Raw genomic sequence first — 48,595 nt, forward strand, 5'->3', positions numbered from 1 at the left:
ACGCGTTGGGCAAATGAATGTGTGGCCACAGCAGGCCCAACAGCGCCAGGAACATTCCGTTGAGCGTTGCCTCCAGATGGCTCGACAGCGCCATGCGAGGGTTCTTGCACGCGGGAATGGCGAGCCCGGTGAGCAGGCCGAGCAGAAACAGGAGCAATCCGAGCTTGAACAGGACTGTCTGCATGTCAGGAGCGTAGGAGTGCTCCGCGGCGCGCGTTGCGGATTGGCCGGGCAGTGGAACCCTTCTCGATCGTCGGCACCGTCTCTGCGTCGATGACTTCGTTGTGGTCAGACGGCGAAGTGGAACAGCCCGTACCAAACGACGAAGGCGAACAGCGCCAGACCACCCAGTAGGGCCAGGGTGAACTGGCCCCTGGTGAGGACCCTCTCCTTGATGGTGACGGTGCCGATTACGAGGCAGATCGGGTAGTAGAGCAGCATGGCGGTGACGACGCCGGGCGAATACCGATCGAGAGTCGGCGTCATCGCCAGATGAAAGAGTGCGTCCCAGAACAGGTTTGCGCTGGCGAAGGCAACCAACGCAGCGCTGCGAGGCAGGGTCTGCCTTCGGTAGTTCGCGTAGACCAGCGTCACCAGGATCGCCATGAAGGCGACGTTGTTGGCGGCGAAGGCGGCGTTGTCGAAGCGGCCGTGGACGTCATGGGTGACCCACGCGGGAAACCCGCCGAGGTATTCCTCGACGATGTGCAGGAGGTAGGCGGCCGGCATCAGCCAGATGACGTTCCGCAAGCGCGGCAGCGTCAGGTCAGTCCGGGGTTCCGCCGCCGCACGCCGCGCTCGTGCGTCGTTGCCGTCCATGCCGACGATCTTCGCTCACTGCGGGGCCTTCGGTCGGCGATTCGAGAGGGGCCGCGACGAAGGTTTCGGCCCCGCCATCCTTGACGCGCCGGCGCCCGCGGCGCAGTGTGATACACGTCATGAGACCACTGGTCACACCCGGTAAAGGCGGCAGCGCATGACCACAAGGGACAAGTACACCGACGTTCCCACGCCGTACTCGTGGGAGGTCCCCAGCGCCGGCGACGCGCGCTTCACGTGGGAGTACGACGACGGGCGATCCCGGCTGCTGTCGCTGTATCAGAAGGGCAAGGACAAGCAGTGGGATGCCCAGTCACGCATTGACTGGTCCCAAGACGTCGATCCGATGAACCCGGTGGGTCTGCCCGACGAGTTCCATCCACTGTTCGGCAGCCCGATGTGGGAGGCCGCGGACGACGCGCGCCGAGCCGAGATGCGCCAGCACTCCCAGGCCTGGCAGTTCTCCCAGTTCCTGCACGGCGAGCAGGGCGCGATGGTGTGTGCGGCCAAGATCGTCGAGGTCGTCCCGGATCTGGACGCGAAGTTCTACGCGGCCACCCAGACCATGGACGAGGCCCGGCACGTCGAGACCTTCTCGCGGTTCCTGCAAGAGAAGATCGGCCTCGTCTACCCGATCAACAAGAACCTGACCGCGCTGCTGGATGACACCCTGCGTGACTCGCGCTGGGACATGCCCTATCTGGGCATGCAGGTCCTCATCGAGGGGCTGGCGCTGGCGGCGTTCGGGGTGCAGCGTGACCTGGCGGCACCGGACTCACTGGCCAAGAAGGTGCTGGCCTACGTCATGCAGGACGAGGCCCGCCATGTCGCCTTCGGTCGAATCTCGTTGAAGGACTACTATTCCGAGCTCACTGACGCTGAACGGGACGACCGCGAAGAGTTTGTCGTGGATGCCTGCTACCTGATGCGCGACCGATTCCGCGGCGAGGAGGTCTTCGAGACCCTCGGCATGAACGTCAAAGAGTGCGCGGAATGGGTCGACTCGTCACCGCTGATGATCCAGTTCCGGTCGCACCTGTTCAGTCGCATCGTGCCGATCGTCAAGGACATCGGGTTGTGGGGCCCCAAGGTGCAGAAGGCGTTTCGGGACATGGGTGTGCTCGACATGGCCGGTTTCGACATCGAGGCCCTGATGAAGGCCGACGAGGATCAAGCCGAATCCCTGGACCGGGCGCACGCCGAGATGGCCGCGCGCGCCGTCGAGGTCAACGAGGTGATCACGGCGGGCGCGAGCTAACCCTACGAGCTGGGCGCCAGCAGCCCGGCCGAGGCGAACTTCAGCCCGGCCCGCAGTTCGTCGAGCGAGATGGGGTCGTCGGACTCGATGTAGCGCATGGTGGTTGCCACGGCCATGTTGAAGAACAACCAAGCCAGAGCGCTCGGGCTCAGTTCGTCGCGGTATTGGCTGCGGTAGTGACTCATGTGCAGTGTGGTCATCGCCAACAAGGTGGCGTTGAGTCCGGAGACGTTCTCGAACGCGCGCAGATGATCGGGCCGTTGTGCCAGATAGCGGATCAGTCGCCGGTTGGCGATCGTGTAGTCGATGAGAATGTCGATCGATGCCTCCATAGCTGAGGCCGGCCGGTCCAGCGTGATCGCCCGCAGCATGTCCTCGATCGCGGGTGCCTGTTCGGCGGCAAGGCGCTCCACCGCGGCGTCGATGATCTGCTCCTTGTTCGCGAAGTACTGATAGATCGATCCCTTGCTGATATCGGCTGTCTCGGCGATCAGGTTGGTGGTGATCTGCTCGGGCGGGTGCCGGTGCAACAGCCACGCCGTCGACGTCACTATTTTTGCGACCATCTCACGGGAACGCGCCTGCTGTGGCGACTTTCGGTGCCGTGAACTGGGACTACGCACGTTCACCTGACCTCCTAACGCGACTTGTATGCGACCGTACGTGCACATTAGCGTCGGCGCCAGGATCAGATAGCACGGGAAGACAGGGGAATCCGATGACCTCAACACCCGACCTCGAGGCTCACCAGCCCGCCCAGGAGGTCGAGGACATCGAGGACCTCGAACAGATCGAACTCATTCCACCGGAATCGCTGACCGCCGAGCACACCGGCCGATGGACCTTCCTGATCCTCGAGGGCGCGGCGTTCATGATGCAGGCCATGCATCCGGTCATCGCCGAGGTCACCGGCCGCTACTCGGCGGCCTTCCACGGCGACCCGGGCGGCCGGGCGATCCGCTCGGTCGACTCGGTGCTGCGCTGGACCTACGGCGGAACCGAGGCCAAAGCCGAGGGCGATCGCGTTCGCGCCCTGCACAAACCCATCACGATGAAAAGCGCCGAAACCGGCAAACAGATCAGCGCCTTGCATCCGGAGTCCTACCAGTGGGTGATTGCCACCGGCTACATCATCAACGCCCAGGCCGGGCGACTGATGATCGGTCGCGAGTTCACCGACGCCGAAAAGGAAGAGCTGCTGCGCGACAACCGCCGGTTGGCCCGGCTGCTGCACGTGCCGATGCGGGGTTATCCCGAGTCGCAGCAGGAGATGGCCGACTACTACGAGCGGATGATCGACACCCTGCGCGGCACGCCGCAGGCGCGGCAGTTGATCGCCGACCTGCAGTCCGGGAAGGCCGAGCTGCCGCCGACGGTGCCGAAACTGTTGGCGCCGCTGGTGCAGGCCGCATTAAGACCCGCCATGCGGTTCAACTACCTGTCGGTGGTCGGGCTGCTGGACCCGCGCCTTCGCGAGAAGCTCGGCGTCACCTGGAGTGCCGACGAGCAGCGTCAGCTCACCCGCATCTACACCGCTATTCGGGTCGCCTACCGCGTGCTGCCCGACCGGCTCACCTACTTCCCGCTGGCCTACCACGCCCGTAAGCACCACCAGTGCCTGGAGAAGATGAAGCAGCGCCAGGAGAAGTCGTTCGCCTACCAGCTGCCGAAGGGCTCGGGATAACTCGGAGCGGGCGAATCTATTGCATCGGTTATCAATTCATTTTCCGGTCCAATGGTGAACAGCAGCGATGGGTGATTAGCCGCCGCGAAGAACGGGTATGAATCCTCCGCGGCGCTGACCGGGCGGCGCTAAAGGTGTCGAAAAGGAGATCACCATGAACGCAGTGGCGGCCACCGAATTCCTGGCCCGTTCCACAACGTTGACCAGTGTGGGGTGGATCGGCTACATCGTGATCGGCGCTATTGCCGGCTGGATCGCGGGTATGGCCATGAAGACCAAATATGGTCTGCTCGCCGACGTAGTCGTGGGTGTCGTCGGAGCGTTGATCGGTGGGTTCCTGCTCAGCTTCGTCGTCGACACGGCGAGCGGCGGCTGGTGGTTCACCCTGTTCACCGCAATTTTGGGCGCGATCATCCTGCTCTGGTTGCTGCGCCTGTTCGGGCGCGAGGCATAGGGGAGTGGCGATGATGAGAAACATTGCGTTTGCTGCCTTTGCGCTGGGCGTGCTGATTTCCAGCGGCTGTTCGGCCTCGCAGGTGATCAACACCGGCGGCGACACGAAGTGCAAGGACTTCGTCGACCAGGACGAGAAGAAGCAGGACGACGAAATCACCAAGATGCTCAAGGACAAAAGCGGTGCCGACCCATCGAATCTGGAGATCTCGGCGACCCGTCTGTCGGTGTCGACCTACTGCAAGACGTTGGGAAAGCCGGAGAGCAAGATATCCGAGGCGCCGCACGGCTGAGGGCACGGTGCAGTTCGAGCCGGATAAAACCGGCTGAGCTCAGTACGAGTTGGTGAACAGCAGCACCAGCGAGTCCCACACGCTCTGGAGCGGATCGCTGGTGGCGACCCCGTTGAACAACAGCGCGTTGAGCCAGGCGTCGAAGCCGTTGATGTCGTCGTCGTTGATGTTGACGTAGGTCAGCAGGCCATCGGTGATGGTGGTGGCGTCGGCGATCTGCTCCGGGGTCAGACCCAAGTACTCCACGTGTGGGCCGAAGATGTTCAGCAGTGCGCCCCACAGTCCGTTTTCGGCGTAGGAGTCCACAAAGTTGGCCACGGGGTCGGTGGGCAGGCTGTAAATGGTGGTGGGGTACAGGTCATTCGGTGTAGAGCTGCCGATACTGTCATCCATACCGGTGAAGCTGAGGAAGGCGTCGGTGAACTTGGCGCCCAGCGTTGCGTCCATGGCGGCTTCCAGGTGCTGCCAGACGCCGTCTGGGTTGGAGGGGTTGCCGATGAATACGAAATGCAGTGCATCGCTGGGGATTCCGTACGCCGCGAGTTGGGCCATGGCCATGGACCCGGCGGTGGCGCTCTGCGAGTAGCCGAAGATGGTCAGCGGGTGGTCGGCGTCGAATGCGCCTGGGTTTGCGTCGAATTCCTTCTCCACGGCCAGGACGAGCGCTGTTGCGTCGGCAAGGCTGCTCTGCTGGAACAGCTCGGGGGTCGTCAGCACCTGCAGGGGGGCGCTGCACGGGTCGGTACCGTCCATGTGGCAGACCATCGAGCCGGTCGAGCCGCCGTTGAAGCCCAGCGCGTTGAGGTAGAGCTCTTCTGCGGAGCGGGCGTATTCCGGCGACGGCGTCGGCTGGCCGGTTCCGCCGAGGATCAGTGCGGTCTGGCTGCCCGCCAGCGGACCGGTGGTGGCCAGCAGGGCCGCCTCGGCGAGCAGGGCCCCGGCGGGTGGGATGAGCGCTGCGCCGGACGCAGCGAGAACCATGCTGACAGTGGCCAGGCGGCCGACAGTGTCAGCACCACTGCCCCTGCGCAGTGTCACCTGAGCCATGAGAACCCCCCGCCGTGTATGGCATATGAATATCACATTCTCATTTTTGAAGTCTAGGGTTCTCGTGCCGCCGAAGCGCCCCCAAGCGGTGCTGCCAATGTGTTGGAGAAAAGCCGCCGGCGTCACCGGGGGGGGGGGGGGGGCTCAGAAGAAGTCGTTGAAGAACAGCTGCAGAGAATCCCACAGGCTGTCGAAGATGCCGCTGTTGGCGGCCCCGCCGTTGAAAACCGCGTTGATCCAGGCGTCGAGGCCGTTGATGTCGGTGTCGGAAATATCGACGTAGGTCAGGCTGCCGTCGACTGTGATGGTGGCGTCGGCGACCTGCTCCGGCGTCAGTCCGAGATACCACACGTGCGGGCCCAAGACATCCAGCAGCGCACCCCACAGGCCTTCGGCGGCGTAGACGGCGGCGAAGTTGGAGACCGGGTCGCCGGGCAGGCCGTAAATGGTGGCCGAATACAGATCATTGGGTGTCTCGACGCCCAGGACATCGGTCATGCCGAAAAGGTTGAGCAGATAGGCCGTCAGGTCAGGGCCGAGCAGCGCTTCCACGGCCGCTTCCAGGTGTTGCCAGATGCCGGTCGGGGTGGAGGGGTCGCCGATGAACACGAAGTGCAGAGCGTCGCTGGGAATGCCGGCCTCGGCCAGTCGAGTCATGGCGATCGACTCGGCGGTGGCGCTTTGTGAGTAGCCGAAGATCGTCAGAGGGTGCTCGGCGTCGAAAGCGCCTGGGTTGGCGTTGAATTGGTTCTCGACGGCGAGAACGATCGCCGAGGCTGCCGTGAGACTGCTGGGGCCCTGCTGGATCAGTTCGGGCGTCGTCAGCACCTGTAGCGGGGCACTGCACGGGTCGGTGCCGTCCATGTAGCAGACCGTCGATCCGGTTGAACCACCGTTGAAGCCCAGCGGGTTCAGAAACAGGTTCTCGGCGGACCGCGCGAATTCGGGCGAGGGCGTCGGTTGAGTGGTTCCGCCGAGGATGAGCGCCGTCTGGCTGCCCGCCAGTGGACCGATGGCAGACAGCAGAGTGGCCGCGGCGTGGACGACCGGTTGGCTGGTTGCGACACCGGCCGCCACCAGGCCGACGGCGACGACGTGAGCAACTGCGCTTTTGCCCGCTCTGCCTTGCGATGTCATCGCATGCACGACTTCGCGGGTCTCAGAGCGTATCGGGGCACAGGTGATGCTGCGCGGCGTTGATCAGCATGCGCCCCTTGTCGACGTCGTTCGGGCTCACCTGGGCCAGCGTCTGTTCGGGCTTCTCACCCAGATGCAGCCTGTTGCACGCCATCCAGCCGTTCGCCACGACCACACCGTCGGGCAGTTGGGCGTCCCCGATGCTCAGCCCCGGGAACCCATTGGCCCGCAGTTCATTGAGGAAACCTTGCTCATCGGCGCTCGCCGTGGGCGCGCCGATGAAACCGATGGCGAACCCGGCCGCGATGGTTCCGAACAGAAGCTGCTTCTTCACGTTGCTCCCCCTTGTACTCCGCGTAACGGTTGTGTTGGGAAGCGTATGGCGTCGGCGCCAGGCGAGTCGGGTAATGACCGAAACCGCGGCGGTAGGTTTGCAAGGTGAAGTCCGAGTGGATCGCGGCGAACCGCGCCAACTGGAACGACCGGGCCACGATCCACGCCGGCGCGTGACGGAACGGGATATCAGGTACAGCAATTCATCGATGACCGGTCGCTGCTGTCCGACGCTGGCCCGCCTCGGTGCCACGGTCACCGGACTCGATTTCTCGGAAGAATCCGTCCGCGAGGCGCGGACGTTGGCCGCCGAGACAGGCGACGCCGTGACCTACGTGCAGGCGGACGTCCACGACGCACCAAAAGTTCTGCCGCGTAACAGCTTCGACCTCGTCTACACCGGGATCGGAGCGTTGTGCTGGCTGCCGCGCATTGCCGCTTGGGCTGACGCGGTCTCGGCACTGCTTGCACCGGGCGGGTCTCTCGTCATGCGCGAAGCGCATCCCATCCTGCTATCGACGGACGAATCCCTGGGTGACGATGTGCACTTGAGATATCCGTACTTCGAACACGACGAGCCGGTGCAGTGGGATGACGACCAAAGCTACGTTCCGACGAGTGGGCCGTCGCGGCGACGAGAACCTACGAGTGGAACCACTCCCTGGGTGAGATCGTGACCGCGTTGATCGCCAGCGGATTGCGCATCGACCTTCTCGTCGAGCACGACACCGCGCCGTGGGAAGCGCTTCCCGGTCAGATGATGCGCCGCGAAGGTAGCGAATGGGCCCTGGCCGAGCGATCTGGCGTGATGCCACTGAGCTTCACGATCAGGGCCACCAGACCTGCCGACCAGGCGTAACGGTCCGCGGGTTCGACACCGGGTAGGGCGAACAGCCCCCGGGAAACCGGGGGCTGCTCAGGTACCCACTGGGCCGCGGATGTGACGCCGCCGGCCCGGTCGGGAAGTAATTAGCCGCTGGGGCGCAGGTTGCAGCGCAGGGCGGCGTGCCGCTCGGCTTCGGACATACCGCCCCAGATGCCATAGGGCTCACCTACCGCGAGCGCATGCGTCCGGCACTGTTCCAGCACCGGGCAACTGCGGCACCACTGCTTGGCGTTCTGTTCACGCTGTGCGCGGGCGCGACCGCGCTCGCCGTCGGGCGGGAAGAACACCGATGAGTCGACACCTCGACATGCTCCCCGGAGCTGCCAATCCCATACGTCCGCGTTGCGCCCGGGCAATTGCTCAACCTGTGGCATGGGAACCCCTCTCAAAACGCTGTTCGGGCCGAATCTTTGGGATGCGGCTTGTCGAGCGGTGTCTCAGGTGGTGCGCGTAAAACAGCGCCGGCTGTCTTCCGGCGCCGAGGGGACGGTAACTAAATGATCTGAAGTAAAACCAACGCGATGGTTAAGAAAGGCTGGCCTAAAAGGGTGGAGTTTCCGTGAGAGTGGATGTTATTCCGCATTCTGTGGAGTGGTTATGCGTAGGCCGTACCGCGTAACGTCGCGCAGCGATGATCGAGGACCCAAATGCAGTCTTGGCGGCCGCCGCGTTCGGCGATGAGCCCGGCCGCTGGCCCCTGCCGAAGGCGACCAATCCCCGGCAGCGGTGGCTGCGCGCCGTCGCGGCCGGGGGGCAGGGGCGCTACGCCAGCGCCGCCGCCGATCTGGCGGCGTTGCTGCGCGAGGCGCCGGCCGGCCCGCTGGTGTCCCTGGCCTACAGCACCCGGGGCTCGTTTCTGCGCCAGCTCGGCGGGCACGTTCTGGCCCGCGGTGTGGACGGCCGGGCGCTGGCGCTGGCCGGTGACGACTATGTGGCCCGCGCCGACGCGTTGGTCGGGTTGGCCGCCGACGCCCTAGGAGTCGGGCGTTTCGCGGCGTCGGCGGCACTGCTGGGCCGAGTCGAGCCGGAGCCGTCCACCGCGCAGGCGCGCCTGGCGGTCCGCCGGCATTGGGTGACCGCAGAACTGGCGATGGTCACCGGCGACGGAGCCACCGCGGTGCGCCATGCCGAGCAGGCGTGCGAGCTCGCGAGCGACGTCATGGTGCGGCACCGGGTGAAAAGTCAGGTGGTGCTGGCCGGCGCGCTGTGCTGCGCGGGAAATCTCGACCGGGCGCGCGCGGTGGCCGAGGCAGCGCTGCTGGACACCGACCGGCTGGGGTTGATTCCGTTGCGATGGGCGCTGGCATGCATGTTGGCCGATATCGGCAGTAATACTCGGACGGCTGAAGAGTTACGCGGCCTGCGCGAGGACGCCGCGGAGCTGGTGCGCCACCGCGGTGGTTACTGGTATTGAGCCCTGATCAGCGGTAACCGTCGGCTTCCGAGGTCGCCCCGTTGAGCGACGCATCGGCATAGCCGCGGCAGTAATCCCACGTCACGTAGCTGTCCGGCTCTGGGTCGTAGGCCGGCTCGTGCGGGCGGACGGTGCCGTCGATGAGCAGCTGCAGCAGGTTGGCGCGCAGCATGTCCCAGTCGTGGTAGTGGTCCTGCTGGCAGTCGTCACAGCACACCACCAGGCCGCGAATTCCCCTGTGCGCCAGTAACGCTTCGTAGACCGCCAGATCCGCGAGGTCGGCCTCGACCGCGGTCCGTTCCTGCGGGTCCAGTGGCTGGCCCGGTTCGACGGCGTCCAGTGCGGCGGACGGGTCATGCGGATCGTCGGCGAACGGGTCGGGTGGCAAACCGGGTGGCAGGTGGTCACGCACGCCCATCAGGGTACGCAGTCGCCATGACAGAACGCCAGCGGTGGGCCGTGGGACGCCGTCGGGGGTCAAGGGTGGTGGCGGGCGAAAGCGCTCGCGGGACGCTATTAGGATGGACTTCTCACCCCGGCTTTGTAGTGGAGGCTCCCAGATGGCCGTTGGTTGTCCAAAACAGAGGTCAGCGCTCCGATGACCGGTGCCATGGGCCCGCAAGATGATGTGGTGTACGCCGATGGTGCGGTCGGTGGACAGTCCCCCAAGATCGCCATGCTGGGGCTGACCTTCGACGATGTCCTGCTGCTTCCGGCTGCGTCCGACGTGGTGCCGGCTACCGCCGACACCGCCAGTCGGCTCACGCGCAACATCACGCTCAAGGTGCCGCTGGTCAGTTCCGCGATGGACACCGTCACCGAGGCACGGATGGCGATCGCGATGGCCCGCGCCGGTGGCATGGGCGTCCTGCACCGCAACCTGCCCGTCACCGAGCAGGCCGGCCAGGTCGAGACCGTCAAGCGGTCCGAGGCGGGCATGGTCACCGACCCGGTCACCTGTACACCGGAGAACACCCTGGCCGAGGTGGATGCGATGTGCGCCCGCTTCCGGATCTCCGGGCTGCCGGTCGTCGACAAGAACGGCTCCCTTGTCGGCATCATCACCAACCGCGACATGCGGTTCGAGGTCGACGAGAACAAGCCGGTCGCCGAGGTGATGACCAAGACGCCGCTGATCACCGCGCAAGAAGGTGTCTCCGCCGACGCCGCGCTGGGCCTGCTGCGCCGGCACAAGATCGAGAAACTGCCGATCGTCGACGGCCACGGCAAGCTGACCGGGCTGATCACCGTCAAGGACTTCGTCAAGACCGAGCAGCACCCGCTGGCCACCAAGGACAGCGACGGCCGGCTGCTGGTCGGGGCCGCGGTGGGCGTCGGCGACGACGCCTGGGTACGGGCGATGACGCTGGTGGACGCCGGGGTGGACGTGCTGATCGTGGATACCGCGCACGCCCACAACCGCGGGGTGCTGGACATGGTCGGCAAGCTCAAAGCCGAAGTGGGGGAGCGCGTCGAGGTGGTCGGTGGCAACGTCGCCACCCGAAGCGGAGCTGCCGCGCTGGTCGAGGCCGGCGCTGACGCGGTGAAGGTCGGGGTGGGCCCCGGCTCGATCTGCACCACCCGGGTGGTCGCCGGGGTGGGCGCGCCGCAGATCACCGCCATCATGGAGGCCGTTGCCGTCTGCGCACCGGCCGGTGTACCGGTGATCGCCGACGGTGGCTTGCAGTACTCCGGAGACATCGCCAAGGCGCTGGCCGCCGGCGCGTCCACAACGATGCTCGGCTCGCTGTTGGCCGGCACCGCCGAGTCGCCCGGCGAGCTGATCTTCGTCAACGGCAAGCAGTTCAAGAGCTACCGCGGGATGGGTTCGCTGGGCGCCATGCAGGGCCGCGGCGGAGCCAAGTCCTACTCCAAGGACCGCTACTTCCAGGACGACGCACTCTCCGAGGACAAGCTGGTGCCCGAGGGCATCGAGGGCCGGGTGCCGTTCCGGGGCCCGTTGAGCACGGTCATCCACCAGCTCACCGGCGGGCTGCGGGCGGCGATGGGCTACACCGGTTCGGCCACCATCGAGGCGCTGCAGCAGGCACAATTCGTACGGATCACCGCCGCGGGCTTGAAGGAAAGCCACCCGCACGACATCACCATGACTGTCGAAGCGCCTAACTACTACGTGCGTTAAGCAGGCGTTCGTCCGGCGTATTCTCGCGCAGCGAAACAGAAACGAGGCTGACCCGTCATGCGTGACATGGTTGAGATCGGCATGGGCCGCACCGCCCGTCGCACCTATGAGCTCGACGACATCAACATCGTGCCGTCTCGGCGTACTCGCTCATCCAAGGACGTGTCGACGGCCTGGCAGCTGGATGCCTACCGGTTCGAGATGCCGGTGCTGTCTCATCCCACCGACGCGCTGGTCTCCCCGGAGTTCGCGATCGAGTTGGGCCGTCTCGGCGGGCTGGGGGTGCTCAACGGCGAGGGGCTGATCGGCCGGCATGCCGACGTCGAAGCCAAGATCGCTCAAGTCACCGAGGCCGCTGCCAAGGAGCCGGAGCCGTCGGCGGCAATCCGGCTGCTGCAGCAGTTGCATGCCGCGCCGTTGAACCCCGAGCTGCTCGGCGCCGCGGTGGCGCGCATCAGTGACGCCGGAGTGACGACCGCGGTCCGGGTCAGCCCGCAGAACGCCGCGGCGCTGACCCCGGCGCTGGTGGCCGCCGGTGTCGACCTGCTGGTCATCCAGGGCACCATCATCTCCGCCGAGCGGGTTGCCGTGGACCGTGACGGGGCCGGGGAACCGCTCAACTTGAAGACCTTCATCTCCGAGCTCGACATCCCGGTGGTGGCCGGTGGGGTGATCGACCACCGCACCGCGCTGCATCTGATGCGGACCGGTGCGGCCGGGGTGATCGTCGGCTACGGCTCCACCTCCGGGGTGACCACCTCCGATGAGGTGCTGGGCATCTCGGTGCCGATGGCGACCGCGATCGCCGATGCGGCCGCCGCGCGTCGCGAGTACCTCGACGAGACCGGCGGGCGCTACGTGCACGTGCTGGCCGACGGTGACATCCACACCTCCGGGGACCTGGCGAAGGCGATCGCCTGCGGTGCCGACGCGGTGGTGCTGGGCACGCCGCTGGCGGCCGCGGCCGAGGCGCAGGGCGACGGCTGGTACTGGCCGTCGGCTGCCGCCCACCCGTCCCTGCCGCGCGGCGCGCTGATGCAGGTCGCCTACGGGGAGCGTCCCAGCCTGGCGCAGGTGCTCGAAGGCCCCTCCGACGACCCGTTCGGCGCGCTGAACCTGGTCGGCGGGCTGCGCCGGTCGATGGCCAAGGCCGGCTACTGCGATCTCAAGGAATTCCAGAAGGTCGGCCTGACCGTAGGTTCCTGAGCCTGGCAGGTAAGGGCAGCCTATCTAGCAAGTTACCGGTGAGTACGGTCATACTTGCTGGCTATGGAGCCTGACTACGACGTCCTGATCATCGGCTCGGGTTTCGGTGGCAGCGTGAGTGCGTTGCGGCTGACCGAGAAGGGCTATCGGGTCGGTGTGCTGGAAGCGGGTCGCCGATACGCCGACAAGGATTTCGCCAAGAACTCCTGGCATCTGCGCGAGTTTCTGTGGGCGCCGAAGCTGGGTTGCTACGGCATCCAGCGCATCCACCTGCTCAACAACGTCATGGTGCTGGCCGGCGCCGGGGTCGGCGGCGGGTCGTTGAACTACGCCAACACCCTCTATGTACCGCCGGAGCCGTTCTTCGCCGATAAGCAGTGGGCGCACATCACCGACTGGCACGCCGAGTTGATGCCGCACTACGACCAGGCAAAGCGGATGCTCGGCGTGGTCAAGAACCCGACGTTCACCGACGCGGATCGCATCGTCAAGCAGGTCGCCGACGACATGGGGGTCGGCGACACGTTCGTGGCCACCCCGGTCGGGGTGTTCTTCGGTGAGGACGGGGCTCAGGCGCCGGGCAAGACCGTGGCCGACCCGTTCTTCGGCGGCGTGGGCCCGAAGCGCACCGGGTGCATCGAGTGCGGCGAATGCATGACGGGCTGCCGCTGGGGCGCCAAGAACACCTTGGTGAAGAACTACCTGTATCTGGCGGAATCGAATGGTGCGCAGGTACATCCGATGACGACCGTGACGGCCTTCGAGCAGGGCGCCGACGGGTTGTGGCAGGTGACGACGGTGCGAACCGGCCTGCGTGCGCGCCGGCACCGCAAGACCTTCACCGCCCGGCACCTGATCCTGGCGGCCGGCACCTACAACACCCAGCGGCTGCTGTTCAAGATGCGCGACAAGGGAAAGCTGCCCAAGCTGTCGGGCAACCTGGGCGTGCTGACCCGCACCAACTCCGAATCGATCGTGGGTGCGGCGACATTGAGCGTCAACCCGGACCTGGACCTGACCCACGGCGTGGCGATCACCTCCTCGATTCACCCCACCGCCGACACCCACGTCGAACCGGTGCGCTACGGCAAGGGCTCCAACGCCATGGGGCTGTTGCAGACCCTGATGACCGATGGCACCGGGCCGAGCGGTACCGATGTGCCGCGCTGGAAGCAACTGCTGAACCAGGGCCGTGAAGACCCCCGCAACATTCTGCGGCTGCTGAACCCCAAGGACTGGAGCGAGCGCACCGTGATCGCCCTGGTCATGCAGCACCTGGACAACTCGATCACCACCTTCACCAAACGCGGCAAGCTGGGCTTGCGCCGCTACACCAGCAAGCAGGGCCACGGCGAGCCGAACCCGAGCTGGATCCCGGTCGGCAACGAGGTCACCCGCCGCATCGCCGCCAAGATCGACGGCGTCGCCGGCGGCACTTGGGGTGAGTTGTTCAACATCCCGCTCACCGCGCACTTCTTGGGCGGGGCGGCGATCGGGGACAGCCCCGAGCACGGTGTCATCGATCCCTACCAGCGGGTGTACGGCTACCCGACCCTGGCGGTGATGGACGGCGCGGCGGTCTCGGCCAACCTCGGCGTCAACCCGTCGCTGTCGATCACCGCGCAGGCCGAGCGGGCCGCGTCGCTGTGGCCCAACAAGGGCGAGGACGATCTGCGGCCGGCCCAGGGCGAGGTCTACCGGCGGCTGGACCCGATCGCGCCGAAGAACCCCGCGGTGCCCGACAGCGCCTTCGGCGCGCTGCGCTGGAAGTAGTGATTTCGGCGCGGTAATTCCCGCTGAGCGGGCGCAACCGCGCCGAAACCGCGGGGCTATTGCACGGTTTACCGCGCGACCTCCCGCCGGTGCTGCGGCTCGCGCCCCGGCGGCTGGGTGGGGGTGGGCAGCAACGGTTCACGCCGACGGGCCGGCAGCGTCGTCGGGGACTGCGTGCCCAGTTCGATGTCCTCGCCGGCATGGTTGATCGTCAGCCGACCGTCGGGGCCATCGCGCAGCGTGTAGGTGACCTCGCTGTGGTTGGCGTCGACCGTCACCCGAAATCCCCGCCAGCGCAACCCGAACCGTAGCCGTGAGATCCCGTCCGGCAGTGCGGGATCCAGCGACAGTACGCCGGCGTCGTCACGCAGGCCGCCGAACCCGGCGACCAGGGCGAGCCAGGTCCCGGCCAGCGACGCCATATGCAGGCCGTCGCGGGTGTTGTCGTGCAGATCGCGCAGGTCGACGAACGCGGTCTCGTAGGTGTAATCGTGGGCCAACTCCAGGTGCCCCACCTCGGCGCACATCACCGCTTGGGTGCACGCCGACAGCGACGAGTCGCGCACCGTGCGCCGCTCGTAGTAGTCGACGTTGCGGGCCTTCTGCTCGTCGGTGAACGCGTGGCTGCGCCACTGCATGGCCAGCAGCAGATCGGCCTGCTTGACCACCTGAGCCGGATACAGCCGCACATAGGGTTCGTTGAGCAGCAGCGGGTAGGTGTTGCGGGTGTCGAAGTCCCATTCCGCGGCCGTGGTGAAGCCGTCGCACTGGGGATGCACCCCGAGTTCCTCGTCATAGGGGATGTGCGCCGCGTCGGCCGCGTCCCGCCAGCCGGCCATCTCCTCGGTGGTGACCCCCAGTTCGTGGGCGGCGTCGGGGTGGCGGGCGCACGCCTCGGCGGCGGTGCGCAGATTGTGGGCGGCCATCAGGTTGGTGAACACGTTGTCCCGGACGATCGCGGTGTATTCGTCGGGGCCGGTCACCCCGTACAGGTGCCACACTCCGTGCCGGTCGTGGTGCCCGAGCGAGCGCCAGAGCCGCGCGGTTTCGATCAGCACCGCCAGCCCGCATTCCTGCTCCACCGTGGGGTCGCCGGTGACCACCCGGTACTGCTCGAACGCCGCCGCGATGTCGGCGTTGATGTGCCAGGCGGCGGTGCCCGCCGGCCAGTACCCGGAGCACTCCTGGCCACGGATCGTTCGCCACGGGAAGGCCGCGCCGGACAGCCCCAGCTCGGTGGCTCGCCCGCGCGCGAGATCGAGCGTTGTCGCCCGCCAGCGCAGCGCGTCCGCCGCGGCGTGCGGAGCGGTGTAGATCAGCACCGGCAGAATGAAACTCTCGCTGTCCCAAAAGGTATGGCCGTCATACCCGGTGCCGGTCAGGCCCTTGCTGGGGATGGCGCGGCGTTCGGCGCGGGCGCTGGCCTGCAGCAGGTGGAACAGTGCGAAGCGGATCGCCTGCTGGCAGTCCGGGTCGCCGTGGACCTCGACGTCCGCGCCGTCCCAGAACTCGTCGAGGTAGGCCCGTTGGGCGTCGACCAGCCCCTGCCAGCCGCTGTAGCGGGCACCGGTCAGCGCCGCGATGGCCTGATCGCGCAGCGCGGGTCGAGACCGCTCACTGGACCAGCCGTAGGCCAGGTATTTGACGATGCGCAGTTTCTGCCCCGGGCGCAGACCGCACACCACGGTGGTCGCCGCCACGTCGGGAATCGTCATCGTGGTGACCTGGACGCGCCCCGGTACCTCGACTTCGTGATCCATGGCCGCGGCCATCATCAGTTCGCTGGTGCGGGTTCGATGCACCAGCACCGCACCGGTGTTGGTGTTCTCGCATTCGACGGCCTCCAGGGGGTTCTCCAGGATCGCCGCCACTCGCGGGTCGGTGGAGGTCGGGGGTTGGTCCTCATTGGCGACCAGCTCGGATTGCACTGTCACACGGACGAATTCGTCGATCGCCTCGACGACGTATTCGATGGCCGCGACGCTGCGGTGGGCCAGCGAAACCAGTCGGGTGGAATGCACCTTGACCTGTTTTTTCGCTGGTGAGCGCCAGTGGATGTGGCGGGACAGGGTGCCCGCCCGCAGGTCGAGGATGCGCTCGTGGTCGATCAGCTCGCCGTAGCGGACATCCAGCGGTTCGTCGTCGACCATCAGCCGGATGATCTTGCCGTTGGTGACGTCGACGACGGTCTGCCCGGCCTGCGGGTAACCGAATCCGGACTCGGCGTGCGGCAGCGGCCGCACCTCGTAGAACGAGTTCAGGTAGGTGCCGGGCAGGCCGTGCGGTTCGCCCTCGTCGAGGTTGCCGCGCAGACCGATGTGTCCGTTGGACAGGGCGAACAGGGACTCGGTCTGCCCGAGCAGATCCAGGTCGAGGTGGGTTTCGCGGATCTGCCACGGTTCTATCGGAAAGTAATCCTCGGAGATCATCGGCCCGCTTTCACATCAGTTCCGCTAGATCGGTGACGACGACGTCGGCGCCGTGGCTCAGTAGGTCGTCGCGCTGGCCCACCCGGTCGACGCCCACCACGAAGCCGAACCCGCCGGCTCGACCGGCCGCCACCCCCGACAGCGCGTCCTCGAACACCGCGGATGCGGCGGGGGCGACACCGAGCAGCTGCGCGGCCCGCAGGAACGAGTCCGGCGCGGGCTTTCCCGCGATGTGTTCAGTGCGCAGCGTCACGCCGTCGACCCGTTCGCCGATGAAGCGCTCCAGGCCGGTGAGCGCCAGCACTGTACCGGCGTTGGCGCTGGCCGACACCACCGCGGTGGCCAGGCCGGCATCGGTGACCGCCGCCAGGTAGCGCCGGGACCCTTCGAACACCTCCACCCCGTCGGCCTGCAACGTCACCCGGAACGCCTCGTTCTTGCGGTTGCCCAGGCCGTGCACGGTTTCGGCGTCGGGCGGGTCGTCATCGGTGCCGTCGGGAAGGGTGATGCCGCGGCTGGCCAGAAACGCGCGCACTCCATCGTCGCGTTTGCGGCCGTCGACGAAGCGCCGGTAATCACCTTCGGGGTCGAACGGCACGAACGGCTCGGCGGTGCGTTCGGCACGTGCCGACAGGTAGGCGTCGAACATGGATTTCCAGGCGCGGGTGTGCACGCTTGCGGTGTCGGTAAGCACTCCATCGAGGTCGAACAGGCAGGCACGCACCGTTTCGGGCAGACCCAGCACGTGTTCTCCCTCCGGCGATCCGGTGTGCCTCCACTTCACCATGCCCGCCGTCGGCTCGGCTGACTTTTGCCGCCACTACACTCTTTGCGTGTCATCACCATCTTCTCGCCCCGTGTTGGTCATCGACTTCGGCGCGCAGTACGCCCAATTGATCGCCCGCCGGGTTCGGGAGGCGCGGGTGTTCTCCGAGGTCCTCCCGCACACCGCGACCGTCGAAGAGATCGCCGCGCGCGATCCGCTGGCGGTCGTGCTGTCCGGCGGACCGGCCAGCGTCTACGCCGAGGGCGCCCCCCAGCTCGATCCGGCGCTGTTTGACCTCGATATTCCGGTGTTCGGCATCTGTTATGGCTTTCAGGCCATGGCGGCCGCGCTGGGCGGCACCGTCGAGCACACCGGGACCAGTGAGTATGGCCGCACCGAACTGACGGTGACCGGCGGGGAACTGCACGCGGGTCTGCCGGGCACTCAGCCGGTATGGATGAGCCACGGCGACGCGGTGACCGCCGCGCCGGACGGGTTCACCGTGGTGGCCGGTACCGCGGGTGCTCCGGTGGCCGCGTTCGAGAACCGTGCCCGCCGACTGGCCGGGGTGCAGTACCACCCCGAGGTGCTGCACACCCCGTACGGGCAGCGGGTGCTCAGCCGGTTCCTGCATGAGTTCGCCGGCATCGACGCGGCCTGGACGCCCGCCAACATCGCCGATGCGCTGATCGAGCAGGTGCGCGAACAGATCGGCGACGGCCACGCCATCTGCGGACTGTCCGGCGGGGTGGACTCCGCGGTGGCCGCGGCGCTGGTGCAGCGCGCCATCGGCGACCGGCTGACGTGTGTCTTCGTCGACCATGGGTTGTTGCGTGCCGGGGAACGCGAGCAGGTGCAGAACGACTTCGTCTCCGCCACCGGGGCCAAGCTGGTCACCGTGGATGCCGAAGCGGTGTTCCTCGACGCGCTGTCGGGGGTGTCCGATCCCGAAGGCAAGCGAAAGATCATCGGGCGCCAGTTCATCCGGGCGTTTGAGGGTGCGGTGCGAGACACCTTGGGAGACCACGATGTCGAGTTTCTGGTCCAGGGCACGCTGTATCCGGACGTGGTGGAATCCGGCGGGGGCACCGGCACCGCGAACATCAAGAGTCATCACAACGTCGGCGGGCTGCCCGACGACCTGAAGTTCAGCCTCGTCGAGCCGCTGCGGCTGCTGTTCAAAGACGAGGTGCGCGCGGTCGGACGCGAGTTGGGACTGCCGGAGGAGATCGTTGCGCGCCAACCGTTCCCGGGTCCCGGGCTGGGCATCCGGATCGTCGGCGAGGTCACCGGACCGCGGCTGGCGACGCTGCGGGCGGCCGACGCGATCGCCCGCGAGGAGTTGACCGCCGCCGGCCTGGACCACCAGATCTGGCAGTGCCCGGTGGTGCTGCTGGCCGATGTCCGTTCGGTAGGGGTGCAGGGCGACGGCCGCACCTACGGCCATCCGATCGTGCTGCGGCCGGTGTCCAGCGAGGACGCCATGACCGCCGACTGGACTCGGGTGCCCTACGAGGTGCTGGAGCGGATCTCAACCCGGATAACCAATGAGGTTCCCGAGGTCAACCGCGTAGTGTTGGACGTCACCAGCAAACCCCCCGGCACTATTGAGTGGGAGTAGCCACGATGATTGCTGCGCTTTCGGCTGCCGACGCCCAGCGTCGCGAGTTCTGGGCGCAGCTGTGCCCGGGAATGTCGATAGAAGCCGGGGGCGCCCGCCCGTCCGCTGCGGTCGGCGAGCTCGACACCCAGCTGGCCAACCTGAAGCGCGAGGGCTACGTCCAGGTCCCCGACGCGCTGCCGGAGGCGGCCATCGCGCCCATTCGCGCGGGGGTGTCGACGCTGTTCCAGCAAGGGATCCCACTGGCTTTCGCCTTCGTCTACGACGAGCTGTGGCTGGCTTTCCAGGGGCTTTCGGAGTTTCTCACCAGCGTGATGGGCGAGGGGTATCAGGCGTTGCCCGACTTCTGGGTCTGGCACGTCAATCCCAGCGATAACGCCGTGGGCTGGGGCCCGCACCGCGACCGGGTGATCGGGACGCTTGACGACGACAACTCGCCGCGGACGTTGACTGTGTGGCTTCCGTTCAGCGATGCCAACCCGCTGAACGGATGCATGTACGTGCTGCCCGCCCATCTCGACGATCGTTTCGTCCAGCGTCGATGGGACGGGCCGGACAACACCGTGGTCCGCAATGTGCAGGACGTTCGGGCGTTGCCCGCCACGGCCGGCACAATGTTCGCCTGGAATCAGGCAGTGCTGCACTGGGGCGGGCGCGGCAGCCGGCTCGGGGCCGCGCCGCGGATCAGCGCGGCTTTTGAGTTTCAGCGCTCCGACTGCGCGCCGTTCAACACACCGTTGCTGGATCCGGGCCGTATGCCGACGTTCACCGAGCGGCTTGGGTTGATCGGCAAACAGGTTCTGCAATATCGCCACATGTATCCGCTGGCCAGCGATGTCGAGGCCGTCGCGACCTTGCTGGCGGAGCGCTACATGCCCGAGGTGGCCGCCTCGATGGGGGTCGGTGCGGCTCGCTGACCGAGGGGGTTTTGAACTGCCCTACACCGGCATTGCGCGCAGCGCCAGGGGAAGGCTGGGCAGAAAATGCACGGTCGCGAACGCGCGGATGTCCTCGGCGGAATCCAGCGGTTCGCGCGACGGCAATAACAGGGCCAGCGCCGCGTATCGCAGGATGGTGTCGGCCAGTTCGGTGACGACCTGCGGGCCGATGCGTTCGGCGAACCCGGCCGGGAAGATCACCCGTAGCGCTTCGGACATCCGGTCCACGATCGCGTCGTAGTGCTGTCGGCCCAGTTCCAGGGCCAGTGCCGGCTCGTCGGTGATCATCCGGTTGAGCACCCGATGCCGGCGAAACTGCATGATCGCCGAGGTGAACGCCTCGACATAGTAATTCGACTGGGCGCCAGAGCTTTTCAGCTCGGCCGCGATCTCGTCGTAGAGTGCGGCATTCTCCCGGTCGATGACCGCGGCGACCAGCTCATCGCGGCCGGCGAACCGGCGGTAGATGGTGGTGCGGCTGACCTTGGCGCGGCGAGCGACGTCGTCGAGTGCGACCCGCCGGAAGCCATGCTGCTCGAACTCGACGACCGCGGCATCGAGGATGGCGGTGGTCGCCGAGTCAGTCCCGGGTGTAGCCGGCATAGGCGAATTGGTTGTAGCGCAGTCGCATCGGCAAATGATCCCATGCCCAGTTGACCGGCCGCGACCGACAGGCCGCGGCGAACCGCTGATAGCGACGCTCTTGTCGAGCACTCCACGGCAGGCCCAGTTGGGCACGGGTGCTCGGCGGCATACCGCCGGTGGTGAGAAACGCCGCGAGCGGATTGAAGACCACCGAGATCGCCCGCCACAGTGCCGGCGGCATCCCCTTGGGGCAGGGGAAGCCCTTGGTGACATAGCCGACGCCGTACTTGGCGGTCGGGTGGTCGACGAGAACCTTGTCCAGCATCTGATTCCAGTAGCGCTCGAACTCGGCGTAGTCGGCCGGCATCGCCCGATCGCTGACACCGTAGCGGCGATACCAGGTCTTCGATTCGAGGTAGATCCGCTCCTTGTCGGCGGGGGTCAGCCGCTTGACGAAGGTGTCGGCGAAGTACAGCACCTGCTCGACGAAGGTGGCGTGCGCCCAGAAGTAGGTCTCGGGATCCAGGGCGTGATACCGACTTCCGTCGGGCATCGTCCCCTTGATGTTGTGGTGGAAGTCGCGGACCTGCTGGCCGGGGTTGTCGGACTCGGCGCCGTAGACGGTCATGAAGATCGGCGGCAGGGAACGCTTGATGCGGGCGGCGGTGTCGGTGAAGAACACCGAGTGATCCAGCACGCCCTGGCCGAGTTCGGCGAGCATGTTCTGCAGCACCGCGGGCCGCGGCCCGATCAAGAACATTCGGTTGTCGCCGAAGTAGCGCCACACCAGGGATTGCGGCCCCAGCGGCAGGGCGTCGGTAGCCGCGTCGGACTCCACGGATCGGGTCATGCGGAACAGTGTTACATATTTTGAACTATGTACCAACCCTGGCGGCCGGTGGCCTTGGCGGCGGTGCTGATGGGGCGCGCGAGGCCGTTGATGCGCCGCCGGGAGATCCGGCTTGACGGTTGTCGGTGGGGGAGTGTTCACTCGGGTCAATCGAACATAGTTTCGAACATATTCGAGTGTTTCCCGGAGGCGATCATGACGGCGGCAGTGGACTTGGGGCAACGTCATAGCTCCGGAGAAAATCGCGCCGACCAGCTGGAACAGCTGCGTCGGCAGATGGCGGCGGTGGCGGGCAAGGTGGGTGCGGGCCGGCGGGGGGCCGGGCCGTCGGCTGCGACCTCTTCGGCGGCCCCGGCCGCCGACTCGGTGCTGCCGGTCCCGTCGCTGCTGGCCGAGGTGCTGCCCGTCGGACTGCCGCGCGGCACGGTGGCAGTGCTCTCGGGGGCCCGCTCGTTGATGCTGAGCATGGTGGCCGCGGTGACGGCGGCCGGGGGTAACGCGGCCATCGTCGGTCAGCCGGACCTCGGGCTGCTGGCCGCATCCGAGATGGGCGCCGACCTGAGCCGGCTCGCGGTGATTCCCGACCCGGGCAACGACCCGGTGGAGGTGGCTGCGGTGCTGATGGACGGCATGGATCTGGTGGTGCTCGGACTGGGCGGCCGATCGGTGCCGCCGGCGCGCACCCGGGTTGTGCTGGCCCGCGCCCGCCAGCGGGGCTGTGCCCTGCTGGTCTCCGGCGGCACCTGGCAGGGCACGGCGCTGCAGCTGGACGCTCGGGTGAGCGGCTACGAGACCATAGGTGACAAGATGACGGGCTGCGGCGCCATCGCCGGGTTCGGCCGGATCGGCGCGGTGCGGCTCGAGGTGCGGGCCGCCGGACGCGTGGCCGGGCGAACCAAGGCCGGGTAGCGAGTCCTCTCATGGCCGACTCTCGAGTACTGGCGCTGTGGTGCATGGACTGGCCCGCGGTTGCCGCGGCGGCCGCGGCGGGGTTGCCGGCCACCGCGCCGATTGCGGTCACCCTCGCCAACCGGGTGATCGCCTGCTCGGCGGGCGCCCGTGCGGCGGGGGTGCGGCGCGGGCTGCGGCGCCGAGAAGCGGCGGCGCGCTGTCCGGCACTGCACGTGGTGGCCGCCGACACCGATCGTGATGCCCGGCTGTTCGAGCCGGTTCTGGCTGCGGTCGACGAACTGATGCCGGCTGCCGAGGTGTTGCGGCCCGGACTGCTGGTGGTGTCGGTGCGCGGCGCGGTACGGGCCTTCGGCTCCGAGGAGCAAGCCGCCGAACGTCTCGTCGACGCAGTAGCCGCGACCGACGTCGAATGCCAGGTCGGGATCGCCGACGGGCTCTCCACCGCGGTGCTTGCCGCGCGTGCCGGCGCCGTGGTGCCGCCTCGGGGAGACGCCCGGTTCCTGTCGGCACTGTCGATCCGTCAGCTGGCCGCCGAGCCCAGTCTGTCCGGGCCGGGGCGTGACGGCCTGGTCGATTTGTTGTGGCGCTTGGGTATTCGGACCATCGGGCAATTCGCGGCGCTACCCCGCCCGAATGTCACTTCGCGGTTCGGCCCCGACGCGCTCACCGCGCACCGGTTTGCCCGCGCCGAGCCGGAACGCGGGCCGTCCGGGCGGGAACCCACGCCGGATCTCGAGGCCGTGCTGCACTGCGACCCGCCGATCGACCGGGTCGACGCCGCGGCGTTCGCCGGCCGCTCGCTGGCCGGTGCGCTGCACCGGACGCTGATGGCCGCCGGGGTTGGCTGCACCCGGCTGGCCATTCACGCCGTCACCGACACCGGGGAAGAGCTGACCCGGGTGTGGCGGTGCGCCGAGCCGTTGACCGAGGACGCCACCGCGGATCGGGTGCGTTGGCAGCTGGATGGCTGGCTGAACAGCCGCGTCGGCTCGGACCGGCCGACCGGTCCGGTGGCGCTGTTGCGGCTGGAGCCGGTGGAGGTGCTCTCGGCGACCGAGGCGCTGCAGTTGCCGCTGTGGGGTGGCCTCGGGGAGGAGGACCGGTTGCGTGCCCGCCGTGCCCTGGTACGGGTGCAGGGCCTGCTCGGCCCCGAAGCGGTGCGGGTGCCGGTGCTCTCCGGCGGCCGCGGTCCCGCAGAGCGCATCACCTTGACCCCGCTGGGGGATGAGCCGGTGCCGCTGGCCGACCCACGCCAGCCGTGGCCCGGCCGGCTCCCCGAGCCGTCGCCGGCGGTACTGCTCGACGACCCGGTGGAACTGCTTGACGCCGAACGCAATCCGATCCGGGTAACGGGCCGGGGATTCTTCTCCGCCGACCCGGCGTGGCTGGTCGCCCGGGGCCGCGACGACCGGCTGCGCTGGTGGGCCGGCCCCTGGCCGGTCGACGAACGGTGGTGGGACCCGCAGCGGGAGGGGCCGGGCTCCGGGCGCACCGCCCGGGTTCAGGCGCTGCTGGAGGACTCGCCGGGAAGTGCGGCACCCGGGCAGGCGCTGCTGCTGTGCTACCGGCTGCGGCGGTGGTATCTGGAGGGGGTGTACGAGTGAACCAGGTCAATTGCCCGATCGGCGTCCCCGCGCCGAACGTGCACTCAGGACGAGAATTCGGCTCCGAGATCGCCCTCAGTACACGTTCGGTGGGAGAGCGCCGGCGAATGCGCTGACCCGTTGCACGAACCGGTCGAAGAACGCCGCCGGGTCGACGCCCACCCCGATCAGCGCGTTGGGCTGTGCGGCATCCCAGTCGGGGATCGTCCTCCCGCGCGTGTCTCCGGGCGCAAGCTCGACCCGTACCGCGGCCGGGCGGGTCGTCACCAGCGTGGGTTCCAGCGCGACCGCCGCGGCCAGCGGGTCGTGCAGATACGCCAGATAGCCGTAGCCGCGCGCCTCGTGTGCCTCGAAATAGAACCGCAGCGCGTCGTTGAGCATCCGAACCGCCGGGTTGCCGGCCGGTGCGGCCAGCCGTGCCAGGATCGCCGGCGTAATCGCGATGTGCCGGGTCAGATCCAGACCGCACACGATCGGGAGCCGTTGCGGCGCAACTGCTCCCCACGCCGTGAACACCTGCGCGGCCGCCTCCGGATCGAATCCGATGTTGAACTCGGCCCAGCCGGACCGTTCGCCGGAGAACGCGCCGCCCATGATCACCAGCCGACGCAGCAGTGTGGGCAGTGCGGGTTCGGTCCGCAGTGCCAATGCCAGGTTGGTCAGCGGGCCGGTGGCCAACCCGATCAGCTGCCCCGGGTGTTCCCGTGCGGCGGCGACCCAGGCCGCGGCGGCGTCGTATCCGGTGAGCTGTCCGGTGCCGGGCGGCAACTCGGCGTACCCCAGCCCCTGCGGCCCGTGGATGTTCTCCGCGGTGTGGACCGGGCCGTTCAGCGGCACCTCGGCGCCCCGCGACACCGGGACTCCGGTCGTCCCGCACAGTTCCAACAACGCCAGATTGTTGCGGCAGACCTGCTGCACCGCAACGTTTCCGCCGGTCGACGCGATCCCGACAAGTTCGGCATCCGGGCTGGCCAGCAGGTACACCAGCGCGACCGCGTCGTCGACGCCGGTGTCGAAGTCGGCGAAGACGGGCAGCGTCACGAGCGCAGGCTCACCAGTGCACGCCCGGAACCAACCGCACCGCCCGCTTGACCGGGCGAGGCACCCGCACCCGCGGGATCGCCCGCGACGGCCGCTTCGGTCGGCGTCGAGTCGGGTGCGCCGCAACGGCTTCGGCCGGTGCCACGCCGCGGGCGGCGGCCGAGTCCGGATAGCCCAGATAAAGCTGGTGCAGGATCCGGCGTGACAGTCGGGGTGTGAAGTAGTTGCCGGCCTGGCCCAGCGTGCCCGACGGGGTGTCGATCCGGTCCGGCTTCTCGACCAGGCCGCGCACCACCATGGCCGCCGCGTGTTCGGCGCTGATCGCCCCCATCGGCACCAGTTTTCCGGTCGGCGCGATCATCGGGGTGGCCACCAGCGGCATGTGGATGGTGGTGAACGTGATGTGGTCCGAAAGGGTTTCGGTCGACACCACGTCGGCGAACGCGTCCAGCGCCGCCTTGGTGGGCACGTACGCGCTGTACTTGGGGCTGTTCGCCTGTACCCCCACGCTGGAGACGTTGACGACATGCCCGAACCGGCGTTCCCGCCAGTGCGGCAGCAGCGCCAGCACCATGCGCACCGCTCCGAAGTAGTTGACCGCCATCGTGCGCTCGTAGTCGTGCAGCCGGTCGGTGGAGTTCACCACCGAGCGGCGGATCGACCGGCCGGCGTTGTTGACCAGGTAGTCGACGTGGCCGAATCGGCCCAGGATGTCCTTGACCGTGTGCTCGACCGACGCCGAATCGGTGACGTCGCAGCTGAACGCGTGGGCCTGTCCGCCGCCGGCGCGGATCTCGGCCACCAGCTCGTCGAGGGCGCCGGCGCTGCGGGCCAGCGCGAACACCGTGGCGCCGCGCTCGGCCACCGCGATCGCCGAGGCCCGGCCGATCCCGCTGGACGCCCCGGTGATGATGACGTGCCGCCCGACCAGGGGCCCGGCCGGATCGTCACGGCGGGCGCGGTCGGGATCCAGATGCTGCGCCCAATACCGCCACAGCGCCGGTGCGTAGTCGGCGAACTCGGGTAGCCGGACGCTACCGCCCAGCGCCGCGCGGGTGGCGTCGGCGACGAACGTCGGTCGCAGGTTCACCAGGTCGAGCACCTCGGCGGGAAGACCCAGCTGGGTGGCCATCATGTTGCGCCACACCCGGGCCCGTCCGCGGACGTTGAGCACCGGCGCCGCCACGGCTCCGGGCAGCGTGGCGCGCAGCGGCGGAAGCCCGGCCTCTCGGGCAACGGCCCGGTAGATGTCGGGCAGCCCGATGGAGCGCGGCGCGGTGAGGTGGAAGGTGCGCCCGTCATATCCGTCGGCGTGCATCAACTCGATCAGCGCATCGACGACGTAGTCGACCGGAACGACGTTGGTGCGTCCGGTGTCCGGCACCGCCATCGGGCTGAGCCGGGGCAGCGCCGCCAGCTTGGCCAGCAGCGGAAAGAAGTAGTACGGCCCGTCGACCTTGTCCATCTCGCCGGTGCGGGAATCGCCCACCACCACCGCCGGCCGGTACACCCGGTAGCGCAGTCCCGGTGCCGAGCGCACCAGCGCTTCGGCCTCGAACTTGGTCTGGTGATACGGGGTCGGCAGCTTCTGGCCGATGTCGAAGTCGTCTTCGGTGAACTCGCCGGCGAAGTCGCCGGCCACCGCGATCGACGACACATGCGACAAGGTGGCGTCGAGCCGTCGCGCCAGCCCGATCACCGCGCGAGTGCCCTCGACATTGGCTGCCTGCTGTTCGGCCGCACCGGCGGTGATGTCGTAGATGGCCGCACAGTGCAGCACGTGATCAATGTCGCCCAGTTCGGCGAGCACCGAGTCGGTCAACCCGAGGTTCTCTTCCGTCAGGTCGCCGACCAGCGGATTCACCCGCTCGTTCCACGCCTGTCCGTGCTGAGAGGCCAGGGCTTCGAAGCGGCCCAGCGACGCGCGGCGCACCAGCACCCACACCTGCGCATCGGGACTGTGCTCCAGAATTCGGGCCACCGCTCGCCGTCCAATAAACCCGGTACCGCCGGTAACGACATAACGCATGCGGTCATGGTGGTCGCTTGGCTCGGCTACGTCAATGGTGAGTTGGGTCTCGCCGTCCGATGCCCGGGATATTGAACGCGTAGAAGGCCGGCATCACGACGAAAACCGCCAGTGCGACCATCGGCGACCACAGCACGCCGATCGCGCCCGCCGCCAGGTAGGCGACGATCCCGGTGATCGACCGAAACCGTTGGGCGGCGAACACGCTCGGATCCGCGTCGTCGGCGGCCAGCCGGTCGGGGCACCGGCCGACTTGGTCGAACAGCAGCAGCCAACTGGCGCACATGGCCGCCAGAATGCCGGCGTACAGGGCCACGGCGGTACGGGCGTCGTGAGCATCGGCGCCGTCGATGAACGCGCGGGAGAGCACCGCGGTCGGAAACTCCGATGAGCGCCGTGGTGCACAGCAGCGCGATGTTGGCCAGGTGTACGCCCTTGTTGACCTGTTTGATCGCGATGAACGCCTGGTGGTGGTTGAGCCAGATCACCGCGACGTAGCCGAACGACGCGAGGTAGCCGAGGTAGGCCGGCCACTGCCGGATCAGTCCCTCCAGCAGCTGACCGGGGGCGTGCTCGGGTGCCTTGAGGTCGAGTACCAGCAGGGTCACCGCGATCGCGAAGACGCCGTCGCTGAACGCCTCCACGCGTCCGGTGTCGGTCAAACCGGCCGGGGCATCGGAGCCGTCAGACGTGCTCATCGGCGCCTGAGGTCAGAATGCGCGAATCCCGTCCCAATCCAGCAGTTTCCAGCCGGTGGCCGGGTTGCCGGTGATCACCACCTTGCCGAGGTTGGGCAGTGGATGGTCGATCAACAGCTCATCGCGGGGGTTCTTGACATTCATCAGGGTCCACGTCGCGATCGATGCCCCGTGTGCGAACGCCACCGGGTTGGTGTCGCCGGAGTCGTAGATCTGCTGGATCGCGGCGCCGAACTCGTCGTTGAACTGGTTGCCGTCGATCGAGCCGGGGATGGCCGCGGTCCGGTCACCGTGCAGCCATGCCTGCGGGGCAAGCCAATACGCCGAGTTGGCCACCGATCGGGGCTTGTCGCCGAACCAGCCGGCGCTGATCTCCCGCAGGCCCGGCAGGATCTGCACCTGCCGGCCGAGTTCGCGGGCCAGTGGGGCGGCGGTCTGCTGAGTGCGCACCATCGACGAGGCGTAGACACCGTCGTGGTGGCCGCGGGAGAGCTGATCTGCGATCTCCTGAGCCTGGACGCGGCCCTTGTCGGTCAGTCCCGGGCCGGGCACCGACGTGTCGAGGATTCCGGCGGCGTTGGCTTCGGATTCCGCGTGCCGGACCAGCGTCAGGGTGATGTTGCGCGGGTGCGGTGTCCCCGAACAGCCGCTGAGCACTAGGACCGCGGCCAGCGCCGCCGCCAGCAGTGCGAACAGCGTGCCGGTGCGGTTCCAGATGTGCTTCCCCATGCCGACAGCCTGCCGTGTGGATGGCGCTGACGCGACCGGTTCTGCTGAAATGGTGGGGGCCCATTCGTCCCTGGTGAAGGAGAATCCGTGGCACTGGATCCGACGGCCATTGGCGCGACCGCTGACCCGATGCCGTTCGCATGGACCGAGCGCGACACCATGCTCTACGCGCTCGGGGTCGGCGCCGGAACAGCCGATCTGGCGTTCACCACCGAGAACAGTCATGACACCCCGCAGCAGGTGTTGCCCACCTACGCCGTCATCTGCTGCATGGGCTTTGCGGCCGTCGGCAAGATCGGCACGTTCAACCCGGCGCTGCTGCTGCACGGCTCCCAGGAAGTGCGACTGTTCGCGCCGCTGCCGCCCGCCGGAAGCCTGCAGGTGGTGGCCGAGGTGGCCGACATCCAGGACAAGGGCGAGGGCAAGAACGCCGTCGTGATGCTGCGGGCGCGCGGCACCGATTCGAAGACCTCCGAACTGGTCGTCGAGACGTTGACCACCCTGGTCATCCGCAAGGCCGGTGGCTTCGGCGGGGAACCCGGGCAACGGGCGGTCGCGCCGCAAATCCCCGACACGCAACCGGATTCACGCGTCGCGTACGCGACCCGGGAGGACCAGGCGCTGCTGTACCGGCTCTCCGGCGACCGCAATCCACTGCACAGCGACCCGTGGTTCGCCACCACGCTGGCCGGCTTCCCCAAGCCGATCCTGCACGGGCTGTGCACCTACGGTTTCGCCGGTCGTGCGCTGGTCGCCGAGCTTGGTGGCGGCGATGCCAGCCGAGTCAGCGCCATCTCGGCGCGGTTCACCGACCCGGTGTTCCCGGGGGAGACGCTGACCACCTCGATCTGGCGGACCGAGCCGGGCAAGGCGGTGTTCCGCACCGAGGCGGCCGGTCCCGACGGCGCCAACCCGCGGGTGGTGCTCGACGACGGCGCGGTGGAATACCAGGACTAACGGCCGCGCGCGAAGGTGCGCAGTTGTACGTCAAGCCGCGGCGTGTCGCGTGCAAACACGCACGCTCGGCGGGGAGGGGCCGGGGAGGGTCAGCCGGCGGCCAGGTGCTTGGCTAACTGCGCAGTGAACTCGGCCGCCTGCGCCGGACTCTCCAGTGCGTAGCGCGCCGCGGTCGCGCGGTCGCCGTCGTCGTTGTGTCGCACCACTATTCCGGCGCCCGACAGTTCGGCAACCGCGTCGAATGCGTCCTCGTCGGTGATGTCGTCGCCGAGAAACAGCGGTGTGGCCACCCCGGTCATCCGATCCAGCAGCCAGTACAGCGTACGGCCCTTGTCCCAGTCGATCTCGGGGCGCAGCTCGATCACCTCACGCCCGGTCGTGACCCGCAGCCCGCGGCGCCGGCCGGTATCGCGCACTGCCGCCAGTACCTCGCCGACCCGATCCCTGGCGGCGTTGCGGTAGTGCACGGCGACGGCGAAGCGCTTGTGTTCCACCATGATTCCCGGAATCGCGCCGAGTTGCTCGGTGAGCGATCCGGCCGCGGCGGCCAGCACCAGCACGGCATCGACGGCGGCGTCGTTCTGGTGGTGTGAGCCGTCCGGCCCGATCAGCTCGAAGCCGTGGCTGCCCGCATACCAGATCCCGTCCAGCCCCACCCGGGCCCGCACGTCGGCCAGGTCGCGACCGGACAGCACCGCGACCGGGCATTGGGCCGCCAACGCGGTCAACGCATCCACCGCGCCGGCCACCGGCCGGGCCGCGTCGGGATCGTCGACGATGTCCGACAGGGTCCCGTCGAAGTCGAAGAACACCGCCGGGTGGTCGAGGCCGCGCAACTCCGCAGCCGTCATCGCATCCGGCAACGCCGACATCGGCCGGTCACCGGTTCGCACCTGTACTGCGCTCGGGTCAGCCACCACTGCGTCACCGCCATCGCGCGCCACACTGATCACCAGGGCGAATCCGGCACTGCGAGCGGCGATTACCCCCGATTCGGAGTCGGTGAGCACCACGCAGCGGCCCGGTCGCGCCGCCAACCCGGTGGCGGCAGCCACCAGTTCGGCGCCGGAACTGTCGGAGCCCACCGCGGCCACCCGCACCCCGGCCTCTCGCAGGCGTTCGGTCAGCGCCGCCGTGTCGGCACCGCCGTCGAGCCGCAACAGCACCGCGTCATGCCGGCGCGGGTCGATCGTGACCGACATGCCAACCATGTCCACCACGGTGCCACAGCCGCGCTCCGATTAGCGTGGTAGGGGTCTAGAGAGTTCCCCGAACACAAGGAGAGCCCCGATGTCGTCCACTCCCGGAATCCTGGTCGGTGTCGACGGATCGCCGTCGTCGGTCGCGGCAGTCGACTGGGCGGCGCGTGACGCCGTGCTGCACAACCTGCCGCTCACCCTGGTGCACGTGCTGGCGTCCCCGGTGGTGATGACGTTCCCCGAGACGCCGATGCCGCCCGGCTACACCGAGTGGCAGCGTGACCAGGGCGAACACCACCTGCGTGAGGCCGTCGAGATCGCCGAGGCGGCCGGCGCGACGCGGGTCGCCGCCGAGACCGTGGTGGGCTCCACGGTGCCGATGCTGGTGGACATGAGTCGCGAGGCCGCCCGCCTGGTGGTCGGGTCGCGTGGGCACGGGCGGATGCGCCGGCTGTTGCTCGGCTCGGTCAGCTCGTCGCTGGTGCGTCACGCCCACTGCGCGGTCGTGGTCATCCACGAAGACCATCTGCGTCCCGACACCGCACCGGTGGTCGTCGGTATCGACGGGTCGCCGGTGTCGGAGGCCGCAACCGCGCTGGCGTTCGAAGAGGCCTCGCTGCGCGGGGTGGAACTGATCGCGGTGTATGCCTGGCACGACACCGGACTGCTGGACTTCCCCGGCATCGACACCGCGGCCATGGCCTCGGAAGCCGAATTGGCCCTGGCCGAAAGGTTGGCGGGCTGGCGGGAGCGCTACCCCGACGTCACGGTGCGCCGGGTGGTCGTCGATGACCGACCGGCCGACCAACTCGTCGACCAATCCCAGGAGGCTCAGCTGGTGGTCCTGGGCAGCCACGGCCGCGGCGGCTTCACCGGCATGCTGCTGGGCTCGGTCAGCCAGGCGGTGGTGCAGTCGGCGCACACGCCGGTGGTCGTCGTCCGCCCGCCGTCATAACGGTCAGCGTCAGCTGACCGACGCCGGCTCGCTCGCCCGGGCCACGGCCTGCTGCGCCACCGGACTCGGCCGCAACGGCACCCGCTGCGGCCACCAGAACCAACGGCCCAGCAGCGCGGCGATCGACGGCGTCATGAACGAGCGGATCACCAGGGTGTCGATGAGCAGACCCAGGCCGATGGTGGAACCCACCTGACCGATCACGCGCAGGTCGGAGACCAGCATCGACATCATGGTGAACGCGAACACCAGGCCGGCCGAGGTGACCACGGAGCCACTGCCGCCCATAGCGCGGATGATGCCGGTCTTGAGTCCGCCGTGCAGTTCTTCCTTCATCCGGGAGACCAGCAGCAGGTTGTAGTCCGAGCCGACCGCCAACAGGATGATCACCGACATCGCCAGCACCATCCAGTGCAGGTCCAGGCCGATGATGTGCTGCCAGATCAGCACCGAGATACCGAACGACGTGCCCAGTGAAAGCAGCACCGTGCCGACGATCACCGCCGAGGCCACCACGGCCCGGGTGATCAGCAGCATGATGATGAAGATCAAGCACAGCGAGGCGATGCCGGCGATGATCAGGTCGTAGGCTGACCCGTCCTTCATGTCCTTGAACATGGCCGCGGTGCCGCCGAGATAGACCTTGGAGCCCTCCAGCGGGGTGCCCTTGAGCGCCTCGTGCACGGCGTGCTTGATCGGCGCGATGTGGCTGACGCCCTCCGGGGACATCGGATCGCCCTCATGGCTGATGATGAACCGCACCGCGTGCCCGTCGGGGGACAGGAACATCTTCATGCCGCGCTTGAAGTCGGGGTTGTCGAACGCCTCGGGCGGCAGGTAGAACGAGTCGTCGTTCTTGGACTCGTCGAACGCCTTGCCCATGGCGTTCTGGCCTTCCATCATCTTCTCCATCTGAAGCTGCAGGCCCTCCATGGTGGACTGCATCTTCAGCTGGGTGGTCCGCATGTTTTCCATCGTCTCGATCATCGGCGGCATGATCTCGAGCATCCGCGGGATCAGCCGGTCGAGGTTGTCGATGTCGGGCAGGACCTGTTCGAAATCCTCGGTCATCTGGTCGAGGCCGTCCATCACGTCGAAAATCGACCGGATCGACCAGCAGATCGGGATGTCGAAGCAGTGCGGCTCCCAGTAGAAGTAGCTGCGCATCGGCCGCCACATGTCGTCGAAGTCGGCGATCGAGTCGCGCATCCGCTGGATGTCGTCGAGCATGTGGTGCATCTTGAGGTCCATGCTGTGGGTCGTCTCGGACATCGCGCGGGTGACCTCGAGCATGTCCTTCATGCTCTGGACAGAGACCGCCATGTCGTCGCCCATCTTGAGCATGTTCTTCATGCTGTCGAGCTGGTACTTCATGTTCAGCTGCTGGGTGGTGCCCTGCATGCTGATCGCGAACGGGATCGTGGTGTGTTCGATCGGCGTGCCCAGCGGCCGGGTGATGGTCTGCACCCGCCCGATGCCCGGCACCTCGAACACCCGCTTGGCGATTCGGTTGATCACCAGGAAGTCGGCCGGGTTGCGCAGGTCGTGGTCGGTCTCGATCATCAGCAGTTCCGGACTCATCCGGGCCTGGGAGAAGTGCCGGTCCGCGGCGGCGTAGCCGATGTTTGCCGGCACGTAGTCCGGCAGGTACTGCCGGTCGTTGTAGTTGGTCTTGTACCCCGGCAGCGTGAGCAGGCCGATCAGGCAGACCGCCGTGGTGGCCACCAGCACCGGTCCCGGCCAGCGCACGATCATCGCGCCGATCCGCCGCCAGGTGCGGATTCGCATGGCCCGCTTGGGCTCCAGCATGCCGAAGCGGCTGGCCACCGCCACGACCGCCGAGCCGAAGGTGAGGGCGGCCAGCACGATGACCAACATGCCGATCGCCAGCGGAACGCCCAGCGACTGGAAGTAGGGCAGTCGGGTGAAGTGCAGACAGAAAGTCGCGCCGGCGATGGTCAGACCCGAGCCCAGGATCACGTGCGCGGTGCCGTGATACATGGTGTGGAAGGCCGACTCTTTGTCCTCGCCGAGCGCTCGGGCCTCTTGATAGCGGCCCAGCAGGAAGATCGCGTAGTCCGTCGAGGCGGCGATGGCCAGTGTCACCAGCAGGTTCACCGCGAACGTCGACAGGCCGATGATGTTGTAGTAGGCCAACACGGCCACCACGCCGCGGGCAGCGCTCAGCTCGAAGACCACCATGCCCAGCACCAACAGCACGGTGCCGATGGACCGGTAGATGGACAGCAGCATCGTGATGATCACCACGAACGTCAGCGCGGTGATGATCTTCAGGCTTTTGTCGCCGGCGATGTGCTGATCGGCGTTGAGGGCGGCCCCGCCGGTGACATAGGCGTGCACGCCCTCGGGCGCCGGGGTGTCGGCGATGATCTGCTGGACGGCCTCGACCGATTCGTTGGCCAGGGTCTCGCCCATGTTGCCGGCCAGATACACCTGAACGTAGGCGGCCTTGCCGTCCGGGCTCTGGGACCCCGCCGCGGTCAGCGGGTCGCTCCAGAAGTCCTGGATGTGCTCGACGTGGGTGTGGTCGGCCTCCATCTTGGTGACCAACTGGTCGTAATACTTGTGCGCGTCGTCGCCGAGCGGCTGGTCGCCTTCGAGGACCACCATCGCCGAGCTGTCCGATTTGAACTCGTCGAACACCTTGCCGATGCGCATCATCGCGATCATCGACGGAGCGTCGCGGGGGGCCATCGACACCGCGCGCATCTTCCCGACCTCGTCGAGCTGCGGCACAACGACATTCACCAGTACGGTGATCGCCAACCAGGCCAGGATGATGGGTACCGCGAGCCGGCGGATCCACGCCGGGATCCCGCCGCGCTTGGGCGGCTGCGCGGCCGGCAGCGTTTCGGTCGGGGTGTCGTCGCTGGTGTGCTTGCTCATGCGGATTTCACAATGCAGAAGGTCTGGGCGCTCACGGGGCCGGTGGCGATTCTTTCTTCTTTGATGACGCCGTCGATGGTGACGCGGCAACCGATGGTGGCGCCGTCACCTTGGGCGACGATGTTGGGGCTCACCGCCGGATTGGTGGTCGACAGGGTCAGCGACCACGGCAGGCTGGCGCCGTCGATCCGCTGTGGGGTGGCATCGAGGTCCAGGTAGTTGATGTCGGCGTAGGTGCCGTCCGGGCTGAAGATGTCGTAGACCACGACCTTGGGGTGAAACGGCTTGGTGTCCTCGAACGGGACGGTCCCATTGCCGCTGTCGTCGGCTCCGAAATAGCCGCGGACTCGCTGCACAGTGAACCCCCCCACCGCGACGACTATGACGATGAGTAGGGGTAACCACGCGCGTCTGAGAGCGCCGAACATGAAAGCAGTGGCCCTTTCGCATCGTGCCGGAACTGACACAGATTAGTGCATCAAAGTTCTTTTTCACACCCATCCCAGGGTGTTTCGCACATATGTTCGATATCTTGGAAGGTGTGAGTTGGAGCAGCGGGCCGTCTAGCTGGGCGGAAATAGAACGTGTTCTAGATGGTAAGCCTCGTCACACCGGTAATTCGGCCGGTGTGTCGACCGATCACGGCTCGCCGTCTCCGCAGGTCGAGCCGCTGCGGCCGACTGGGCGAACAGTGTCTTTTCCGCCCTACGCCGAGTTACACGCGCACTCGGCGTACAGCTTTCTGGACGGGGCCAGCAACCCGCAGGAGCTCGTCGCCGAGGCTGCCCGGCTGGGCCTGCGGGCGATCGCGCTGACCGATCACGACGGTTTATACGGGGTGGTGCGGTTCGCCGAGGCTGCGGCCGAGCTGGATATGGCCACCGTCTTCGGCGCCGAATTGTCGCTTGGGAGGGTGGCGCGCACCGACGACCCGGACCCGCCCGGCCCGCACTTGCTGGTGCTGGCCCGCGGCCCGGAGGGCTACCGGCGGTTGTCGCGGCAGATCGCCGCCGCGCACCTGGCCGGCGAGAAGGGCAGGCCGCGTTTCGATCTGGATGCGCTGACCGAGGCGGCGGGCGGGCACTGGCACATCTTGACCGGCTGTCGTAAGGGGCACGTTCGCCACGCGCTGGCCACCGGCGGCCCGGATGCGGCCGCCGCGGCGCTGGCCGATCTGGTGGACCGATTCGGGGCCGGGCGAGTCAGTGTGGAGCTGACCCGGCACTCCGATCCGTGCGACGACGAGCGCAATGCGGCGCTGGCCGGTTTGGCGCCCCGGTTCGGAGTGGGGCTGGTGGCCACCACCGGCGCGCACTTCGCCCGGCCGGATCGGGGCCGGCTGGCGATGGCGCTGGGTGCGGTGCGCGCCCGCCAGTCGCTGGACGTCGCCGCCGGCCGGCTGGCTCCGCTGGGCGGCTCGCATCTGCGGTCCGGCGCCGAGATGGCCCGATTGTTCGCGGCGCATCCGGCGGCCGTGCCGGCGGCAGCCGAACTCGGCGAACAGTGCGCCTTTCCGCTGACGCTGATCGCCCCACGGCTGCCGCCGTTTGCCGTCCCGGACCGTCACACCGAGGACAGCTGGCTGCGGCGGCTCACCCTGGACGGCGCGGTGGGGCGCTACGGCCCGCCCGAGCGCATGCCGGCCGCTTACGCCCAGATCGAGCGTGAGCTGGAAGTCATTGCCCAGCTTGGTTTTCCCGGATATTTCCTGGTGGTACACGACATCACCCAGTTCTGCCGGCGCAGCGACATCTTGTGCCAGGGCAGGGGATCGGCGGCCAACTCCGCGGTCTGCTACGCCCTCGGTATCACCGCGGTGGATCCGGTGGCCAACGGACTGCTGTTCGAGCGCTTTCTGTCTCCGGCCCGCGACGGCCCGCCCGACATCGACATCGATATCGAGTCGGATGAGCGTGAAAAGGTGATCCAGTACGTCTACGGCAAATACGGTCGAGATCACGCCGCCCAGGTGGCCAACGTCATCACCTACCGGGGACGCAGTGCCGTGCGGGATATGGCCCGCGCGCTGGGCTATTCACCGGGACAGCAGGACGCCTGGAGTAAGCAGTTGAGTCGATGGGGCCCGCCCGGCCGGGAGGACTCTGATCTGCAGGGCATCCCCGAACAGGTGATCGAGCTGGCCAACCAGGTCGCCGACCTGCCCAGGCACCTGGGCATCCACTCCGGCGGCATGGTGATCTGTGACCGCCCGATCGCCGACGTATGCCCGGTGGAATGGGCCCGGATGCCCGGACGGAGCGTGCTGCAGTGGGATAAAGATGACTGCGCGGCAATCGGTTTGGTGAAATTCGACCTGCTGGGGCTGGGGATGCTCTCGGCATTGCACTACGCGATCGACCTGGTGGCGCAGCATTGCGGTGTCGAGGTGGACCTGGCCGCGATCGACCTGTCCGAGCCGGCGGTGTACGAGATGCTGGCGCGCGCCGACACGGTCGGGGTATTTCAGGTGGAGTCGCGCGCGCAGATGGCCACCCTGCCGAGGCTGCGCCCACGGGTGTTCTATGACCTGGTGGTGGAGGTGGCGCTGATCCGCCCCGGGCCGATCCAAGGCGGATCGGTGCATCCCTATATTCGCCGCCGCAACGGTATCGACCCGGTGACCTATGAGCATCCGTGCATGGCCAGGGCGCTGGAGAAAACCTTGGGAATTCCGCTGTTTCAAGAACAGCTGATGACGCTGGCGGTGGACTGTGCCGGGTTCACCGCGGGCGAAGCCGACCAGCTGCGCCGCGCGATGGGCTCCAAACGGTCACCGGAGCGGATGCGCCGGTTGCGCGACCGGTTCTACTCCGGCATGGCCGAGTGTCACGGCATCACCGGCGAGGTGGCTGATCGGATCTACGAGAAGCTGGAAGCCTTTGCCAACTATGGATTTCCGGAGAGTCATGCGATGAGCTTCGCGTCGCTGGTGTTCTACTCGGCCTGGTTCAAGCTGCACTACCCGGCGGCGTTCTGCGCCGCGCTGCTCCGGGCCCAGCCGATGGGCTTCTATTCGCCGCAGTCGCTGGTTGCCGATGCCCGCCGGCACGGCGTCGTTGTGCATCGACCAGACGTCAACGCCAGTCTGGCGCACGCCACGCTGGCCGAAGCCGGAACGCAGGTCCGGCTCGGGCTGGGTGCCGTCCGTGGCATCGGAACCGACCTCGCCGAGCGGCTGGTGGCCGACCGCGAGGCCCATGGCCCATTCGCTTCGATGCTGGACCTGACTGCGCGGGTTCAGCTTTCAGTGCCCCAGACTGAGGCGTTGGCGACGGCCGGCGCGTTCGCCGGTTTCGGCGTGTCACGCCGAGAGGCGCTGTGGACGGCCGGGGCTGCGGCGGGGCAGCGGCCGGACCGGCTGCCCGGGGTGGGGGTCGCGACGCATACCCCGGCCCTGCCCGGGATGAGCGAGATCGAGTTGTCGGCTGCCGACGTATGGGCCACCGGGGTCTCCTGCGACAGCTTCCCGACCCAGTTCCTGCGCGCCGACCTCGATGCGCTCGGGGTGATTCCGGCTGTGCGGCTGACCGCGGTTCCCGACGGCACCCGGGTGCTGGTGGCCGGGGCGGTGACGCACCGGCAAAGGCCGTCGACCGCCCGCGGAATCACGTTCGTCAACCTCGAGGACGAGACCGGGATGGTCAACGTGCTGTGTACACCGGGGGTGTGGGCTCGGCATCGACGGCTGGCGCAGACCGCGACGGCACTGCTGATCCGCGGACGGGTGCAGAACGCCAGCGGGGCGGTCACCGTGCTGGCCGACCGGCTGGGCGCCCTTGAGTTGACTGTGAGTTCGCGCTCCCGGGACTTTCGGTAGCCGCCGGCGGTCAGCGAGGTTCGACGCAGGAGAGCCGAAGCTGGACCGCCGCAGCAAGCCCGGCGGTCAGCGAGGTTCGACGCAGGAGAGCCGAAGCTGGACCGCCGAAGCAAGCCCGGCGGTAACCTCCAGCCATGAACCTCAACTTGTCCGCCGACGAAGTCCTGACCACCACCCGATCGGTCCGCAAGCGGCTTGACCTCGACAAGCCGGTTCCCCGCGAGGTGCTGATGGACTGTCTCGAGATCGCCCTGCAGGCACCCACCGGATCCAACGCTCAGGGCTGGCAGTGGATGTTCGTCACCGACCCGGTCAAGAAGCAGGCGCTTGCCGACATCTACCGCGCGAACGCCATGCCGTATCTGAACCGGATGAAGCCGGACTACGGCGAGGGCGACGTGCGCAGTGAGCGGATGGAGTTCGTCAGCGGCTCGGCCAGATATCTGGCCGAGAACCTGCAGGACGTACCGGTGCTGATGATCCCCTGCCTGGAGGGCAAGCCTGAGACGGCGTCGCTGGGGTTCGGCGCATCGTTCTGGGCGTCGCTGTTCCCGGCTGCGTGGAGCTACTGCCTGGCGTTGCGTAACCGTGGACTGGGTTCCTGCTGGACCACCCTGCACCTGCTCGGGGACGGCGAGCAGCAGGCCGCCGACGTCCTCGGCATTCCTTACGAGAAGTACAGCCAGGGTGGGCTGTTCCCGATCGCCTACACCAAGGGCACCGACTTCAAGCCGGCCAAGCGGCTGCCGGCCGAGCAGGTGGCGCACTGGGACAGTTGGTGAGGTCCGGGTCTGGGTGAGTATCCCAACCAGGTTCCGGGACAAGCGAACCCAACACCTATCGTCAACATCCCATGCCGCCCCACATCGACTGGGCGCCGGTGTGGCCGATGCGGACGACCAGCCACGTCGACACGGCCGCGAATACCAGAGTGCCTGCTCCGGTGACGGTGATGCCGATGCGACGGATCGCCGGTGACATCGCGCCCACTTCGTCGGCAAACAGTGGGGTATGCAGCGCCCACCACCCGATCATGGCGATGGTGAGCAGCGCGGACCAGAGGACCAGCTGAGACCCTAACGCGGCGTGACGCTGGAGGATCTCACCTCCCATCACCCGTTGCTGGAGCCAGCTGCCGGCCGTGGTGGTCAGCGGGATCGCGATCAGCGTGCCCACCGCGACGAACAACGCGGCGCCACTGATGCGGCGTCGTGCGCCGGGCCAGAGCACGGCAAGTACGGCCAGTAGGGCGGTCACGGGAACCAAGGCCGCAACCAGGTGTGCAAGCAGCGGATGCGCCGGCAGGCCATAGATGGTGTCAAGCACGAAAACTCCCTTTCCGGTCGCGAATCACGGCTTGTCGCAGCACTTCTTGTCCGACTTGTGCATGGGCATGCCCGGCTTCATAGGCTTGTTCGACCCCATTTCGTCGCGCGCCATCTCGCCGTGCTTCTTCATGTTCGGGCCCATCTCGTCGTGGCCCATCTCGCCGTGCTTCTTCATGCCCGGGCCCATCTCGCCGGCGGGCATCGGCTTGTCGCAGCATGATTCCTCGGGCTCATGGCCGTTGGCCCCGGGTGCGTGCATGGCGTGCGACGTCATAGCCGGAGTCTGGCCCAAGGTGAGTGCTCCGGAGGATCCTGCCCAGGCTCCGGCGATGAAGACTGCCACCGCGATGCCGGTGAAGGCCAACGTGGTGGCAGCTCGGCGCTTGTGCTCGCCGAACTTGGTGCTGAATTTGCGGAAGATTCCCATCGTCTTTCCTTTCAGTGGTGGTGAAATCGCTTCTTCTACGGTGCATTAGGTGCCGCAATGGCAACCTGAACGGCTGTCGACGCCCGCACTGTCCTGCTGGGCTCCTGGGCTATCCGCGTGCGGTTGCCAGTCGAAGGGGAAGTGTTTGCTTGAGCCGCCGCGGTATTCGTGGGAGTACTCGAAACCCTTTGCCTGGTCGCGTTTGACTACGCCCCACGTCGCCACCTGGCCCGGGCCGACCTCCGCGCCTGGTGCGTTGGCGGTGGTGACCCGCCGGTTCGGATCCGACGTCGGGCCCGTGAGCGCCTCGACACGTACGTCGACCTTGCCCGGTATCTCCGCGCGCCAGTACGCCAGATCATCGGCGGCTTCGAAGGTGATCGGCGCGTACTCGATCTTGTCCAGCGTGCCGATCAGGCTGCCGAATTCGCCCGGCCAACCGCCCTCTTTCCCAGTGAAGATGCGCTCGAGGGCGTAGCGCTGGTCGGTGTCCGCTTTGGCGTCGATGTAGAACATCAATTTCATCGTGGCGTCGGGATCGTCGACCCACATGTTTCCCTCGAACTCGCCGAGGGCGATCACGCCCAGGCCGGCGAGGTCGATGTCGCCGTAGTGCCCCTCGTGGACCTGCCAAACCAGGGTGAACAGGCAGTCTCCGTGGGTGGGCTCCTGGGCGAAACTGCACGGGCAGGGCAGTTTGCAGCTGCACACGTCAAACCACTCGCCTCGCAAGTGCCAATCCACTGCCGTCGCCGACGTCATGAGTTCCTCCCTTTGTCTATACCCATAGGGGGTATGGGTATAGACAGGACGGTACACGGTCTCGCCGAGCGGTGACAAGTACGTCGGGGAACGGCCTCACTCGGAGGTTGGGCTGAAGGTGGCTACGCCCCGTCGGCGAACCCGTGCTGGCGCCACGCCTCGTAGACCGCGACGGCGGCGGCGTTCGACAGATTCAGTGACCGCCGCCCGGCCAGCATTGGGATGCGCACTCGCGCGGTGATGTGTGGGTCGGCCAGTGTCGCCTCGTCCAGGCCGGTGGGTTCGGGGCCGAACATCAGCACGTCGCCGGGCTGATAGCTCACATCGGTGTAGGGGATGTGGGCGCCGGCGGTGAACGCGAACACCCGAGCGTCGCCCAGCGCCTCCCATGCCGCCGGCAGCGACGCGTGCACCCGCACCCAAGCCAGATCGTGATAGTCCAAGCCGGCCCGCCGAAGCTTTGGTTCGGACAGGTCGAAACCCATGGGCTCCACCAGATGAAGCTCTGCGCCGGTCGCCGCCACCATCCGAATCGCGTTGCCGGTGTTGGGCGGGATGCGGGGCGAATAGAACATCACTTTGAACACAACAGCATCCTCGTATGACGGCAAGTGGGAAGCGACCGACCTCCGGTCGTTGCGGTACCAGGCAGGCTATGCCCGGCGCGGATTGCCGCGCCGGTCCGGGGCGTCCCGGCGGCGTGACAAACTCGCGCAATGGCTGTCGAAAACTGAACTTTGGCTTTCGCTTCGAGATGAATTCCCCGGACAAATCGCGCACCTTGTCCGGGCGCGGTAATCTCGCATTCCGAACCATAGCGATCACAAAAAGAATAGGGAATCGAAATGCTTTTTGGTAAAGCGGGGGTGGTTGCTCCCATTGCAGCGATAGGACTCTCGGTTGGGGTTCTGACTGCGCCCGCAGCTCACGCCGATGAGCAGACCTTCGTTGATGCATTGCGCGAAAACGGTTGGTCGGCCATGAGTTTCGGTGCGACAGGACACCCGTTGGCGCCGGGTCTCATCACGCGTCCGGACGTGGCAATCGCGAACGGTCACGACGTGTGCAACCAGCTGCAGCTGGGGTTGACGCCAGACCAGATGGTTGCAACCACGCTCCCGGCCGCTCAGGATAATTATCGGATTTTCATAACAGCCGCGTAGGAGCATTTGTGCTGAGGGGCTAGCGCCTTTGTTATGGCGCGGCCTTTTCTTTCTGCAGGGCACTAGACCCGGCTCGCCGGGGTCTAGTGCCCTGCGTTTATTCGGTTGTGTGACGCGACCGCCGACGCGGTGGCACGTTCTCGGTGACCTCTGCGAAGTACTCCAGTGGGTTGTCTCGCAGGGCAACGCCCGGATTAGAGGGCGATCATGGCTTCTCGGTCTGTTTGCTCGACCAGAGTTCGCCAAGACACGCGAAGGTCTCGGAAAGTGTTCTGTTCAGTAAAAATTCTGGTCATGCCTGCAGTCGACTGTCATACTCGTCGAATTGCTATGCCGTGAAACGCACCGCAACCCGCTGTGCGGGTGCGATGTCCCCGGAGAGTCCGATGAATGAGGCGCAGACGGTGAATTTCAGCCGAGCGGTCGGCGAATCGGCCACTGACCGGTGACGCTCTTTGACCACCCAGAAGGGGTGGACCAGGTCCTGGACGAATCGGCCGAGGACGCCCATCAGCCGGAGGCTGCGGCGGCAAAACGCCCATCGCGGTGGTCGGTACGCAACTGGCCGGTGCGGTGGAAGGTGCTGGCGATCGCGTTGCTGCCGCTGGCGCTGGCCGGGCTCTTCGGCGGGCTGCGGATCTCCAATGCGCTCACTGAGGCCAACCGGCTCCGTCTGGTCGCCGACCGCGCCGAGATGATCCCGGCGGTCACCAATTACATGTCGGCGCTGGGCGACGCGCTGGTGGCCGCGTCCTCCGACGGCGACGCCGAGGGTGCCCGAAAGAACTTCGAGAACCGCAAGTACGAGCTTCAGTCCCGGCTGTCGCACACCGATGTGGCGACCGATGTCCGCTCCGGGGTGGAGACGCTGATCGAGCGTGGCCAGGGGCTGTTGAGCTTGGTCTCGACCACCGGTGTGGGATTGCGAGACGAGGTGACCGGCTACGCGCCGATCCTGCTGACCGCCGAGGACGCCATCAACGGGTCGGTGCGGGTGGACAGTGAGCGGATCCGGGCTCAGACCGAGGGTCTCAGTCGTGCGGTCGGTGCACGAGGCCAGATGATGATGCAGGAACTGCTGGTCAATCGGGGTGGCGAGCTTCCCGATCCCGAGTTGCGCAGCTCGATGATGACGCTGGCCGGTACCGAGCCGTCGACCCTGTTCGGGATGTCCGAGGTGCTCGGCGTGGACTCCCCGGAGGCCAAATCGTTGCAACAGCAGCTGGTGACCCGGATGTCGATCATGTCCGACCCCGAACAGGTGCTGCCCAACAATCCGGTGCTGCGCGACTCGATCCGTACCACCGACCAGATCGCCGCCCGGCTGATCAGTGAGAACACCGGTGCGGTCACCGCGGCGGTGGAAGACCGGGCCGCGGACCGGCGCGCCGCCGCCCTGCGCGACATCGTGCTGGTGCTGGCCGCGATCACCGCCACATTGCTGGCGGTGTGGTTGGTGGCGCGCTCGCTGGTGCGCCCACTGCGCACCCTGCGCGACAGTGCGTTGCAGGTCGCCCACACCGACCTGGAACAGGAGATCGCCCGGTTGCGTGCCGGCGTGCCCGGTTCAGACCGCGACCCCGCCCCGCTGCCCGTTTACACCACCGAGGAGGTGGGGCAGGTCGCCCACGCCGTCGACGAACTGCACGCCCAAGCGCTGCTGCTCGCCGGTGACGAGGCCCGGTTGCGTCGCCTGGTCAACGAGATGTTCGAGACGATGTCGCGGCGCAACCGGTCCCTGGTGGACCAGCAGCTGGCCCTCATCGACCGGTTGGAGCGCAACGAGGACGACCCCGACCGGCTCGAGAGCCTGTTCCGGCTGGACCACCTGGCCGCCCGGATGCGGCGCAACGGCGCAAACCTGCTGGTGCTCGCCGGTGCCCGGGTTCCGCACGAGCGGGGCCGGCCGGTTCCGCTGGCGACCCTGATCAGCGCGGCCGCCTCGGAGGTGGAGGGCTACGACCGGGTGCAGACCGTGCTGGTGCCCGACACCACCGTGATCGGCGGCGCCGCGGCGGATTGCGTGCACCTGCTCGCGGAACTGATCGACAACGCGCTGCGCTATTCGGCGCCGACGGAGCCGGTGCGGGTGGTCGCCGGTTTCGAGAACGACGGTGGGGTAGTGGTCGAGGTCGTCGACGTCGGATTGGGGATGACCGACGCCGACCTGCGAATGGCCAATATGCGGCTGGCGGCCGGCGGCGAGTTCAGTCCGGAGAACGCCCGCCACATGGGCCTGTTCGTGATCTCGCGGCTGGCGGCCCGGCACGAGATCGAGGTCCGGCTTTTCCCGGCGTCGCAGGGATCTCGCGGTATCACCGCCGAGGTGTACTTGCCGCCGCATCTGCTGACCGTCAGGCCCGCCGTGGAGTCCGAGCGATCGCCGATGCTCGCGCCGGCCGTCCAGCCGTATTTCGCCCCCGCCGAGCCGGCGCAGCCCGAACCGTACGAAGCCGCACCGTACGAAGCCGAACCGTACGAAGCCGCACCGTACGACTACGAGCCCGAACCCGAGCCCTACCAGTCCTATGAGCCCGCCGAGGACGTCGACACAGCCGAGCCCGGTCCCGTCGTCTCGCTGCTGCCGCGGCGCACCCCGGGGTCCAGCGGCATCACCGGTGTGCCCTCCGAAGAGCCAGCACAACCAGAACCGCCAGCACAACCGGCGGCGGCCGAACGCGGACGCCGCGAGCTGCCGCAACCGTGGTGGGAAGCCGAGGAGCACGGCGGGGGACAGGGAGCGCCGGTCCCGGGCCCGCAGCGGGTGCCCGAACCGGTGGCCGAGACGTTTGCTCCGGCTGACACGTCGGGGTATTTCGCGGCGCGCTCCCGAGTCGGCGCTACAACTTCCGAGGCCGCCGAGCCCGATACCGACTCGATCTACCAGCGGATGCTCTCGGAGTCGGTGGGCAATGACCCCAACGAGGCCAGCCTGCGCGCCGACCTGGACTGGCAATCGGTGTGGGACCGGGGTTGGTCGGTGGCCGCCGAAGCGGAGAACGTGCCGGTGGTCGACCACACCGAACACGGCCTGCCGGTCCGTGAGCCCGGCGCTCGACTGGTTCCCGGCTCGGCCGTGGCGGAGGAGCCGCCGGCGGTGCAGGACGACCCCCATGCCACGGCGGACGATCCGGCTTCCCCGGAACAGCCGGTAACATCGAACGGCGTGCCGCCTGAGCCCGCCCACGAGCAACTGGAACGGGACCCCGCGGCTATCCGCACGTCGATCAGCAGCCACTTCGGCGGGGTGCACGCCGCACGATCGCACTCCCGGGAGAACGGCCGAGACAAAACCTCAGAAACGGGCTTCGACACCGACCAGGGACAGAACCAGTAATGACTTTCCCAACCGATCCCACCGCAGCGCGCCGTACCGCCGAAAGCTCGTTGGACTGGCTGGTATCCAATTTTGCCCGCGAGGTGCCCGGGGTATCGCACGCGGTGCTGGTGTCGGTCGACGGTCTGACGGTGGCGGCCAGCGAGCACCTGCCCACCGAGCGGGCCGACCAGTTGGCCGCGGTGGCGTCCGGATTGGCCAGCCTGGCAACCGGGGCGTCGCAGTTGTTCGACGGCGGCCGGGTGCTGCAGTCGGTGGTGGAGATGGAGCACGGCTACCTGCTGCTGATGCGAGTCGGGGACGGCTCGCACCTGGCGACGTTGGCGAGCACCTCCTGCGATATCGGCCAGATCGGGTATGAGATGGCGGTTCTGGTGGAACGAGTCGGAGCTGTGGTCCAGTCGTCGCGTCGATCGGCGCCGTCGCGGGGCGGCCACCCGTGAGGTGCCGGTGAATGGTGATGGACATCCCCGAGAGCTGGGCGCGCCCGCAGGCGCCAGAACCCCTGTACACGCTGGAAACCGAGGCCAACCTGGTCCGCCCGTACACGCTGACCGCCGGGCGGACCCACACCGACGTGCCATTGCCGCTGGAGGCCCCAGTGCAGACCCTGCGAGTAGCCCAGCCCAATCAATGGCCGGTCAGCGATCCGCGCGGCCGGATCGTCGAACTGTGTCAGGGGGCGCCGTCGGTCGCCGAGATCTCCGCCAAACTGAACCTGCCGCTGGGCGTCGCGCGCGTCCTGGTGGGTGATCTGGTCACGTCGGGATACCTTCGGGTACGCGCCACACTGACCGAGGCATCCACCCGGGATGAACGCCGAGACCTGATAGGAAGGACCCTTCGTGGCCTACGAGCGCTCGGATAGGCCCTCGGGTAGGCCCGCAGCTCCCAGAGACTCGGCGTCGACGAAGATCGTCATCGCCGGTGGATTCGGGGTCGGCAAGACCACCTTCGTCGGCACGGTTTCGGAGATCATGCCGCTGCGCACCGAAGCGCTGGTCACCGACGCTTCGGCTGGTATCGACGGCCTGGAGCCCACCCCCGACAAGCGGACCACCACGGTGGCGATGGACTTCGGTCGCATCACGCTGGCCGACGACTTGGTGCTGTACCTGTTCGGTACGCCGGGCCAGCGCCGGTTCTGGTTTATGTGGGACGACCTGGTGCGCGGCGCGATCGGCGCGATAATCCTGGTCGACTGCCGCCGGCTGCAGGACAGCTTCGCCGCCGTGGACTTCTTCGAGCACCGCAACCTGCCCTTCCTGATCGCGGTCAACGAGTTCGACGGCGCGCCGCGCTATCCGGTCGCCGCGGTGCGCAAGGCCCTGGCTCTGGCCGAACACATTCCGGTGATCAGCGTCGACGCACGTGACCCCCGGTCGGCCCGCGACGCGCTCATCGCTATCAGCGAATACGCGCTGTCCACCCTGGCTTCGCACGGTTGACGCAGGCTTGAGCGGCGCCCCAGAGTGGACCGGATGCGAGTTCTCCGGTCACGACTTTCGCGATGCGGACCTTTCGCGGCTGCGCACCGAGCGGGCGGTGTTCGACGAGTGCGACTTCACCGGGGCCGACTTCGGCGAGTCGGTGCACCGCGGGTCGGCCTTCCGCAACTGTCGCTTCGAGCGGGCCTCGCTGTGGCATTCCGAGTTCATCGGGTGCAGCATGCTGGGCTCGCAGTTCGTGCAGTGCCGGATGCGGCCGCTGGTGTTCGACGAGGTGGACTTCACCCTGGCCGGGCTCGGCGGCAGTGACCTACGGGCGGTGGACCTGAGCGGTTGTCGGCTCCGAGAAGCCAACCTGGTGGAGGCAGACCTGCGCAAAGCGATACTGCGCGGCGCCGACCTGACCGGCGCCCGGACTGTTGGCACCCGGCTGGACGAGGCGGACCTGCGCGGTGCGCGGGTCGATCCCACGCTGTGGACCACGGCATCGCTGACCGGCACGCGGATCGACATCGCCCAGGCCATGACGTATGCGGCCGCGCACGGACTGCGCCTCGACAGCGAATCCGGCGGGCGCTGACGCCAGCACGACGCACAGTCTCGCGGCTGCCGACCTCACCGCACATTCAACGCCGTCGCCGCACACTCAATCACCTGTGGATAGCTGAATGGCGCTGGTTGCCCGACACGGCGAGGCTCATCGATCGTGGAGGGAGAACCGTTCATTGGCAGTGAGGCACTGGCGGCCGGACGGCTGAATCGGCACGGGCTGCGGACCCACTATCGGGCCGCGCACCCGGGCGTCTACGCGCCCGGGCAGGCGTCGTTGCGGCTCGGTGAGCGCACCATCGCGGCGTGGCTGTGGTCAGGGCGGCGCGGCATCGTCGCAGGTGCGGCGGCCGCGGCATTGCACGGAACCAGATGGGTTGACGACGACGTGCCGGTCGAGCTGGTGCATGCGAACCCGCGTTCGCCGGGCGGCGTGATCAGCCGGCGCGAGACCCTGCTTGACGACGAGGTACAGACGTTGACCGGCCAGGACAGCGGCATGCTCGTCACCACACCCGAGCGCACTGCCTTCGACATCGGCCGCCACGAACGGCCACGGCCAGCGGTCGCGCGGCTCGATGCGTTGGCCCGGGCGACTCGTCTTGATGTCGCCGCCGTCGCGGCGCTGGCCCTGCGTCATCGCCGCATGCGTGGGCTGCGGCAGTTGGAGTGGGCGCTGGGTCTGGTCGACCGGGGTGCGGAGTCGCCCCGGGAGACCTACCTGCGGCTACTGCTGACCGACGCCGGGTTACCCCCGGAGCGGACTCAGATCCCGGTTCCGACCGCCGATGTCACTTATTACCTGGATATGGGGTGGCCGGACGTCATGGTGGCCGCTGAATACGACGGCGAACATCATCAGGTCGACAGCCTGCAGTGGCGCAAGGACATCATCAGGCTTGAGAGGCTGGCCCGGATGGGCTGGATCGTCATCCGGGTGGTAGCCGGCGACCATGCTCCCGAGATCGTGCGGCGGGTGTGTCAGGCACTGCAGTCCCGCGACTATCGGCCAGCGTTCATTGTGCGTTGACGGCGTTGAGTGTGCGGCCGACGAACGGGGCCCGGAAGCGGGGGGGGGGGGGGGGGGGGGGGGGCCCC

48 protein-coding genes and 1 pseudogene (1 of these 49 only partly in view) are annotated in these 48,595 nt (G+C 67.5%); 25 read left to right on the top strand and 24 right to left on the bottom strand.

What is annotated here, in order from left to right; all coding sequences use genetic code 11:
• Positions 1–184: the 5' end (the start) of a hydrogenase gene (locus ACJH5R_RS09940; RefSeq protein WP_406781827.1), read on the bottom strand. It extends 218 nt beyond the left edge of the window; only the first 184 of its 402 coding nucleotides appear in the window; its start codon is at positions 182–184; its stop codon lies off the left edge, out of view.
• A 104-nt stretch (positions 185–288) separates the two neighbouring features.
• Positions 289–819: an HXXEE domain-containing protein gene (locus ACJH5R_RS09945; RefSeq protein WP_406781828.1), complete on the bottom strand. Its 531-nt coding sequence runs from the start codon at positions 817–819 to the stop codon at positions 289–291.
• A gap of 157 nt (positions 820–976) precedes the next feature.
• On the opposite strand from ACJH5R_RS09945, the gene ACJH5R_RS09950 reads away from it, so the two are divergent.
• Positions 977–2,077 carry a ferritin-like domain-containing protein gene (locus ACJH5R_RS09950; RefSeq protein ID WP_406757661.1) on the top strand — a complete coding sequence of 367 codons (1,101 nt, stop codon included), beginning with the start codon at positions 977–979 and terminating at the stop codon, positions 2,075–2,077.
• Between the two features lie 2 nt (positions 2,078–2,079).
• On the opposite strand, the gene ACJH5R_RS09955 is transcribed toward ACJH5R_RS09950, so the two are convergent.
• Positions 2,080–2,643 (bottom strand): TetR/AcrR family transcriptional regulator, encoded by a 564-nt coding sequence (locus ACJH5R_RS09955; protein ID WP_406781829.1) that lies wholly within the window; start codon positions 2,641–2,643, stop codon positions 2,080–2,082.
• A 152-nt stretch (positions 2,644–2,795) separates the two neighbouring features.
• On the opposite strand from ACJH5R_RS09955, the gene ACJH5R_RS09960 reads away from it, so the two are divergent.
• The 3 genes from ACJH5R_RS09960 (at position 2,796) to ACJH5R_RS09970 (ending at position 4,507) form a co-directional block, all read left to right on the top strand.
• Complete coding sequence (locus tag ACJH5R_RS09960; protein ID WP_406781830.1) at positions 2,796–3,761, top strand: oxygenase MpaB family protein; 966 nt, start codon at positions 2,796–2,798, stop codon at positions 3,759–3,761.
• Positions 3,762–3,915: 154 nt separating this feature from the next.
• Positions 3,916–4,215 (top strand): GlsB/YeaQ/YmgE family stress response membrane protein, encoded by a 300-nt coding sequence (locus ACJH5R_RS09965; RefSeq protein ID WP_046285240.1) that lies wholly within the window; start codon positions 3,916–3,918, stop codon positions 4,213–4,215.
• A gap of 10 nt (positions 4,216–4,225) precedes the next feature.
• Positions 4,226–4,507 carry a hypothetical protein gene (locus ACJH5R_RS09970; protein WP_406781831.1) on the top strand — a complete coding sequence of 94 codons (282 nt, stop codon included), beginning with the start codon at positions 4,226–4,228 and terminating at the stop codon, positions 4,505–4,507.
• A gap of 39 nt (positions 4,508–4,546) precedes the next feature.
• On the opposite strand, the gene ACJH5R_RS09975 is transcribed toward ACJH5R_RS09970, so the two are convergent.
• The 3 genes from ACJH5R_RS09975 to ACJH5R_RS09985 all read right to left on the bottom strand — a co-directional run bounded on the left by ACJH5R_RS09975 (position 4,547) and on the right by ACJH5R_RS09985 (position 7,025).
• Complete coding sequence (locus tag ACJH5R_RS09975; RefSeq protein WP_406757658.1) at positions 4,547–5,554, bottom strand: PE-PPE domain-containing protein; 1,008 nt, start codon at positions 5,552–5,554, stop codon at positions 4,547–4,549.
• Between the two features lie 144 nt (positions 5,555–5,698).
• A complete protein-coding gene (locus ACJH5R_RS09980; protein ID WP_406757657.1) occupies positions 5,699–6,691 on the bottom strand; it encodes a PE-PPE domain-containing protein in 993 nt (330 codons plus the stop codon).
• Positions 6,692–6,713: 22 nt separating this feature from the next.
• Complete coding sequence (locus tag ACJH5R_RS09985) at positions 6,714–7,025, bottom strand: DUF732 domain-containing protein (RefSeq protein WP_406757656.1); 312 nt, start codon at positions 7,023–7,025, stop codon at positions 6,714–6,716.
• Between the two features lie 73 nt (positions 7,026–7,098).
• Here ACJH5R_RS09985 and ACJH5R_RS09990 point away from each other — a divergent pair, with 73 nt between their 5' ends.
• Together ACJH5R_RS09990 and ACJH5R_RS09995 are read left to right on the top strand one after the other, a co-directional pair.
• Positions 7,099–7,701, top strand: a complete 603-nt coding sequence (locus ACJH5R_RS09990) for a class I SAM-dependent methyltransferase (RefSeq protein WP_406757655.1) — start codon at positions 7,099–7,101, stop codon at positions 7,699–7,701.
• A complete protein-coding gene (locus ACJH5R_RS09995; RefSeq protein ID WP_406781832.1) occupies positions 7,698–7,883 on the top strand; it encodes a hypothetical protein in 186 nt (61 codons plus the stop codon). The genes ACJH5R_RS09990 and ACJH5R_RS09995 overlap by 4 nt, the downstream gene beginning before the upstream one ends.
• A gap of 110 nt (positions 7,884–7,993) precedes the next feature.
• Here the strand turns inward: ACJH5R_RS09995 and ACJH5R_RS10000 are convergent, their stop codons facing one another.
• A complete protein-coding gene (locus ACJH5R_RS10000) occupies positions 7,994–8,284 on the bottom strand; it encodes a WhiB family transcriptional regulator (RefSeq protein ID WP_406757653.1) in 291 nt (96 codons plus the stop codon).
• A 257-nt stretch (positions 8,285–8,541) separates the two neighbouring features.
• Here ACJH5R_RS10000 and ACJH5R_RS10005 point away from each other — a divergent pair, with 257 nt between their 5' ends.
• Entirely contained in the window at positions 8,542–9,324 is a 783-nt protein-coding gene (locus ACJH5R_RS10005) for a hypothetical protein (RefSeq protein ID WP_406781833.1), read from the top strand.
• A gap of 7 nt (positions 9,325–9,331) precedes the next feature.
• On the opposite strand, the gene ACJH5R_RS10010 is transcribed toward ACJH5R_RS10005, so the two are convergent.
• Entirely contained in the window at positions 9,332–9,736 is a 405-nt protein-coding gene (locus tag ACJH5R_RS10010) for a DUF5319 domain-containing protein (RefSeq protein WP_024440345.1), read from the bottom strand.
• Positions 9,737–9,922: 186 nt separating this feature from the next.
• Here ACJH5R_RS10010 and guaB point away from each other — a divergent pair, with 186 nt between their 5' ends.
• From guaB to ACJH5R_RS10025, 3 genes are all read left to right on the top strand, one after another.
• A complete protein-coding gene (guaB, locus tag ACJH5R_RS10015) occupies positions 9,923–11,467 on the top strand; it encodes an IMP dehydrogenase (protein ID WP_406757918.1) in 1,545 nt (514 codons plus the stop codon).
• Between the two features lie 66 nt (positions 11,468–11,533).
• Complete coding sequence (locus tag ACJH5R_RS10020) at positions 11,534–12,673, top strand: GuaB3 family IMP dehydrogenase-related protein (RefSeq protein WP_406757917.1); 1,140 nt, start codon at positions 11,534–11,536, stop codon at positions 12,671–12,673.
• Between the two features lie 63 nt (positions 12,674–12,736).
• Entirely contained in the window at positions 12,737–14,446 is a 1,710-nt protein-coding gene (locus ACJH5R_RS10025) for a GMC oxidoreductase (protein WP_406781834.1), read from the top strand.
• A 68-nt stretch (positions 14,447–14,514) separates the two neighbouring features.
• On the opposite strand, the gene ACJH5R_RS10030 is transcribed toward ACJH5R_RS10025, so the two are convergent.
• Complete coding sequence (locus ACJH5R_RS10030; protein ID WP_406781835.1) at positions 14,515–16,875, bottom strand: glycoside hydrolase family 65 protein; 2,361 nt, start codon at positions 16,873–16,875, stop codon at positions 14,515–14,517.
• A 10-nt stretch (positions 16,876–16,885) separates the two neighbouring features.
• On the bottom strand, positions 16,886–17,662 hold the full coding sequence (locus ACJH5R_RS10035; protein ID WP_406757649.1) for a beta-phosphoglucomutase family hydrolase: 777 nt from the start codon (positions 17,660–17,662) through the stop codon (positions 16,886–16,888).
• Here ACJH5R_RS10035 and guaA point away from each other — a divergent pair.
• Both guaA and ACJH5R_RS10045 read left to right on the top strand, forming a co-directional pair.
• Positions 17,661–19,262 carry a glutamine-hydrolyzing GMP synthase gene (gene guaA, locus ACJH5R_RS10040; RefSeq protein WP_406781855.1) on the top strand — a complete coding sequence of 534 codons (1,602 nt, stop codon included), beginning with the start codon at positions 17,661–17,663 and terminating at the stop codon, positions 19,260–19,262. The genes ACJH5R_RS10035 and guaA overlap by 2 nt on opposite strands.
• A 5-nt stretch (positions 19,263–19,267) precedes the next feature.
• Positions 19,268–20,179, top strand: a complete 912-nt coding sequence (locus ACJH5R_RS10045; protein ID WP_406757647.1) for a phytanoyl-CoA dioxygenase family protein — start codon at positions 19,268–19,270, stop codon at positions 20,177–20,179.
• Between the two features lie 21 nt (positions 20,180–20,200).
• Here ACJH5R_RS10045 and ACJH5R_RS10050 read toward each other — a convergent pair whose 3' ends face one another.
• Together ACJH5R_RS10050 and ACJH5R_RS10055 are read right to left on the bottom strand one after the other, a co-directional pair.
• Positions 20,201–20,803 carry a TetR/AcrR family transcriptional regulator gene (locus ACJH5R_RS10050; RefSeq protein ID WP_406757646.1) on the bottom strand — a complete coding sequence of 201 codons (603 nt, stop codon included), beginning with the start codon at positions 20,801–20,803 and terminating at the stop codon, positions 20,201–20,203.
• On the bottom strand, positions 20,781–21,635 hold the full coding sequence (locus ACJH5R_RS10055; protein ID WP_406757645.1) for an oxygenase MpaB family protein: 855 nt from the start codon (positions 21,633–21,635) through the stop codon (positions 20,781–20,783). The genes ACJH5R_RS10050 and ACJH5R_RS10055 overlap by 23 nt, the downstream gene beginning before the upstream one ends.
• Before the next feature lie 195 nt (positions 21,636–21,830).
• On the opposite strand from ACJH5R_RS10055, the gene ACJH5R_RS10060 reads away from it, so the two are divergent.
• Complete coding sequence (locus ACJH5R_RS10060) at positions 21,831–22,544, top strand: hypothetical protein (RefSeq protein ID WP_406757644.1); 714 nt, start codon at positions 21,831–21,833, stop codon at positions 22,542–22,544.
• 11 nt (positions 22,545–22,555) lie between these two features.
• The gene (locus ACJH5R_RS10065) at positions 22,556–24,151 is read left to right on the top strand and encodes a DNA polymerase Y family protein (protein ID WP_406781836.1); all 1,596 of its coding nucleotides are present in this window, start codon (positions 22,556–22,558) and stop codon (positions 24,149–24,151) included.
• Positions 24,152–24,226: 75 nt separating this feature from the next.
• On the opposite strand, the gene ACJH5R_RS10070 is transcribed toward ACJH5R_RS10065, so the two are convergent.
• The 5 genes and pseudogenes from ACJH5R_RS10070 to ACJH5R_RS10090 form a co-directional block, all read right to left on the bottom strand.
• Positions 24,227–25,192, bottom strand: coding sequence for a nucleoside hydrolase (locus ACJH5R_RS10070; protein ID WP_406757642.1), 966 nt, complete (start codon positions 25,190–25,192; stop codon positions 24,227–24,229).
• A 10-nt stretch (positions 25,193–25,202) separates the two neighbouring features.
• A complete protein-coding gene (locus ACJH5R_RS10075; protein ID WP_406781837.1) occupies positions 25,203–27,221 on the bottom strand; it encodes an SDR family oxidoreductase in 2,019 nt (672 codons plus the stop codon).
• A gap of 31 nt (positions 27,222–27,252) precedes the next feature.
• A complete protein-coding gene (locus ACJH5R_RS10080; RefSeq protein WP_406781857.1) occupies positions 27,253–27,591 on the bottom strand; it encodes a hypothetical protein in 339 nt (112 codons plus the stop codon).
• A gap of 28 nt (positions 27,592–27,619) precedes the next feature.
• Positions 27,620–27,919, bottom strand: a pseudogene (locus ACJH5R_RS10085) (TMEM175 family protein); the annotation flags it as partial.
• Positions 27,920–27,931: 12 nt separating this feature from the next.
• Positions 27,932–28,648 (bottom strand): histidine phosphatase family protein, encoded by a 717-nt coding sequence (locus ACJH5R_RS10090; RefSeq protein WP_406757639.1) that lies wholly within the window; start codon positions 28,646–28,648, stop codon positions 27,932–27,934.
• Positions 28,649–28,735: 87 nt separating this feature from the next.
• On the opposite strand from ACJH5R_RS10090, the gene ACJH5R_RS10095 reads away from it, so the two are divergent.
• A complete protein-coding gene (locus ACJH5R_RS10095) occupies positions 28,736–29,605 on the top strand; it encodes a MaoC/PaaZ C-terminal domain-containing protein (RefSeq protein ID WP_406757638.1) in 870 nt (289 codons plus the stop codon).
• 89 nt (positions 29,606–29,694) lie between these two features.
• Here the strand turns inward: ACJH5R_RS10095 and otsB are convergent, their stop codons facing one another.
• Positions 29,695–30,807 (bottom strand): trehalose-phosphatase, encoded by a 1,113-nt coding sequence (otsB, locus tag ACJH5R_RS10100; RefSeq protein ID WP_406760117.1) that lies wholly within the window; start codon positions 30,805–30,807, stop codon positions 29,695–29,697.
• Between the two features lie 88 nt (positions 30,808–30,895).
• On the opposite strand from otsB, the gene ACJH5R_RS10105 reads away from it, so the two are divergent.
• A complete protein-coding gene (locus ACJH5R_RS10105; protein WP_406760114.1) occupies positions 30,896–31,759 on the top strand; it encodes a universal stress protein in 864 nt (287 codons plus the stop codon).
• 9 nt (positions 31,760–31,768) lie between these two features.
• Here the strand turns inward: ACJH5R_RS10105 and ACJH5R_RS10110 are convergent, their stop codons facing one another.
• The gene (locus ACJH5R_RS10110; RefSeq protein WP_406760113.1) at positions 31,769–34,666 is read right to left on the bottom strand and encodes an RND family transporter; all 2,898 of its coding nucleotides are present in this window, start codon (positions 34,664–34,666) and stop codon (positions 31,769–31,771) included.
• Positions 34,663–35,094 (bottom strand): MmpS family protein, encoded by a 432-nt coding sequence (locus tag ACJH5R_RS10115; RefSeq protein WP_308484141.1) that lies wholly within the window; start codon positions 35,092–35,094, stop codon positions 34,663–34,665. Before ACJH5R_RS10115 ends, ACJH5R_RS10110 begins: the two co-directional genes overlap by 4 nt.
• A gap of 113 nt (positions 35,095–35,207) precedes the next feature.
• On the opposite strand from ACJH5R_RS10115, the gene ACJH5R_RS10120 reads away from it, so the two are divergent.
• Both ACJH5R_RS10120 and ACJH5R_RS10125 read left to right on the top strand, forming a co-directional pair.
• Positions 35,208–38,483 carry an error-prone DNA polymerase gene (locus ACJH5R_RS10120; protein ID WP_406760112.1) on the top strand — a complete coding sequence of 1,092 codons (3,276 nt, stop codon included), beginning with the start codon at positions 35,208–35,210 and terminating at the stop codon, positions 38,481–38,483.
• 134 nt (positions 38,484–38,617) lie between these two features.
• Positions 38,618–39,265, top strand: a complete 648-nt coding sequence (locus ACJH5R_RS10125; protein ID WP_406760111.1) for a nitroreductase family protein — start codon at positions 38,618–38,620, stop codon at positions 39,263–39,265.
• 61 nt (positions 39,266–39,326) lie between these two features.
• Here the strand turns inward: ACJH5R_RS10125 and ACJH5R_RS10130 are convergent, their stop codons facing one another.
• The 4 genes from ACJH5R_RS10130 to ACJH5R_RS10145 form a co-directional block, all read right to left on the bottom strand.
• Entirely contained in the window at positions 39,327–39,809 is a 483-nt protein-coding gene (locus tag ACJH5R_RS10130; RefSeq protein ID WP_406760110.1) for a hypothetical protein, read from the bottom strand.
• Between the two features lie 24 nt (positions 39,810–39,833).
• Positions 39,834–40,238, bottom strand: coding sequence for a hypothetical protein (locus ACJH5R_RS10135; protein WP_406760109.1), 405 nt, complete (start codon positions 40,236–40,238; stop codon positions 39,834–39,836).
• Between the two features lie 45 nt (positions 40,239–40,283).
• The gene (locus ACJH5R_RS10140) at positions 40,284–41,000 is read right to left on the bottom strand and encodes a DUF1326 domain-containing protein (RefSeq protein ID WP_406760108.1); all 717 of its coding nucleotides are present in this window, start codon (positions 40,998–41,000) and stop codon (positions 40,284–40,286) included.
• Between the two features lie 122 nt (positions 41,001–41,122).
• The gene (locus ACJH5R_RS10145; protein WP_406760116.1) at positions 41,123–41,575 is read right to left on the bottom strand and encodes a tRNA (cytidine(34)-2'-O)-methyltransferase; all 453 of its coding nucleotides are present in this window, start codon (positions 41,573–41,575) and stop codon (positions 41,123–41,125) included.
• A gap of 270 nt (positions 41,576–41,845) precedes the next feature.
• Here ACJH5R_RS10145 and ACJH5R_RS10150 point away from each other — a divergent pair, with 270 nt between their 5' ends.
• From ACJH5R_RS10150 to ACJH5R_RS10180, 7 genes are all read left to right on the top strand, one after another.
• Positions 41,846–42,163 carry a DUF732 domain-containing protein gene (locus ACJH5R_RS10150; RefSeq protein ID WP_406781838.1) on the top strand — a complete coding sequence of 106 codons (318 nt, stop codon included), beginning with the start codon at positions 41,846–41,848 and terminating at the stop codon, positions 42,161–42,163.
• A gap of 445 nt (positions 42,164–42,608) precedes the next feature.
• Complete coding sequence (locus ACJH5R_RS10155) at positions 42,609–45,500, top strand: ATP-binding protein (protein ID WP_406781839.1); 2,892 nt, start codon at positions 42,609–42,611, stop codon at positions 45,498–45,500.
• A complete protein-coding gene (locus ACJH5R_RS10160; RefSeq protein WP_406760105.1) occupies positions 45,500–45,943 on the top strand; it encodes a roadblock/LC7 domain-containing protein in 444 nt (147 codons plus the stop codon). The genes ACJH5R_RS10155 and ACJH5R_RS10160 overlap by 1 nt, the downstream gene beginning before the upstream one ends.
• A gap of 17 nt (positions 45,944–45,960) precedes the next feature.
• The gene (locus ACJH5R_RS10165; protein WP_406781856.1) at positions 45,961–46,368 is read left to right on the top strand and encodes a DUF742 domain-containing protein; all 408 of its coding nucleotides are present in this window, start codon (positions 45,961–45,963) and stop codon (positions 46,366–46,368) included.
• On the top strand, positions 46,346–46,948 hold the full coding sequence (locus ACJH5R_RS10170; protein WP_406781840.1) for a GTP-binding protein: 603 nt from the start codon (positions 46,346–46,348) through the stop codon (positions 46,946–46,948). Before ACJH5R_RS10165 ends, ACJH5R_RS10170 begins: the two co-directional genes overlap by 23 nt.
• A 7-nt stretch (positions 46,949–46,955) precedes the next feature.
• Positions 46,956–47,528 (top strand): pentapeptide repeat-containing protein, encoded by a 573-nt coding sequence (locus ACJH5R_RS10175; RefSeq protein WP_406781841.1) that lies wholly within the window; start codon positions 46,956–46,958, stop codon positions 47,526–47,528.
• 126 nt (positions 47,529–47,654) lie between these two features.
• Positions 47,655–48,527, top strand: a complete 873-nt coding sequence (locus tag ACJH5R_RS10180; protein WP_406760102.1) for an endonuclease domain-containing protein — start codon at positions 47,655–47,657, stop codon at positions 48,525–48,527.
• The last annotated feature ends 68 nt before the right edge of the window (positions 48,528–48,595 follow it).

The organism is Mycobacterium sp. SMC-19, from assembly GCF_045310815.1.
Classification (GTDB): Bacteria; Actinomycetota; Actinomycetes; order Mycobacteriales; family Mycobacteriaceae; genus Mycobacterium.

Excerpts from the sequence above, each read along its gene's own strand:
- ACJH5R_RS09945 (WP_406781828.1), bottom strand. The coding sequence starts at position 819 with ATGGACGGCAACGACGCACGAGCGCGGCGTGCGGCGGCGGAACCCCGG.
- ACJH5R_RS09950 (WP_406757661.1), top strand. The coding sequence starts at position 977 with ATGACCACAAGGGACAAGTACACCGACGTTCCCACGCCGTACTCGTGG.
- ACJH5R_RS09955 (WP_406781829.1), bottom strand. The coding sequence starts at position 2,643 with ATGGTCGCAAAAATAGTGACGTCGACGGCGTGGCTGTTGCACCGGCAC.
- ACJH5R_RS09960 (WP_406781830.1), top strand. The coding sequence starts at position 2,796 with ATGACCTCAACACCCGACCTCGAGGCTCACCAGCCCGCCCAGGAGGTC.
- ACJH5R_RS09965 (WP_046285240.1), top strand. The coding sequence starts at position 3,916 with ATGAACGCAGTGGCGGCCACCGAATTCCTGGCCCGTTCCACAACGTTG.
- ACJH5R_RS09970 (WP_406781831.1), top strand. The coding sequence starts at position 4,226 with ATGATGAGAAACATTGCGTTTGCTGCCTTTGCGCTGGGCGTGCTGATT.
- ACJH5R_RS09975 (WP_406757658.1), bottom strand. The coding sequence starts at position 5,554 with ATGGCTCAGGTGACACTGCGCAGGGGCAGTGGTGCTGACACTGTCGGC.
- ACJH5R_RS09980 (WP_406757657.1), bottom strand. The coding sequence starts at position 6,691 with ATGACATCGCAAGGCAGAGCGGGCAAAAGCGCAGTTGCTCACGTCGTC.
- ACJH5R_RS09990 (WP_406757655.1), top strand. The coding sequence starts at position 7,099 with ATGACCGAAACCGCGGCGGTAGGTTTGCAAGGTGAAGTCCGAGTGGAT.
- ACJH5R_RS10000 (WP_406757653.1), bottom strand. The coding sequence starts at position 8,284 with ATGCCACAGGTTGAGCAATTGCCCGGGCGCAACGCGGACGTATGGGAT.
- ACJH5R_RS10005 (WP_406781833.1), top strand. The coding sequence starts at position 8,542 with ATGATCGAGGACCCAAATGCAGTCTTGGCGGCCGCCGCGTTCGGCGAT.
- guaB (WP_406757918.1), top strand. The coding sequence starts at position 9,923 with ATGACCGGTGCCATGGGCCCGCAAGATGATGTGGTGTACGCCGATGGT.
- ACJH5R_RS10020 (WP_406757917.1), top strand. The coding sequence starts at position 11,534 with ATGGTTGAGATCGGCATGGGCCGCACCGCCCGTCGCACCTATGAGCTC.
- ACJH5R_RS10025 (WP_406781834.1), top strand. The coding sequence starts at position 12,737 with ATGGAGCCTGACTACGACGTCCTGATCATCGGCTCGGGTTTCGGTGGC.
- ACJH5R_RS10030 (WP_406781835.1), bottom strand. The coding sequence starts at position 16,875 with ATGATCTCCGAGGATTACTTTCCGATAGAACCGTGGCAGATCCGCGAA.
- guaA (WP_406781855.1), top strand. The coding sequence starts at position 17,661 with ATGCCCGCCGTCGGCTCGGCTGACTTTTGCCGCCACTACACTCTTTGC.
- ACJH5R_RS10035 (WP_406757649.1), bottom strand. The coding sequence starts at position 17,662 with ATGGTGAAGTGGAGGCACACCGGATCGCCGGAGGGAGAACACGTGCTG.
- ACJH5R_RS10045 (WP_406757647.1), top strand. The coding sequence starts at position 19,268 with ATGATTGCTGCGCTTTCGGCTGCCGACGCCCAGCGTCGCGAGTTCTGG.
- ACJH5R_RS10050 (WP_406757646.1), bottom strand. The coding sequence starts at position 20,803 with ATGCCGGCTACACCCGGGACTGACTCGGCGACCACCGCCATCCTCGAT.
- ACJH5R_RS10055 (WP_406757645.1), bottom strand. The coding sequence starts at position 21,635 with ATGACCCGATCCGTGGAGTCCGACGCGGCTACCGACGCCCTGCCGCTG.
- ACJH5R_RS10060 (WP_406757644.1), top strand. The coding sequence starts at position 21,831 with ATGACGGCGGCAGTGGACTTGGGGCAACGTCATAGCTCCGGAGAAAAT.
- ACJH5R_RS10065 (WP_406781836.1), top strand. The coding sequence starts at position 22,556 with ATGGCCGACTCTCGAGTACTGGCGCTGTGGTGCATGGACTGGCCCGCG.
- ACJH5R_RS10075 (WP_406781837.1), bottom strand. The coding sequence starts at position 27,221 with ATGCGTTATGTCGTTACCGGCGGTACCGGGTTTATTGGACGGCGAGCG.
- ACJH5R_RS10090 (WP_406757639.1), bottom strand. The coding sequence starts at position 28,648 with ATGGGGAAGCACATCTGGAACCGCACCGGCACGCTGTTCGCACTGCTG.
- otsB (WP_406760117.1), bottom strand. The coding sequence starts at position 30,807 with ATGTCGGTCACGATCGACCCGCGCCGGCATGACGCGGTGCTGTTGCGG.
- ACJH5R_RS10105 (WP_406760114.1), top strand. The coding sequence starts at position 30,896 with ATGTCGTCCACTCCCGGAATCCTGGTCGGTGTCGACGGATCGCCGTCG.
- ACJH5R_RS10110 (WP_406760113.1), bottom strand. The coding sequence starts at position 34,666 with ATGAGCAAGCACACCAGCGACGACACCCCGACCGAAACGCTGCCGGCC.
- ACJH5R_RS10115 (WP_308484141.1), bottom strand. The coding sequence starts at position 35,094 with ATGTTCGGCGCTCTCAGACGCGCGTGGTTACCCCTACTCATCGTCATA.
- ACJH5R_RS10125 (WP_406760111.1), top strand. The coding sequence starts at position 38,618 with ATGAACCTCAACTTGTCCGCCGACGAAGTCCTGACCACCACCCGATCG.
- ACJH5R_RS10135 (WP_406760109.1), bottom strand. The coding sequence starts at position 40,238 with ATGGGAATCTTCCGCAAATTCAGCACCAAGTTCGGCGAGCACAAGCGC.
- ACJH5R_RS10140 (WP_406760108.1), bottom strand. The coding sequence starts at position 41,000 with ATGACGTCGGCGACGGCAGTGGATTGGCACTTGCGAGGCGAGTGGTTT.
- ACJH5R_RS10145 (WP_406760116.1), bottom strand. The coding sequence starts at position 41,575 with ATGTTCTATTCGCCCCGCATCCCGCCCAACACCGGCAACGCGATTCGG.
- ACJH5R_RS10150 (WP_406781838.1), top strand. The coding sequence starts at position 41,846 with ATGCTTTTTGGTAAAGCGGGGGTGGTTGCTCCCATTGCAGCGATAGGA.
- ACJH5R_RS10160 (WP_406760105.1), top strand. The coding sequence starts at position 45,500 with ATGACTTTCCCAACCGATCCCACCGCAGCGCGCCGTACCGCCGAAAGC.
- ACJH5R_RS10165 (WP_406781856.1), top strand. The coding sequence starts at position 45,961 with ATGGACATCCCCGAGAGCTGGGCGCGCCCGCAGGCGCCAGAACCCCTG.